The sequence below is a fragment of the Streptomyces sp. NPDC057694 genome, assembly GCF_042799415.1.
Lineage (GTDB): Bacteria > Actinomycetota > Actinomycetes > Streptomycetales > Streptomycetaceae > Streptomyces.
On sequence record NZ_JBHVIX010000002.1, the window covers coordinates 132,151 to 181,040 of the forward strand.

The 48,890-nt window shown below is 69.1% G+C and carries 45 protein-coding genes and 6 pseudogenes (1 of these 51 running past the window's edge); 31 read left to right on the top strand and 20 right to left on the bottom strand.

What is annotated here, in order from left to right; translation table 11 throughout:
* The 11 genes from ACFVDP_RS07375 to ACFVDP_RS07425 all read left to right on the top strand — a co-directional run.
* Positions 1–517: the 3' portion of a thiamine pyrophosphate-binding protein gene (locus ACFVDP_RS07375; protein WP_383484793.1), read on the top strand. The gene continues 1,136 nt to the left of window position 1, outside the view; the window shows 517 of its 1,653 coding nt (coding positions 1,137–1,653); its start codon lies off the left edge, out of view; its stop codon occupies positions 515–517.
* Positions 518–522: 5 nt separating this feature from the next.
* Positions 523–1,452 (top strand): hypothetical protein, encoded by a 930-nt coding sequence (locus ACFVDP_RS07380; protein ID WP_383484795.1) that lies wholly within the window; start codon positions 523–525, stop codon positions 1,450–1,452.
* A 69-nt stretch (positions 1,453–1,521) separates the two neighbouring features.
* Entirely contained in the window at positions 1,522–2,694 is a 1,173-nt protein-coding gene (locus tag ACFVDP_RS07385; protein ID WP_383484798.1) for a DUF3500 domain-containing protein, read from the top strand.
* Between the two features lie 44 nt (positions 2,695–2,738).
* The gene (locus tag ACFVDP_RS07390; protein WP_383484800.1) at positions 2,739–3,617 is read left to right on the top strand and encodes a hypothetical protein; all 879 of its coding nucleotides are present in this window, start codon (positions 2,739–2,741) and stop codon (positions 3,615–3,617) included.
* A 51-nt stretch (positions 3,618–3,668) separates the two neighbouring features.
* Positions 3,669–4,652, top strand: a complete 984-nt coding sequence (locus ACFVDP_RS07395) for an ABC transporter substrate-binding protein (protein WP_383484803.1) — start codon at positions 3,669–3,671, stop codon at positions 4,650–4,652.
* Positions 4,653–4,701: 49 nt separating this feature from the next.
* Positions 4,702–5,562 (top strand): amidohydrolase family protein, encoded by an 861-nt coding sequence (locus ACFVDP_RS07400; protein WP_383484806.1) that lies wholly within the window; start codon positions 4,702–4,704, stop codon positions 5,560–5,562.
* Between the two features lie 6 nt (positions 5,563–5,568).
* A complete protein-coding gene (locus ACFVDP_RS07405; protein ID WP_383484809.1) occupies positions 5,569–6,246 on the top strand; it encodes a GntR family transcriptional regulator in 678 nt (225 codons plus the stop codon).
* A gap of 25 nt (positions 6,247–6,271) precedes the next feature.
* On the top strand, positions 6,272–7,852 hold the full coding sequence (locus ACFVDP_RS07410; protein WP_383484812.1) for a carboxylesterase/lipase family protein: 1,581 nt from the start codon (positions 6,272–6,274) through the stop codon (positions 7,850–7,852).
* A 43-nt stretch (positions 7,853–7,895) separates the two neighbouring features.
* On the top strand, positions 7,896–8,933 hold the full coding sequence (locus ACFVDP_RS07415; RefSeq protein ID WP_383484815.1) for an ABC transporter substrate-binding protein: 1,038 nt from the start codon (positions 7,896–7,898) through the stop codon (positions 8,931–8,933).
* A 32-nt stretch (positions 8,934–8,965) separates the two neighbouring features.
* Positions 8,966–9,829, top strand: coding sequence for an ABC transporter permease (locus tag ACFVDP_RS07420; RefSeq protein WP_383484818.1), 864 nt, complete (start codon positions 8,966–8,968; stop codon positions 9,827–9,829).
* Between the two features lie 55 nt (positions 9,830–9,884).
* Positions 9,885–11,159 (top strand): lactonase family protein, encoded by a 1,275-nt coding sequence (locus ACFVDP_RS07425; RefSeq protein ID WP_383484820.1) that lies wholly within the window; start codon positions 9,885–9,887, stop codon positions 11,157–11,159.
* A 356-nt stretch (positions 11,160–11,515) separates the two neighbouring features.
* Here the strand turns inward: ACFVDP_RS07425 and ACFVDP_RS07430 are convergent.
* Positions 11,516–11,788: pseudogene (locus ACFVDP_RS07430) on the bottom strand (transposase); the annotation flags it as partial.
* Between ACFVDP_RS07430 and ACFVDP_RS07435 the strand changes: the two are divergent.
* A pseudogene (locus tag ACFVDP_RS07435) lies at positions 11,775–12,029 on the top strand (transposase); the annotation flags it as partial. The pseudogenes ACFVDP_RS07430 and ACFVDP_RS07435 overlap by 14 nt on opposite strands.
* Before the next feature lie 72 nt (positions 12,030–12,101).
* Positions 12,102–12,197 (top strand): annotated as a pseudogene (locus tag ACFVDP_RS07440) (ATP-binding protein); the annotation flags it as partial.
* Between the two features lie 419 nt (positions 12,198–12,616).
* Here the strand turns inward: ACFVDP_RS07440 and ACFVDP_RS07445 are convergent.
* The gene (locus tag ACFVDP_RS07445; RefSeq protein ID WP_383484823.1) at positions 12,617–13,297 is read right to left on the bottom strand and encodes a DUF2238 domain-containing protein; all 681 of its coding nucleotides are present in this window, start codon (positions 13,295–13,297) and stop codon (positions 12,617–12,619) included.
* A gap of 773 nt (positions 13,298–14,070) precedes the next feature.
* Between ACFVDP_RS07445 and ACFVDP_RS07450 the strand changes: the two genes are divergently transcribed.
* Positions 14,071–14,244, top strand: coding sequence for a hypothetical protein (locus ACFVDP_RS07450; protein WP_383484826.1), 174 nt, complete (start codon positions 14,071–14,073; stop codon positions 14,242–14,244).
* Positions 14,245–14,658: 414 nt separating this feature from the next.
* On the opposite strand, the gene ACFVDP_RS07455 is transcribed toward ACFVDP_RS07450, so the two are convergent.
* From ACFVDP_RS07455 to ACFVDP_RS07465, 3 genes are read right to left on the bottom strand one after another with little or no spacing between them, the layout of a single operon-like run.
* Positions 14,659–14,952, bottom strand: coding sequence for a hypothetical protein (locus tag ACFVDP_RS07455; RefSeq protein WP_383484829.1), 294 nt, complete (start codon positions 14,950–14,952; stop codon positions 14,659–14,661).
* A gap of 57 nt (positions 14,953–15,009) precedes the next feature.
* On the bottom strand, positions 15,010–15,627 hold the full coding sequence (locus ACFVDP_RS07460) for a TetR/AcrR family transcriptional regulator (RefSeq protein WP_383484831.1): 618 nt from the start codon (positions 15,625–15,627) through the stop codon (positions 15,010–15,012).
* Complete coding sequence (locus ACFVDP_RS07465) at positions 15,624–16,472, bottom strand: oxidoreductase (RefSeq protein ID WP_383484834.1); 849 nt, start codon at positions 16,470–16,472, stop codon at positions 15,624–15,626. The genes ACFVDP_RS07460 and ACFVDP_RS07465 overlap by 4 nt, the downstream gene beginning before the upstream one ends.
* 331 nt (positions 16,473–16,803) lie before the next feature.
* Between ACFVDP_RS07465 and ACFVDP_RS07470 the strand changes: the two are divergent.
* Positions 16,804–17,457: pseudogene (locus ACFVDP_RS07470) on the top strand (IS5 family transposase).
* A 10-nt stretch (positions 17,458–17,467) separates the two neighbouring features.
* On the opposite strand, the gene ACFVDP_RS07475 reads toward ACFVDP_RS07470, so the two are convergent.
* Positions 17,468–17,944, bottom strand: a complete 477-nt coding sequence (locus ACFVDP_RS07475; RefSeq protein WP_383484837.1) for a hypothetical protein — start codon at positions 17,942–17,944, stop codon at positions 17,468–17,470.
* A gap of 187 nt (positions 17,945–18,131) precedes the next feature.
* On the opposite strand from ACFVDP_RS07475, the gene ACFVDP_RS07480 reads away from it, so the two are divergent.
* Positions 18,132–18,569: a hypothetical protein gene (locus ACFVDP_RS07480; RefSeq protein WP_383484840.1), complete on the top strand. Its 438-nt coding sequence runs from the start codon at positions 18,132–18,134 to the stop codon at positions 18,567–18,569.
* A 463-nt stretch (positions 18,570–19,032) separates the two neighbouring features.
* On the opposite strand, the gene ACFVDP_RS07485 is transcribed toward ACFVDP_RS07480, so the two are convergent.
* Positions 19,033–19,500, bottom strand: coding sequence for an SgcJ/EcaC family oxidoreductase (locus tag ACFVDP_RS07485; RefSeq protein ID WP_383484842.1), 468 nt, complete (start codon positions 19,498–19,500; stop codon positions 19,033–19,035).
* A gap of 91 nt (positions 19,501–19,591) precedes the next feature.
* Between ACFVDP_RS07485 and ACFVDP_RS07490 the strand changes: the two genes are divergently transcribed.
* Both ACFVDP_RS07490 and ACFVDP_RS07495 read left to right on the top strand, forming a co-directional pair.
* Positions 19,592–20,041 carry a MarR family winged helix-turn-helix transcriptional regulator gene (locus ACFVDP_RS07490; protein WP_383484845.1) on the top strand — a complete coding sequence of 150 codons (450 nt, stop codon included), beginning with the start codon at positions 19,592–19,594 and terminating at the stop codon, positions 20,039–20,041.
* A gap of 616 nt (positions 20,042–20,657) precedes the next feature.
* The gene (locus tag ACFVDP_RS07495) at positions 20,658–21,098 is read left to right on the top strand and encodes a hypothetical protein (protein WP_383484848.1); all 441 of its coding nucleotides are present in this window, start codon (positions 20,658–20,660) and stop codon (positions 21,096–21,098) included.
* Between the two features lie 356 nt (positions 21,099–21,454).
* Here ACFVDP_RS07495 and ACFVDP_RS07500 read toward each other — a convergent pair whose 3' ends face one another.
* Positions 21,455–21,595 (bottom strand): hypothetical protein, encoded by a 141-nt coding sequence (locus ACFVDP_RS07500; RefSeq protein WP_383484851.1) that lies wholly within the window; start codon positions 21,593–21,595, stop codon positions 21,455–21,457.
* A gap of 351 nt (positions 21,596–21,946) precedes the next feature.
* Here ACFVDP_RS07500 and ACFVDP_RS07505 point away from each other — a divergent pair, with 351 nt between their 5' ends.
* Both ACFVDP_RS07505 and ACFVDP_RS07510 read left to right on the top strand, forming a co-directional pair.
* Positions 21,947–23,227 (top strand): cytochrome P450, encoded by a 1,281-nt coding sequence (locus ACFVDP_RS07505; RefSeq protein WP_383486025.1) that lies wholly within the window; start codon positions 21,947–21,949, stop codon positions 23,225–23,227.
* 544 nt (positions 23,228–23,771) lie between these two features.
* The gene (locus tag ACFVDP_RS07510; RefSeq protein WP_383484854.1) at positions 23,772–24,149 is read left to right on the top strand and encodes a PRC-barrel domain containing protein; all 378 of its coding nucleotides are present in this window, start codon (positions 23,772–23,774) and stop codon (positions 24,147–24,149) included.
* Between the two features lie 132 nt (positions 24,150–24,281).
* On the opposite strand, the pseudogene ACFVDP_RS07515 reads toward ACFVDP_RS07510, so the two are convergent.
* Positions 24,282–24,799: pseudogene (locus ACFVDP_RS07515) on the bottom strand (GyrI-like domain-containing protein); the annotation flags it as partial.
* Between the two features lie 425 nt (positions 24,800–25,224).
* A complete protein-coding gene (locus ACFVDP_RS07520; protein ID WP_383484856.1) occupies positions 25,225–26,451 on the bottom strand; it encodes a hypothetical protein in 1,227 nt (408 codons plus the stop codon).
* 425 nt (positions 26,452–26,876) lie between these two features.
* Here ACFVDP_RS07520 and ACFVDP_RS07525 point away from each other — a divergent pair, with 425 nt between their 5' ends.
* Together ACFVDP_RS07525 and ACFVDP_RS07530 are read left to right on the top strand one after the other, a co-directional pair.
* A complete protein-coding gene (locus ACFVDP_RS07525; RefSeq protein ID WP_383484859.1) occupies positions 26,877–27,410 on the top strand; it encodes a GNAT family N-acetyltransferase in 534 nt (177 codons plus the stop codon).
* 697 nt (positions 27,411–28,107) lie between these two features.
* A complete protein-coding gene (locus ACFVDP_RS07530) occupies positions 28,108–28,473 on the top strand; it encodes a signal peptidase I (protein WP_383484862.1) in 366 nt (121 codons plus the stop codon).
* A gap of 85 nt (positions 28,474–28,558) precedes the next feature.
* On the opposite strand, the gene ACFVDP_RS07535 is transcribed toward ACFVDP_RS07530, so the two are convergent.
* A complete protein-coding gene (locus tag ACFVDP_RS07535; RefSeq protein ID WP_383484865.1) occupies positions 28,559–28,939 on the bottom strand; it encodes a DUF6221 family protein in 381 nt (126 codons plus the stop codon).
* A 94-nt stretch (positions 28,940–29,033) separates the two neighbouring features.
* Here ACFVDP_RS07535 and ACFVDP_RS07540 point away from each other — a divergent pair.
* A pseudogene (locus ACFVDP_RS07540) lies at positions 29,034–29,555 on the top strand (transposase family protein); the annotation flags it as partial.
* Between the two features lie 88 nt (positions 29,556–29,643).
* On the opposite strand, the gene ACFVDP_RS07545 reads toward ACFVDP_RS07540, so the two are convergent.
* Entirely contained in the window at positions 29,644–30,057 is a 414-nt protein-coding gene (locus ACFVDP_RS07545) for a winged helix-turn-helix transcriptional regulator (RefSeq protein ID WP_383484868.1), read from the bottom strand.
* Between the two features lie 103 nt (positions 30,058–30,160).
* Between ACFVDP_RS07545 and ACFVDP_RS07550 the strand changes: the two genes are divergently transcribed.
* Both ACFVDP_RS07550 and ACFVDP_RS07555 read left to right on the top strand, forming a co-directional pair.
* Complete coding sequence (locus tag ACFVDP_RS07550) at positions 30,161–31,012, top strand: alpha/beta fold hydrolase (protein ID WP_383484871.1); 852 nt, start codon at positions 30,161–30,163, stop codon at positions 31,010–31,012.
* Positions 31,013–31,679: 667 nt separating this feature from the next.
* The gene (locus tag ACFVDP_RS07555; RefSeq protein ID WP_383484873.1) at positions 31,680–33,326 is read left to right on the top strand and encodes an MFS transporter; all 1,647 of its coding nucleotides are present in this window, start codon (positions 31,680–31,682) and stop codon (positions 33,324–33,326) included.
* A 394-nt stretch (positions 33,327–33,720) separates the two neighbouring features.
* On the opposite strand, the gene ACFVDP_RS07560 is transcribed toward ACFVDP_RS07555, so the two are convergent.
* Positions 33,721–34,323 carry an SRPBCC family protein gene (locus tag ACFVDP_RS07560; RefSeq protein WP_383484876.1) on the bottom strand — a complete coding sequence of 201 codons (603 nt, stop codon included), beginning with the start codon at positions 34,321–34,323 and terminating at the stop codon, positions 33,721–33,723.
* Complete coding sequence (locus tag ACFVDP_RS07565) at positions 34,320–34,979, bottom strand: TetR/AcrR family transcriptional regulator (RefSeq protein WP_383484879.1); 660 nt, start codon at positions 34,977–34,979, stop codon at positions 34,320–34,322. Before ACFVDP_RS07565 ends, ACFVDP_RS07560 begins: the two co-directional genes overlap by 4 nt.
* A 443-nt stretch (positions 34,980–35,422) precedes the next feature.
* Between ACFVDP_RS07565 and ACFVDP_RS07570 the strand changes: the two genes are divergently transcribed.
* A complete protein-coding gene (locus ACFVDP_RS07570) occupies positions 35,423–37,045 on the top strand; it encodes an alpha/beta fold hydrolase (RefSeq protein WP_383484882.1) in 1,623 nt (540 codons plus the stop codon).
* Between the two features lie 234 nt (positions 37,046–37,279).
* Here ACFVDP_RS07570 and ACFVDP_RS07575 read toward each other — a convergent pair whose 3' ends face one another.
* Positions 37,280–37,651 (bottom strand): hypothetical protein, encoded by a 372-nt coding sequence (locus tag ACFVDP_RS07575; protein WP_383484884.1) that lies wholly within the window; start codon positions 37,649–37,651, stop codon positions 37,280–37,282.
* A gap of 210 nt (positions 37,652–37,861) precedes the next feature.
* Positions 37,862–38,053, bottom strand: coding sequence for a hypothetical protein (locus ACFVDP_RS07580; protein WP_383484887.1), 192 nt, complete (start codon positions 38,051–38,053; stop codon positions 37,862–37,864).
* A 477-nt stretch (positions 38,054–38,530) separates the two neighbouring features.
* Here ACFVDP_RS07580 and ACFVDP_RS07585 point away from each other — a divergent pair, with 477 nt between their 5' ends.
* Positions 38,531–39,505, top strand: a complete 975-nt coding sequence (locus tag ACFVDP_RS07585) for a threonine/serine dehydratase (protein ID WP_383484890.1) — start codon at positions 38,531–38,533, stop codon at positions 39,503–39,505.
* Positions 39,506–39,679: 174 nt separating this feature from the next.
* On the opposite strand, the gene ACFVDP_RS07590 is transcribed toward ACFVDP_RS07585, so the two are convergent.
* The 3 genes from ACFVDP_RS07590 to ACFVDP_RS07600 form a co-directional block, all read right to left on the bottom strand.
* Positions 39,680–40,411, bottom strand: coding sequence for a phosphotransferase family protein (locus tag ACFVDP_RS07590; RefSeq protein ID WP_383484893.1), 732 nt, complete (start codon positions 40,409–40,411; stop codon positions 39,680–39,682).
* Between the two features lie 48 nt (positions 40,412–40,459).
* Positions 40,460–41,335 (bottom strand): class I SAM-dependent methyltransferase, encoded by an 876-nt coding sequence (locus ACFVDP_RS07595; protein WP_383484896.1) that lies wholly within the window; start codon positions 41,333–41,335, stop codon positions 40,460–40,462.
* Positions 41,336–41,464: 129 nt separating this feature from the next.
* The gene (locus tag ACFVDP_RS07600; protein WP_383484899.1) at positions 41,465–42,073 is read right to left on the bottom strand and encodes a helix-turn-helix domain-containing protein; all 609 of its coding nucleotides are present in this window, start codon (positions 42,071–42,073) and stop codon (positions 41,465–41,467) included.
* A 192-nt stretch (positions 42,074–42,265) separates the two neighbouring features.
* Here ACFVDP_RS07600 and ACFVDP_RS07605 point away from each other — a divergent pair, with 192 nt between their 5' ends.
* Positions 42,266–43,909, top strand: a complete 1,644-nt coding sequence (locus ACFVDP_RS07605; protein WP_383484902.1) for an MFS transporter — start codon at positions 42,266–42,268, stop codon at positions 43,907–43,909.
* A 90-nt stretch (positions 43,910–43,999) separates the two neighbouring features.
* Here ACFVDP_RS07605 and ACFVDP_RS07610 read toward each other — a convergent pair whose 3' ends face one another.
* Entirely contained in the window at positions 44,000–44,611 is a 612-nt protein-coding gene (locus tag ACFVDP_RS07610; protein ID WP_383484904.1) for a TetR/AcrR family transcriptional regulator, read from the bottom strand.
* 219 nt (positions 44,612–44,830) lie between these two features.
* Between ACFVDP_RS07610 and ACFVDP_RS07615 the strand changes: the two genes are divergently transcribed.
* From ACFVDP_RS07615 to ACFVDP_RS07625, 3 genes are all read left to right on the top strand, one after another.
* The gene (locus ACFVDP_RS07615; RefSeq protein WP_383484907.1) at positions 44,831–46,315 is read left to right on the top strand and encodes an APC family permease; all 1,485 of its coding nucleotides are present in this window, start codon (positions 44,831–44,833) and stop codon (positions 46,313–46,315) included.
* On the top strand, positions 46,315–47,415 hold the full coding sequence (locus tag ACFVDP_RS07620) for an alcohol dehydrogenase catalytic domain-containing protein (protein WP_383484910.1): 1,101 nt from the start codon (positions 46,315–46,317) through the stop codon (positions 47,413–47,415). Before ACFVDP_RS07615 ends, ACFVDP_RS07620 begins: the two co-directional genes overlap by 1 nt.
* An 84-nt stretch (positions 47,416–47,499) precedes the next feature.
* Positions 47,500–48,834 (top strand): NAD-dependent succinate-semialdehyde dehydrogenase, encoded by a 1,335-nt coding sequence (locus tag ACFVDP_RS07625; protein ID WP_383484912.1) that lies wholly within the window; start codon positions 47,500–47,502, stop codon positions 48,832–48,834.
* The last annotated feature ends 56 nt before the right edge of the window (positions 48,835–48,890 follow it).

Below are 48,890 nucleotides of genomic sequence, written 5' to 3' on the forward strand. Positions count from 1 at the left end.
GATGGGCCTGGTGCTCGGCAGCGGTCACCAGACCGACTTCGGGACCATGCTCTTCCAGCGCTCCCGTGACGTGCTCTCCAACTACGGCATGTTCGGCGCCATCGGCCAGGCTCCGCTGATCGCCCTGGGCCAGATGATCGCGCACGGCAACAGGCCCGGATTCGTGGTCGAGGGCGACGCCAGCTTCATCATGCACCTCTGCGAGTTCGAGACCGCCGTCCGCTACGACGTCCCCCTTCTCGTCGTCGTGATGAACGACCAGGGCCTCGGCGCCGAGTACCACAAGGCCAAGGCGAAGGGGCTCGACCCCGAACTGGCGACGATCGCCACGCCCGAACTCGGCGCGGTGGCCAAGTCGCTGGGCGGCAGGGGCGCCACCGTCCGTACCGCGCAGGAGCTGCGCGACGCGCTCGCGGAGTACGTCCGTGAGCCCCGGCCCACCGTGATCGACGTGCGCATCACCCGCCAGGTGCTCAGCACGCCGTATCGCCGCATCCAGTACGGAGAGGACGTGTGAGCACCATGAGCGACACACCTTCGCGCGAGACACCTTCTGCCGACGCACCGCTGAGCGTCGTTCTCGGCAACCACCCGCACACACGCCCGCTCAAGGACGGCACCGTCCCCGTCGACGGGGTGGACTGCCACTACCCGGAATTCAGCCCGCTGCCGCCGGCCTTCGCCCGGATGGTCCGGCATCTCGCGTACGACATCTGCGAGATGCCCATGGCCACCTATCTGCAGGCCCGCGACGTGGGTGTCCCCGTGACCCTGCTGCCCGTGGTCCTGGTGGGCAGCACCCACCACCGCTCCCTCACCCGGCTCCCCGACGGGCCCGACCTCGACCCCCGCGAGCTCGCCGGGCGACGTGTGGGTGTGCGCAGTTACGGCCAGACCACCGGACTGTGGGTGCGCGGCTGGCTGCAGGAGGAGTACGGGGTGAAGTCCTCCGACGTCACCTGGGTGACCACCGAGGACGTCCATGTCTCGCAGTACACCGACCCGCCGTACGTGGAGAGGTCGGACAGCGAGCGGGTCGCCGATCTGCTGCGCGGCGCGGACGTCTCGGCGGCCGTGCTCGGCCCGAAGGCGATCGGCGGACAGGGCGCGGGACTCGTCCCCCTGGTGAAGGACGCCGAACAGGCCGGACAGGCGTGGATCGAGCGGCACGGGACGGTCCCCGCGAACCATCTGCTGGTGGTGCGCGACGACGTCCTGCGCACGCGGCAGGACGACGTACGCGCCGTGTACCGGGCGCTGGAGGAGGCGATCATGTCGACCGCGGACGAGCGCGACGACTCACCGGCCGGCCGCGCGGTGACGGCCGGCTGGAGCGAGCGGCTCACGGCCTGCCTGGAGATCGCCGGACAGTACGCCCTGGAACAGGGCCTCATCGGCGAACCGATAGACGTCGCCGCGATCGAGGAGAAGGCGGCCTTCCTCGAACGGTGAGGAGGCGACCGACCAGGGTGCGCCGCACGCCGGCGCACCCGTCGACAAGCATCGAAAGGAGGAGCGGCGATGGTGGCACTGCGGCAGCGGGGCAACGCGCCCACGCGCAAGCCCGACGTCTGGACACCTGATCTGCTCGAAAAGGTCGCCTGGCGGGTGAAGGCCGCGAACGAGCCGTTCCGTGGAGTGGGAACCTCGGCCGGCATCCGGCCGGGACTGTTCCCGTTGCGGAACACGGGCGCCGACGTCCGCAAGGTGTACCGGGCGGCCGAGGACTACCTGGCGGGCCTGACCGACGAGCAGCACGCCGAGGGCAGGTTCCCCGTCGACGACGTGAGCTGGCGGCACTGGAACAACGGCGCCCGCTACTTCCTGCGCCACGGCCTGTGCCTGGAGGCACTCGACGACGCTCAGCGCGCGTCGGCCATGTCGGTCGTCCGGGAGAGCCTCAGTGCGGACGGCTACGGCCAGATGGTCGACCTGATGCACCTCAACCTGACCGTCGGCGAGCTGAGCGGCAACGAGGACGGGCTCAACGAGTGGCTCTACTGGTTCTCCGTCTACGGGGAGCCCGAGAAGGGCGGCCCGTGGGGCTGGCAGCTCGACGGGCACCACGTCAATGTCAACTGCGTCTTCGTCGGGGACCAGATGGTCCTCACCCCCTCGTTCCTCGGCGCCGAGCCCGTGACGGCCGGTTCCGGGAAGTACGCCGGGACCGTCGCCTTCCGGCGCGAGGAGGCCCTCGGCCACGAACTGTTCACCGACCTCGACGCCGGGCAGCGAGAGCGGGCCGTCATCGCGGACGTCCTGCCGAAGGACCTGTTCGCCGGGGCCTTCCGGGACAACTTCGAGCTCGACTACCACGGCCTGTCGCTGAGCCGGATGTCTCCCGGCCAGCGCGGCACCGCGCTCCAGTTGCTCGGGCTGTACGTGAACCGGGCCGGCGACCACCACGCGCGGGTGCGCATGGAGGAGGTCCTGGCGCACGAGGGCGACACCCACTTCGCCTGGGCCGGAGACCCCGACGGCACCTTCTACTACCGCTTCCACAGCCCCGTGATCCTCGTCGAGTTCGAGCACATGCCAGGCGTGATCTTCGGCAACGACCACCCCTCCCGCCGGCACATCCACACGATCGTCCGCACCCCCAACGGCGGTGACTACGGCGCCGATCTGCTGCGACAGCACCACGAGCGGCACCACGCCAAGCGGACCACGAACAACCCGGACGGGCGGGCCTGAGGCCCTGCCCACCCGCTCGTCCCGTACGTACGAAGGAGTCAGACATGAAGTTGGTCCTCGGCCGTGACGACCTCGCGGCGGCCGCGACCTCGGCGGTCCGCGAGTCGGGCACCGTGCCGGAGCGGCTCGCCATCAGCCCCGTGCACAAGGCATCCCGCGGCTTCGTCAACGAATCGGCCGCCGACCTGTGCGAAGTGGCGATCGTGACAGTGCTGCAGGCCGTCGCCCACGGCAAGCCGGTGCTGCTGCTCCCGGTCACCACCCTCGGCCGTCATCAGCACCAGACCCTGGTGACGCTCGGCAAGCTGTCGGCCGCCGAGGTGGAGGGGCACAGCGTCGGAGTCCGCTCCTGGAGCCAGACGACCGGCGTATGGATGCGCGGTTTCCTCACCGAGAGTTACGGCGTCGACCTGCGCAAGGCCGAATGGACGACGTACGAGGGCAGTCACGTCGACGGCGCCGACGACCCGTCCTGGGTCACGCGAGCCCCGCAGGGGGCCAGTCTGCAGGCGGACTTCCTGGAGGGTCGGCTCGACTTCGGGATCATGGGCAACGGCCTTCCCTCTGACGACCGCATCCGCACCGCGATCGACGACGCCCGCCAGATCGCCGAACAGTGGTCGCGCGAGCAGGGGTTCATTCCGGTCAACCACGTCGTCGGAGTGTCGGAGACGGCCGCCGCGGAGCACTCCGCCGCGATCCTCGCCGCGTACGACGCGATGCGCTCGGTGCTCACCGACCAGGCCGATCCGGGCCCGGTCCCGCTGCACCCCGTCGGGTTCGCCGCGCTGCGCGGCGCGTTCACCAAGGCTGCCGCGTACGCGCTGGAGCAGGGTGTGATCGAGCGGGCGGTCGACTACGACGAGATCGTCGAGCGCTCCTGCACGGCCCTCGGTGTCTCGCCGGACCGCCTCGGCGGCTGAGACCGGGACCGCAACCACCCTCCCGCATCACGTACTTGGAGAAAGACAGACATGGAAAAGATCACGACGGTTCTCGGTGAGTACCCGCACGGGCAGGCGCTGCTGGACGGCGACGTCGAGCTGGACGGCTACCGGATCGAGCCGGTGGAGGTCAAGCCGGTCATCGGCGCGTACCGACGGATGATCCGGGACCTGGAGTTCGACGTGTGCGAACTCGCCCCGGTCTCCTATCTGATGGCGCGCCAGGAGGGCATCCCGCTGACCGCGGTGCCGGTCTTCCTCAACCGGCGCTTCCACCACGGCGACGTCCAGTGCGCGGCCGACTCCGGGATCCGTGTGCCGCGCGACCTGGAAGGCCGGCGTGTCGGCGTACGCGCCTACTCGGTGAGTACCGGTGTGTGGGTGCGCGGCGTGCTGCGCGAGGAGTACGGCGTCGACATCGACAAGATCACGTGGGTGGTGGACGACGACGACCACATCGAGGGCCGCGTCCCGGCCAACGTCGAGCGGGTCACCGACGGCCGCTCGCTGGGCGAGCTGCTGCGCGCCGGGGAGATCGACGCCGCCCTGACCGGCAACGCCGGGACCGGCCGGGCCGGTTCGCCGCGGGCCGGCTGGACGGCGGCGGCCGACCCCGAGCCCACCGGCGACAACAACCCGTACCCGCTGTTCCCCGAGGCGGGCACGCTCGCGGTGGACCACTACCTGCGGACCGGGATCTACCCGCTGCACTCGCTGGTCTCGGTGCGCACCGAACTCGTGGAGCGCGACCCCGGCCTGCCCACCAAGCTGTACGCGGCGTTCGCGGAGAGCAAGCGCCGCCACCTCGCCGCGCAGCCCGAGTGGGCGGCGGTGCCGCGTCTGGCCCGCCAGGGCCGCGCGATCGGCGCCGACCCGGTCCCGTACGGCGTCGCGGCCAACGAGCCCAGCCTGAACGCGATGGCCCGGTTCGCGAAGGACCAGGGGCTGCTCGACGCGGGCTTCCCCACCGACGCCGCCTCGCTGTTCGCGGCCGGCGACTACCCGGACGCCTGAGCCCTTCCCCCACGAACCCCTGTACAGACGGACAGAGAGAGCACCCCGCATGGACGTCGTCGACGCACACTGCCACATCATCTCCGAGGACCTGACCGCCTATCCCCGCGCGCCGCTCGGGGGCAAGCAGTCGACGTGGGCCGCCACCCGCCCGGTGACGGCCGAGGGCATGGTCAGCCGCATGGACGCGACGGGCATCGCCCAGGCCGTCCTCGTGCAGGCCACCACGAACTACGGCTACGACAACTCCTACGTACTCGACAGCACACGCCGCCAGCCGGACCGCTTCGTCGCGGTCGGCACCGTCGACCCGCTGCGCCCCGACGCCGCCGACTCGCTGAAGGCCGCGGTCGGCGAGGGCGGGCTGTCCGGCGTGCGGCTGTTCACCAGCGGCAGCACGGTGCCCACGCAGGGCGAGTGGTTCGCCGCGCCGGAGACGCACCCCTTCTGGGAACAGGCCGCCGAGCTGAACCTGCCGGTCTGCCTCCAGATGCGGCTCGGCGCCGCCACCGCGCAGCTGACGGAACTCCTGAACCGGTTCCCCGGGGTGACGGTCCTCCTCGACCACATCGGCTACCCCGACATCGCCGCCTCGCCCGCCCGTGCGGGCGCCGAGGTCGCGGAGCTGGCCGTGCACCCCGGCCTGCACCTCAAGCTGACCCACCGCAATCTCGAACGGCTCCAGGACGCCGGGGAGCGCGCGGCGGACTTCCTCGACCCGGTCCTCGGGGCGTTCGGGGCGGGGCGGATCGCGTGGGGGTCGAACTGCCCGGCCGCCGAGCAGTCGCTGCCCGAACTCCTCGCGCTCGCCGAGCAGGTGCTCGCGGGTCTGCCGGAGAGCGACCGCCGGCAGATCTTCGCAGGCACCGCACGGCGCCTCTACGGTTCTCTGGGCACCTCCGGGAGTTGACCCGTCATGCCTGCCACGCCTGCCACACCTTCAGCCGCCACCCGCTACAGCCATGCCTACGAGGGGCTGCGCTCGCTCCTGCTGTCGGGGAGTATCCCGCCCGACACCCGGCTCACCGAGGCGGACCTCACGCGGATGTTCGACGTCTCCCGGAGCACCATGCGTACCGCGCTGGCCCGACTGACTCATGAGGGCTATGTGACCGGCGAGGTCAATCGCGGAGTGCGCACCAGGAGCTTCTCCGTGGAAGAGGCGGCGGACATCCTGGAGGCCCGCGAGATCCTGGAGTCCGCGCTGGCCGGCAAGGCGGCAGAGCAGGCCACCACCGAAGAGGTCGCCGAACTGCACCGCACGGTCCAGGACATGGAAGAGGCGCAGTCCCGCAGCGACCAGGACGCCTATTCACGCTGCAACCGCCACTTCCACCAGCAGCTGAAACTCGCCTCCCACCAAGGCACCCTGACCCGCGCCTACGACACGCTGCTCTACCCGCTGGTGATGCGCCAGTACCGCAATCTCTCGGCGCATCACCCGCGGTCCGGCTCGCTGGAGGAGCACAAGGCCGTCTACCTGGCCGTCGTCACCCGTAACCCCGCATCGGCGGCCGCCGCCATGCGCCACCACGTCGGCTCCGCCCGCAGGGCGCTGCTGCTCGACACCTCCTCGACGCCGCACGTCGGTTGACAGGCGTCTGGACGGAAAGGACCCAATGGACCGTCCCACCGCGGACACCGAGGCGGGCCCCGTCGAGGGCATACCGTGCCGGGACCGCTCCGTCTCCGTTTTCCGCGGCATCCCCTACGCCGCGCCGCCCGTCGGCGAGCTGCGCTGGCGGCCGCCGCGGCCACCGGAGCGCTGGGAGGGGGTGCGGCGGGCCGATCGGTTCGGACCCATGTGCCCGCAGGCGCCGAACGAGGCGGCCGCGACCGGCGTCGACGTGCCCATGAGCGAGGACTGCCTGAGCCTGAACATCTGGACGGGCGCGCCCTCCCGCGAGGAGCGCCGCCCGGTGCTCGTATGGATCTATGGCGGTGGCTTCCGCGAGGGCACAGGCGCACAGCCGCGCTACGACGGCGAGAACCTCGCCCGTCAGGGTCCCGTCGTCGTCACCTTCAACTACCGTCTGGGCGCTTTCGGTTTTCTCGCCGCACCGGAGCTGAGCGCCGAGTCGGAGCACGGATCGTCCGGCAACTACGGGCTGCTCGACTGCGTGGCGGCGCTGCGCTGGGTGCGCGACAACATCGCGCGGTTCGGCGGTGATCCGGACCGGGTCACCATCGCCGGCCAGTCCGCGGGCGCCGGGCTCGTCAACTTCCTCGCGATGTCGCCGCTCGCCAAGGGCCTGTTCCACCGGGCCATCGCGCAGAGCCACGCCCGGTACTGCCGCGACCCCGAGCTGCGCTATCTGTCGACGTCCTACCGGCGGTCGGCGGACGCGGAGGAATCGGGCGGCCAGTTCATGCGCGTGCACGGCGCGCGTGGCATCCGTGAACTGCGGGCGCTGGACTGGCACAAGCTGATCGACGGGCACGACCCGATCGACACGAGCGTGGAGACCGGCGGCACGGCCGGGCCACCGCTGCTGCGTCCCGTCGTGGACGGCTGGGCGATCCCCTCCGGCTACCACGACACGTACGCCGAGGGGCTGCAGAACGACGTCGACTACCTCGCCGGGAACAACCTCGACGAGGGCGGCGCCGTTCCACAGTCGCTCGTGAGCGCCCTGCGCACCGGCCGGCGCACCACACGGCCCGGTTCGCCTCCGGTCCACGTGACGCTGGAGCAGCACCAGGTCGCCGCCCGGCGGAAGTTCGGCCCGCTCGCCGACGAGTTCCTGCGCCTCTACCCGGCGACGACGGACGACGAGGCCGCGGAGGCCGCCGGCCGGGCGGCCCGCGACAACTCCCGTCTCTCGACGTACCTGTGGGGGAAGGACTGGAGCCGCCACGGCACCGGGTCACTGCACACCTACTTCTGGACCCACCGCTCCACGGAGCCGCGCGGAGCCTGCCACGGCTCCGAGATCGACTACGTCTTCGGCAATCCCGCTGACGGGGCTGGCCCGTGGACGGAGGAGGACCACGAGATCGCCCGGACCGTCTCCGCGTACTGGACGAACTTCTGCGCCACCGGAGACCCCAACGGCGCGGGCCTGCCCCACTGGCCGGCCTTCGTGCCGGGCGCCGGCTCCGTCATGGAGATCGGCACGCAATTCCACCTCATCGACGTCGCGGACCCGGAGCGCACCGCCTTCTGGCTCCGCTTCTTCGACACCCGACAAGCCTGGTGAACACGTTCCACACTCAACCAGCCTGGCGAACAAGGGAGTTCCCATGCGCAAGCGAACCAGTCCACGCACACTCGCCCTGACCTCGGCCGCGATACTCGGCGCAGCCCTCCTGAGCGGCTGCGGCGATCAAGGGGCGGCGACCGTCGGCTCGGACGGCATGAAGACCGTCTCGGTGGGGGTGAGCGGCAACATCTTCGACCTCTCCATCCGTATGGCGGAAGAGAACGGCTACTTCGCCAAGCACCACATCAAGATCAAGTACGTCACGCTGAACGCCTCGACAGGCGTCTCGGGACTCCAGTCGGGCTCGGTGCAGTTCCTGAACGCCAGCCCGACGAGCTTCATCGCCGCGCTCTCCAAGGGCCTGCCGGAGATATCGGTGGCCACCAACGGCGGCGGCAATCCCCTGGGGATCGTCGTCAGTTCAGAATTCGCGAAGAAGCAACACCTGACCGCCGACACCCCCGCCGAGCAGGTCGCCAAGGCACTGGTCGGCTCCACCGCCGGTGCCAGCTCCGCCAACACCAAGGCGGAGGCAGGTCTGTTCCTCAAGGCCAACGGAGTGTCGTCGACCAAGATGAAGTGGGTGTCGCTGCCGAACCCGGCCGCCGACAAGGCCGCGCTCACCAAGGGCGAGGTCGACTGGTTCATCACGTCCGAGCCGATCCCGCTGCAGGTCCAGGACGACGGGGACGGCATCGTCGTGGCCGACCCGGCCAAGGTTCCCCAGTGGGCGTTCGAGGACGCCGGGTACGGCCAGGCCGTCGTGGTCCAGAAGAGCTTCGCGAAGAACGACCCCGATACCGTGAAGGGCTTCGCCACCGCGGTCCAGCAGGCGACCGCCTACCTGAGTTCGCACGAGTCGAGTGACACGAAGGTCCTCGCGGCGGCGCGCAAGACCCTGCCCGGTGTGCCGGACAAGGTGCTGTCCGCCTCCGTCGGCCAGGTGGACTGGCCGAAGAGCGCCGAGATGGACGCCGCGGGCTGGAAGAAGACCGTCGCCTTCGTGAAGGACGGCATCGGCGCGGTGCCGGACGCCTCGGTGTCCTCCGAGGACTGGACCAACACCTACCTGCCGTGAAACGGCCTCACCATCCAGGAAGGGAGCAGATCATGGCAACCGTCACCGACAAGGCCCGGCCGGAGACCGAAACCCCGGTACCGCGCGCCCGCAGGACCGCGGTCCGCTGGCAAGGCACCCCCACCGTCATCGTGCTGCGCATCCTGGTGATCGTGGCCGCGCTCGTCCTGTGGCAGCTGATGAGCGGCCCGGTATTGCCCGAATACGCGGTCAGCAAGCCCACCGACGTGTTCGACGCGCTCATCGACATGCTCGGCTCGGCGCCTGGCTGGACGGACATCCGGGTCACCGTCGTCGAGGTCCTCGCTGGCTTCGGCCTCGGCGTCGCCGCGGGCACCGTGATGGGGCTCGTTCTCGGCTCTTTCCCGCTCCTGGGCAGGGTCCTGGAACCACTCGTCGCGGCAATCAACGGCATCCCGAAGATCGCGCTTGCGCCCCTGTTTTTGCTGTTCTTCGGCATCGGCTCCTGGTCGAAGATCACCATTGCCATGACCGGTGTCGCGTTCGTCGTCTTCTACAACATCTACCTGGGGCTGCGGCAGCGCGAGCGTGAACTCGTCGAGGTCGTCCAGGTGATGGGCGGCCGCCGCCACCATGTGCTGGGCTACGTCACCATCCCGACGCTCGCCGCACCGTTCTTCGCGGCGCTCAAGACGGGCGGTCCGCTGGCCATCCTGGGTGTCATCGGTGGCGAATTCATCGCCTCCTCCGAGGGGGTCGGCCATGAGCTGTTCACCTCCGCGCAGAACCTCGACGCCCCCAACGAGTTCGCGGGCCTGATCGTCCTCGTGGCGCTCACCCTCGCCCTCAACGGCATCCTCACCGCGCTCGACACCTGCGCCCTCAAACAGCTCGGCCTCGCGGGCCGCCGCGGCAGGCCGCAGGCGAAGAAGTGAACCCTCGACACCACTTCCCCCGGCCTTCGACCGGACCTCCTGAGTGAGTGGACACATGAGCAGACACCCGTACGTGCCAGGGGGCGCCGGCACCCCGAACCGGCGTCCTTCCCGCAGATCAGTCCTGACGGCGCTCACGGCTTCGGCGGCGAGCACCACCCTCCTGCCCACCACGACCGCACACGCGACGACCGCCGCCGAGCGCCCGCCCGACGCCCTGCTCTACGTCGGTACCTGGGGGCAGTCAGAGGTGCACGCGATCCGCTTCGACCCCGAGCGCGGCGCGATGACACCGATCGGCAAGGTGGCCGATGTCAGTTCCAACTGGGTGGCCACACACCCGTACCACCCCGTCCTGTACGTGGCGGGCAGCGAACAGGGAGGTGTCATCAGAACCTTCCGCATCGACGGCACCACAGGAGCGCTGGAGCAGCTCGCCGAGACCTGGACCGAGGAGGTGCCGACCGGCAGCGGCGGCCTGTCTTACCTCGCCCCGACGCCGGACGCGACAACCCTGCTGGTGGCCGACTTCGCTGCAGGTTCCGCCGTGACACTGCCGATCGGCACGGACGGCAGGCTCGGCGCCGTGGCCTCCAGGGTCCAAGATGCCGGCTCGGGCCCCAATCCCCGCCAGACGGGCCCGCACCCGCACCACGTAGTCCTCGATCCGAGCCAGCGATACGCCCTGATCGCGGACTTCGGCGCGGACCGCGTCTTCATCCACGACTATCACCGCTCCGCACGTGGGATGACCGGAATGGTCAACAGCTATGCCACGCCGCCGGGTTCGGGCCCACGGCGGCTGGCCTTCCACCCGCACGGGCGTCGCACTCTCTACCTCCTCAACGAACTGACGGCGGACCTCCACGTACTGCACTGGAACACCGACGGCGTGGGCGGACCGACCCTGGTCCACCAGCAGACGATCGCCACCGACGCTCCCGCCCACACAGGCACCACCAGCGCCGCCGAACTGGCCATCAGCCACGACGGACGCCACCTCTACACCTCCAACCGAGGGGACAACACCCTGGTCGTGCACGCGATCGATCCGACGACACACCTCCTCACCGAGGTGCAGCGCATCCCCTGTGGGGGCACCACACCATGGGGCTTCTGCCTGGATCCAACAGGCCGTTGGATATTCGTCGCGAACATGGCGAGCAACACGGTGAACCTGATCCAGGTGGACGCGAGGTCGGGCCGTCTGACGGACACGGGCGTCGCGGCCCCGGTCCCCCAGCCCGACTGTGTCAGCACGGCAACTCGACCCGTGTCGAGCGGTGGAGACCCGCCCTCGGGCGGTGAACGCGCCTCTAGCCGATCTTGATGGATTCGGAGGAAGCGGGAGTGCCGCCGGTAGCGGCCGTCGTCTCTTGCGCCTGCCTCGAGCGAGACGCAACACGCGGGCACCGTCCCGAGGCCTGTGGTTCGCGTCCGCGTGCCTTGCCTGTTCGTGTCGGTGCCCCGACTCTCCGGGGCACCGACCGTCCCCGGCCGGGCGCGATCGACCGGGCTGGGCCAACTTTTGGGCCTCCCCAAGCGGCCCGGACGTACGAGGAGCCGATCACCGCCCGCTGACCAGTGCAGCTGGTCAGCCGACCGCAGCTTCTTCAGCAGCGTTACGTGAAGTTGGTCCCAGACGTCGGCCTCGTTCCAGGTGGTCCGCCGTCGCCAGCACGTCATGCCCGGACCGAAGCCCAACTCCTGGGGCAGATACTCCCATTGAATGCCGGTATAGAGCACGACCAAGATCCCGCACAACGCCTGCCGGTCCGGCACCCGCGGCCTGCCCCCGCCCTTCTTCGGGCCTGGCTTCGGCAGCAACGGCTCGATCAGCGAGCACAGTTCATCCGAGATGGTCCATGGCCGCGGCTCATGATCAGCAGCCTTCTTGTTAGAGCCACTTAGAAGACATCGCAACTGGCTCAAAAATATGCTGGATATCGCAATGGCCATGGTGGAAAGGCTTGTACCGGACAGGTTGTGGGAGCTCTTCAAGCAGGTGGTTCCGGCGGCGCCGGTACAACCGCAAGGCGGAGGGCGACGCCGGTACGGAGATCGGCAGGTGTGGGCCGCCATCGTGTTCGTGGCCACGACAGGTAGCACGTGACGGCAACTGCCACCAGACTTCGGGGCATGCAGGACAACTGCGTATCGCCGTTTCACCGAGTGGAGTCGGGCTCACGTGTGGGGCAGAAAATGAGGCGCAGGCGGCGCTCCCCGACGGTGTCGAGCGCGACTTCCGCATAGCCGAAGGCATCAACTGACCGCGAGCGCCGCTCTGCTCGGGCCGCCCGGGATCGGCAAGACCCACACCGCCGCCGCCTTGGCGGTCGCGGCCTGCCGGGCCGGCTACTCGATCTGGGACCGGGCTGCTGCGCCCTCAGGCTGACGCGGCGTGGTCCTGATCCGCGCTGACCGGCCTGTCACGGTGTCGACCGCTCCACACCCGTGACAATCCGCAGCTACCGCAGGCGAGACTTCGTGGCCTGGACAGCATCCGCCCTATGGGATCGCAGTCGTCGGGCGCTGGAACGAACCGAGCGGCCTTCGCGCAACTGGGGCATCGCACCATGATCGAGCTGATGAAGTCGTACTCGGTACTGCGCGGATCGCGGAACCGACCAGTGGACAAGGCCATCTGGGGAGTATGCAACTGCACCGCAGATCAGTGCATCCCCATTCGGCTGATCACTCCCAGGGCCGCCGGCCACCCTGCCAGCCCTCAGGTCGTACGAGGTCGGTTCGCCTGCGTCGTTACCGAACCAGGCGGCCGGAAATCGGTCACGAGGAGGCAGCCGGAATTCCCCTCCCCAGTCGGGCCATGGCGCGGTCGTGGACGCGGCTCAGGAGCAGCAAGGCGCAGGTGGCGCCGATCAGGGCGCAGAACATGTCCCACTGGGTGTCCCAGACGTCTCCCTGGGTGCCCAGGAAGGCGTCGGCGGCGTCGCCTCCGGTGACCGCTGCGAGCCATTCCAGCATCTCGAAGACAGCGCTGAAGGCCAGGGTGGCGCAGATGGTGAGCGGGGCCAGCCAGCGGCTGCCGCGCAACGGGGATGTGCGGACGAGGAGTTCGCGTACCAGGACGGCCGGGACGAAGCCCTGCATGAGGTGGCCGAGGCGGTCGTAAGGGTTGCGGTTCCATCCGAGCCAGTCGCGTACCCAGTCCCCTGCGGGCACCTCCGCATAGGTGTAGTGGCCGCCCACGATAAGGACCAGGGCATGCGCCGCCAGCAGCCCACACAGCAGTCCACTCAACGGGAATCCGTGGCGCGACAGGATCGCCAGCGGCAGTCCCGCCATCACCCATACCGTCTCCAGAAGCCAGGTCGTCGGATCGGCCGCGCCGAACCGCGACACAACGAGCGCGACGGTCACCGTGACGGCGAGAACAGCCGGCAGACGGCGCCGGGGCGACGGACTCACGTCCTGTATCGGGACGGGGACGTGGTGGGTGACGGTCATCACCTGCTCCTCATGTCTCGATGCGGATCACCACTGTCGGGCTCAGCCGCGCCCGCCCTCATGAGTACCGCTACTCAGACCACCCCGTCACACCTCCCCGGTCAGGGTGAGTGATGACGGCACCAGCTACGGAACGCGGCAGGAACGTCTGGCGGCGCCTCTGGAGCAGGAAGCGGAGCGTGATCAGCTCTCTTGGCCGAGATCAGGACCGTCAGGAACCGGCTGCACCTCGACGTCAGTCTCGGCAGCGCCAGCAGGGCCGACGAAGTAATCGGACTCCTCGGCTTCGACGCCGTCAGATTGGACGTGAGGCGTGCCAGCAGCGACCTGAGCCGCTCAAACATCGACGGCAATCGATCAAGCTGCGGATTCACGCAGGTCAGGGCTGCAATGGAGGGCTGCGTTGCCGCCCTCTGTTGCAACTACGTGTTGCACCTATAGCGGCGGGAGACCCCGAGACGCCATGACGACGTTGAGAACGGGAGCCGCTGCCAGGCCGAGCGAGTCCGGCTCGCAGAGTGATCGGGACCTACACCGGGGCAAGCAGCGCGATGGGGCGACACCGGTCATCACCGTGACCAACATCCGGTACCAACAGATCGGGGTCCGGATGTGCCAAGCCATCGTCGAGCGGCCCGATTTCGTGGACTGCCGAGGAAGGAGACGAAAGCGGTGACGGGGGAGGCATGGGCGGGCACACTGGGGCTAACGTTCCGGTCGCGTCACCTCGCTGCGGGCGCGCCCTGACGCGGGATTGGAAAGCCGCACCGCCGATGGGCGGCGAGAACCCCTTCTGTCGGCACGTCTTCCATTACCGGCACGAGGACCTGGTGCCGCTCGCCCGCAAGGCCGGATTCGAGGTGGAGCGCAGTTGCGCCACGGAGGAGCGGGACTCCTCTTCCCAACTCCAGCAGTGGAGGCAACTCCGACTCTGCCGCACGACGTGAACAGCCCCGGGAGCACGGACACCCCCGCCGAGAGCGGCTGCGGCACACCCGTGGCCCCGGTCCGCCCCCACCTTCACCTCCACATGGAGCCGGAAGAACGTAAGCGCCGCGAACTTGGCCTGGCCCTAAGCGATTTCAGCTCCAGAGATCGGTTCTTCGCGGCGCACAGCACCGACCGCCCGGACCGGTCTTGGGGCTGCCCGGAGGATCTCGATCTGTTCCTCGTCCAGGTGCACGCCGAACAGCGTGCCCAAGGCGCGGACCTCGTGGAACTGCGGCTCTCGCCGCGTCGGCTGCTGCTGGACGGGATGGCCTGGGAGGAGTTCACCAGCACTGCGCAGCGAGTGCCGGGACCACTACGCGACCCGGTGGTTTCGGCGGTGTTACCGGTGAACCGGAACAGCCCGGCCGACTTCATCGGGGAGCTGACCGACCGAATCGAATCTTCTGCAGGATGTCCCGCTCCCCCTGTTCCACCGTCAGGTCGCAGGTGGCATCGATCTCGGAGAGGAACTGTGGCATGTCTGCCGACGTAAGGATTCGGGTGCGATACGGGTCCACGCGATTAAGCATTGGCAGCCCGCTGTTCACGCACAGAGTGGAGAACAGGTCCGCCCGGTCCCGGGTGAAGTCCACCGTGGTCAGCCGACGCTTCTTAGGGCTCGTTCCCCCCTGTGTCACCTGCATCAGCATCACGTCGACACCCACTCCCTAGGCCCTTCCCTCGTCCTGAACACTCACGACGGGGAGGAAGTCTAAGACGCCTCAGGTGGTCAGGCCCGCGCTGGTCAACCAGATGTGTTCGCATGTCGCCGACGCCTCCTGGAGCTTCTCACGGGATTCCTGTGAGGCGTGGTAGAAGGTCCGCTCGATCATCCAGCACAGGGCGCGTGCCATCGCCGGGGCCTGTTTTGGTTCGGTGCCGGCCTGGATGCCGGCGCGCTCCAGGACAGCGGTGATGGCCGCGATGAACAGGTCGGCTGTGTGGTTCCACAGCTCGCCGATCTCCGGCACGGTCAACGACAGGTCGATCGCCGTACGCATGACCAGGCCGTGCTCGTTCCACAGCTCGACCGTGCGCTGCATGGCTGCTGCAATGGCCTGGCGTGGCTCGTCGGTCTGCGCGGTGGCTTCGGACCGTTTCCACAGGTGCTCGACGGTCCGGGCCACGAGTGCCGCGACCACTTCCTGCTTGGAGCCGAAGTAGAAGTAGAAGGCACCGCGGGTGATGCCCGCGCCCTGGGCGATGTCTCCGACAGTCATCGCGTCGTAGCCCTTTCGCACCAGCAGGGCTTCGCAGGTGTCGAGGATGGCCCGCTCCCGGACGTCGCCCTTGCGTTCGGTGGCGCGGCGGCTCCGCGCGGGCTGGTCGCCGGGTGTCACAGCTGAGCGCCCTCGGCGAAGTCGGTCGTACGCGAGAGCGTTTCCCACGTACGGATGTCCTCGTCCACCGCCGTGCGCGCAGTGGTGACCAGCCGCAGCGCGTCCGAGCCCAGGACGAGGTGGGCCGGCGGCCGCTCGACCGACGTGATGTGCACGACCGCTTCCCCAGCCTTGGCCGGGTTGCCCAGTTGGTTCCCGCTGGCCTTCTGCCGCCCTTCACGGATGGGGGTGAACAACTCGTCGTAGTCGTCGATGGTCTGCGCGGTGCGTGTCATGGACCGTCCGGCCCAGTCGGTGCGGAAGGAGCCGGGTTCGATCGCCGTCACGTGGATCCCGAACTGCGCGACCTCCTTGCTCAGCGCCTCGAGGATGCCTTCCAGGGCGAACTTGCTGCCGCAGTAGGCGGACATGCCGGGCACGGCCATCAGCCCGCCCATGGAGGTGACGGCCATCAGGTGTCCGCGCCGGCGCCGGCGCATGTGGGGCAGCACTGCCTGCAGGGTGGCCGCCGCTCCGAACACGTTGACCTCGAACTGCCGTCGCACCTCGGCCAACGGGGTTTCCTCGAAGGTCCCCTCCAGGCCGTAGCCGGCGTTGGCGATGACCACGTCCAGCGGGCCGACGCTGCTCTCGACCTCGGCGACCACGCCGATTACGGCTGCGTCGTCCGTCACGTCCAGGATCCGGCCGTGCGCGTGCCCGGGCCCGAGCTCTTCGAAGGACCGCAGGTCCTTCTCGGAACGGACCGTGCCGACGACAGTGTGCCCGGCGGCCAGGGCAGCCTGGGCGAAAGCGCGCCCCAGACCCGTGCTGACGCCGGTGATGAGCCAGTTCTGCTGCGTCACGGTTCTTCTTCCAGAGAGGTCTCGCCAGAGAGCGGGTCGCCCTCTTCAGCAAAAGTCTACACTGTGTCGATTTTTGTCGTCACAATGTTGATTCTGATGGCGCTCGCGGAATGAATCCCCTGGCCATCCGCGTGCCGCGTACCGCGCCGATCGGCGCGGTCAAGGCCGCCGACTGTCAGTGCCGTGCGGCATCGCCCTTGTGTGGGGCGTCGGTCGCCGCGGTGCGGCTCGTGGGCTGCTCGCCGCTTACCAAGACAGGCATGACTTGGGTTGCATGGGGTGCTAGGCCGTGTATCGAAAGCGGATTTTGGACTGTTAATGATCATGGTTCATGGGTCGGGGAGATCTCACGGACGAGCAGTGGGCAGCGCTGGAGGCGTTGTTGCCGAAGGGCACGAAGGCGGGTCGGCCGCCTGTCCGGCCTCGGCGGCAGTTGATCGACGGCATACGGTTCCGGGTCCGGACTGGGTTCCGTGGCGGGACGTGCCCGTTGAGTACGGGCCGTGGGGCCGGGTCTACGACCTGTTCCGCCGATGGCAGCGGAACGGCACCTGGCACCGTATTCTCAGCCGACTCCAGCCCCTTGCGGAGGCGAAGGGGGCGGTCACGTGGGACCTGAACATCGACTCCACGGTCTGCCGCGCCCACCAACATGCGGCCGGGGTCGGCAAGCTGGGTGATCGACAGAAGGAACCGCCGGGCGGCATCTTCACCGAGCCCCCTGATCACGGGCTGGGACGCTCACGCGGCGGGATCCGATGCACCATCCCGGACAAGGCCTACCAGGCCCGCAATCGCAGGAAGACCAGCTCTCGCGGTGGCCGGCCGACCGCGCTTCGACCCGGTCGACTACCGCGAACGTGACGCGGTCGAGTGCGGGATCAACCGGCTCAAGAGGCACCGTGCTGTCGCCACGCGGTACGACAAGCTCGCGGTCCGTTGTGAATTGACTGTGCTGGTCGCTGCCATCAACGAGTGGCTGTGACCCCCGGCCGTCATACGGTGGGATCCACGTTCCAGCTCTCCGGCAGATCACTGCCGCAGAAGACGCAGATGAAGTCGTCCTCGCGCACGATGTTGTGCTCCTGGCAATCGGGGCACCGCCGGAACACCACCTCTTGGGTGAAGCCGCGGGGCCGCGCAAGTTCTATGCCGTCCAGAGCATGAGCGACTGCCGACCAGGAGCTTACGTCCGGACAGTATCCGGTGGACTGGTTGCTGACCTCGCCCACGGTCCACTGGTCTGCCTCGTACATGAAGCTGATCTCGCCAGCACTCAGAACCATGTCCCCGCTAGCGCAGGCCACGTGCTCGCTTCGCCGCGGCGCCAGCCGAAGCACACCATCCATGCCGACCACGAAGGTGAACGGTTCGGTCAACTCTGCTGCCGATCGCTCACCGATCCAGCTGTCGAAGTCAGCAGCCGAGCTGATCGGGCACCCGCCGCCGCCAGGCCGGACCGCAGCTTCCAACTCAACCGGTCCGACATACCTGTAACTCCGCCCCCGCGCACTCACGTCAGCCAACCTAAAGCACTTCTGACACACGCCCTAGCCGGCTTGTGAGCGCGGGGGTTCGTTGACCCATCCTGGGGCGCAGTGGCTGGCTCACTGTCATCCGCGCCCGGCGCTGGTGCACGGGCAGTGGGCGCAGGAGGGGTTGATCGCGCTGATCCCTTTGGGTGTCCGTTTCGACGTGCTGCGGGTGCCCCAGCCCCTGGGCCTGACGCTGCTGTGGGAACTGGGCGACGAGGCCGACAAGACAGCCGTCCTGGAAGAGCACACCCTGCCACGTCCCTGCCTGCACCTGCCGGTTAAGCCCGGCCGCATGGATGACCATTGGGGCGACAGCCCGGAGCAGACCATGCTGTCCCGCGGTGTCGACTGGCCTGCCCCCTCCCCCGCGGCCAACGCCATCACCGGGGTCCAGCAACACGGCCTGCTCTGGCGCATCCCGCCGGACGGCAGCGGACGCTTCGCCGACCCCGACACCCTCCACCACGCCCTGACCCGCGCACGCGGCCCCGCACGACAAGCAGCCCGCATCCGCGCCGCACACTCCGTCTTCTGGACAACCCGCCGCAACCGCCACACCTGAAAGACCCCACAAGCCGTCCACGAGCCGCGGGCCTCCCTCCTCATCGGTCCGGCAGAAGCACACCGGCATACGCCAATGCTGGTCCACTGATTCGGTACTCACTGAGCGGTTGGTCCGCGCCGCCGCCGCAGAAACGGGTCCTGGGCATCGGCCTGTGCGCGCCGTATCCGTGCCGCCGTATCCGTGCGTCGCTGGTCCGACTTTCTCGGGCCGGGCCAGCACCGGATTGAAGTTCGCCTCGGCGAGCCACCACGGTCGCATCCCACCCCATCGTCGCTACCGGTCACTACACGGCAGAATCTCAAGAGTGTCGCGGAGCGGCCTACGCGGAGCACTCGTCCGCTGCGGCCCGTATCCGAGCCGCGGCACCATTTGCAGGTGCCCCATCACCGGCAGAAGGTCGCGGGCCGCCACGAGCTCCCCGTCTTGATGCGAACCCCCTGGCACCTGGCATTCCCTGCTACTACAGATCGGCGTGAGCGGCTGGCCGGGTAGCCGGCTGGAAGCGGAACGAGAGCGCCTCCATGAAGCGCTTGCGCTGGGTCTTCTGGACGGCGGCGATACGCCAGTGGCCATCGGCCTCGCGCACCACTGTGTAGGTGGCCAGCTTGCCCAGGCGCCTCGGCCGGCGCTTGTGGACCTCACCACGGGCGACGACCACGGCCGTGTCCGGCCCGTGGAAGCGCAGGTCGATGATCTCGACGGTCAGCTTGACGTCCTTAAGAAAGCTGTCGAACAGAGCCTGGTGGGCGCGGCCGATCTCTGGGCCGCCACGGTAGACGGTTCCGACGTAGGTGACATCGGTGGCGTCCGCGGTGAACTGCTCGCCGTAGGCGGTGCCGTCACCGCGGTTCCAAGCCGCCGCGCTGCGCTGCAGGAGCGCGCGAATCTCGGCGATGTCGTTGCCCCGGACGGCTTCGGTGGCAGGCATGCTGTTCCCCCTACATGGTAGCTTCACTGGAGCAGTTACTTTATCCAGGCAGTCTCTTCTTTTAGGAAGAGAGTAGAGAGAGGGGAAGTCAGTGTCAACGCCTGCGATGCGAGCCGAGGCCGGCGAGGCCTATCGGCGCTACCTGAGCGCGGTGATGTTCCACGGCCACGCGAGTGCCCGGGCGTGCGAACTCGGTGCCACCGACCTGTACGCGCTCAACATCCTTCAACTGACCGGGGCCATGACCCCCGGCGAACTGGCAACCCGCACCGGGCTCACCACCGGTCCGACGACACGCCTGATCGACCGCCTGGAGCAGGCGGGCTACGTGCGCCGGGTGCCCGATCCCGGTGACCGGCGCAAGGTCATCGTCGAACCGACCGGCAGCCCCGCCGACCTCGACCGGATCATGGCCCCCGCACGGCAGCGGATCGGCGAGATCCTCACCGGCTATTCGCCCGAACAACTCGACGTCCTCTTCGACTACTTCACCCGCGCCACCGAGGCGTACCAGGAGACAGCCGAGCAACTGCGCAGCTGACCCAGGCGAATCGCCGCACTCGACCCAAGCCCTTGACCGCGTTGGCGATCGGCATGGTGAGGATGTCGCCGGGCTTGCGGAGCGGGCCGGGTTCCGCCACGGTGACGGTGGGCGCGAGGAGCATGCCCAGGGCTGCTGTGGCAGTGGCTGCTGTGGCGAGAAGACGCACGAAGGTCCGTTCTGAAGATGACGACAGTTCGTGATCTTCGTAGCGGGACCGGTGGTCTCCAGTCAGGGACACGCGCCATCGCCTCACTCGCAGGTGCGCAAGAATCGGCACGTCGTACCGCGCGACCCGACGGTCAGTTGCCCTGTTGCGCAGTGCGTGACCAACATCGACGACGCCCCCTGGCGCAGGACCCACCGTCCCCGCTTCTGCAACTGCTCACGCTGGAAGACGCACACGATCTGATGCTGCTTCTCGCCGCGGTCCTCGCCGGCGCGTAAACGGACAAGGACTTCGCCCGGTACCTGCTGATGAACCTCGCCGGGCGCACTCAGCGCAGTGGCGCCTCAGCCCTTCTCGTCCCCACCGATAGGACCTGCCCTGGCGATCATCCGTTAAGGCGCCTCGCTGATATTTTGACCGGAATCGTGGGAAGGGGCGGGCGAATTCGTGGACAGTGACCTGCGGCGTGCGGTGGTCGTGACGCTTGGCGAGCTCCGGCGAAGCGATGACTGGCGTGACCGGGCGGATGCCGGTCATGGCCTGGCAGGGTTCGCCGAGATGCCGGAGGCCGTAGAGCTCCTGCTGGACCTTGTGCTCGACCATGGTGACACCTTCGTCACCCGGCAGACCACGGAGGGCCTGCTTCGGCGAAAGGACAGGGTCGGACTGGCGATAGTCGCGTCCGCACTGGCAGTCGCCAACGACAACCACGCCGATTACATCCACACCGCGATCGTCGATGTCTTCAGCATCTTCTCGGACGATCTGGACGAGGCGCTACGGATCTGCGACGAGATGTTGGGCGACAACGACGATCGTGTTGCCCAGGGGGCCCGTCGGCTGCACGAGAGCCTGGTAGAGATCGATCCTGTTCCCCGCCCCGCATAGCGGCGGTTCGATTGCTGTTGTGAGGTGCAGATCCTCGACTACGACAGCGCGGAACGTTGCCGGATCCGTGACGCGGAGCATTCCCGTTGATCATGTGCGGAGCCAGATCGTGAGAGCTGCCTCAGTGGCGGTGCCGAGGTGGACGTCATGGCGCTTGTCGTAGCGGGTGGGCTCGACAAGCACAGCAACCATCACCCCAGACTGCCGCAAGATCCCGCCTACTGAAATGGCGTCCCATGCCGGCGAACTGGCGTCACGTACGGTCTGCGACATGACGGCAGAGGATTCGAAGGCTCCAGTACCCCGGGGTTCTCTGACCCGTGTCACGGGACTTTGACCGCGTACCGTCGCACGCCTCAGACGCAGGCGAAGGTGCGCATGGCGTCCTTCCGGCGCACCACCTCACAGCGGGCCGCCCGCTTGAGTTTCGCCACCGACATCGTGAGATGGCCGTCGCCGAGCCGGGCGGTCGCCGCGGCGAGTTCGACGAGCGTCAACCGGCTGCCTGGCGCAGAAATTGGGACCATTCCCGCAGACGCGGGGAGCACGAGTCGATGACCGACGGGCGCACCGCTCCCCGCGCCCGCGGGGATGATCCCAAAAGGCGGGGCACGTTGTTGCCGCGGCTCTTCGTGCTGGGCATCGGGCTCACCACGGCCAGGCCATGCGCGGCGGCCACGGTGGCGTAGGTCCACTTGTTCGTGCCGCCGGGTCCGGCAACTGCCCACGCCCGCCGCACCGCACCTGGGACGCCTCAACAACCTGGGCCTGGAGTCCAAGTCACCGTAGAATCAGCAGTCCTTTGCGCGCGTCGACCGACCCGTCAGGAGCTCTCGTTGACCCATGCCATGGAGGACTCGGCCGCCGAGTCCCTCGGCGCTACACGGCACCGGCTGGATCCCGCGGGCGGTTGCCCACATGCGCTCAACGCGCGGCTGATGACGCGCGGCGCCGTCACCCCGGTGCTGATGCCGGATGACGTGCCGGGCGCGGTCGTGCTCGGTCACGACGCCCTCAAAGAGTTCCTCGCGCACCCCGACGTCGCCAAGGATGCCCGCCATTTCACCGCCCTGGCGGAAGAGCGGATACCGCAGGGATGGCCACTGCGCACGTTCGCGACGGTCCCGGGAATGACGACGGCGGACGGTGACGATCACCGCCGTTTGCGCTCGCTGGTGAGCCGCGCGTTCACCGCACGGCGGGTGGAGCAACTACGGCCCCGCGTCGAAGAACTGGTCGACGGTCTGCTCGACTCGATGGAGCAGACCGCGGCCGCCGACGGCGTCGTCGAACTGCGCCGGCACTTCGCGCTGCCGCTGCCGATGAGTGTGATCTGTGAACTGTTCGGCGTGGATGTGGAGTTCAGGGACCGGCTGCACCACCTGTCGAGCCAGATCGTCGCCACGGACACGACTGCCGAGGAGGCGGTCGCCGCCAACCAGGAGATGGTGGCAGTTCTCGCGCGCGTTGCCGCGGCCCGCACCCGGGAGCCGGGCGACGACCTCACCTCGGCACTGCTCGCGGCCCGCGCAGAGGACGGTGACCGGCTGAGCCCCGAGGAACTGATCGGGACGCTGATGCTGTTCGTGGTGGCCGGGCACGAGACGACACTGAACCTGGTCACCAACGCGGTGCGTGCGTTGTGCGGGCACCGGGAACAGCTCGACCTGGTGCGCGCCGGGGCAGCCACATGGTCGGATGTCGTGGAGGAGACACTGCGCTGGGACAGTCCGGTCAGCTACTTTCCCTTCCGCTATCCGACCCGCGACCTCGTCGTCGACGGCACAGTGATTCCCCGCGGTACGCCAGTGCTCGCCGGCTATTCGGGCGCAGGCCGGGACCCGGGCGTACACGGCGCGGACGCCGCGCAGTTCAAGGTCACGCGCTCGGCAAAAGGGCGTCACCTATCGCTGGGGCACGGACCTCACTATTGTTTGGGCGCACCACTCGCCAGGCTCGAAGCGACTGTGGCCTTGGAGCGGCTGTTCACCCGCTTCCCCAGTCTCGACCTCGCCGTGCCGGACGACGAGCTGCATGCAAGTTCCGGGTTCGTCGGCAACAGCGTCCTCCGCCTGCCGGTCAGACCAGGGCCTAGTGCTCTGACCGGGAAGGTTTGCCGGGTTGAGTAGCTGGGACCGGGCAGCTGCGTCCTCAGGCTGACGCGGCGTGGTCCTGATCCGCACTGACCGGCCTGTCACGGTGTCGGCCGCGTCGGCCGTGCGTGTCACGCTTCTCGCCGTGAATCAGACGCAGCCGGTGTGACTGGCCGCGTCGCGACGAGGCAGCCTCCTGACGCTCGCTCCCGTGCCGGTTGATGTGCTGCTTCGAGTGGGCCATACGGTCTTCCAAGCGGTCCATGCCGAAGAGGAGTAGCCCCATCGCCGGCAAGAGCGTGAATGCTATGTAGAGCATCAGGAGCTGCCTCCCCGTGGTCGCACTCTTCGCGTGCCCGGCCCAGAAGGGTTCACCGGCGCAATCGTGTGGAGGTTGTGTGACGCGAGGAGTGCGCCGTCCAACTGGCATGCTCAAGAACTCCGTTGTCACTCCCCGGGGAGGTTTTGCCGGGCGTCGCGCGGACATGTGAGCTGCCAGGCACGCCAGAGTCGGCGGCCGCCCGGCGCCCGGGTGCGCCGGGGATGTCCCACGCCGTTCGCGGCGGAGAGGAGCACGAGGATGACGGAGCTGAACGCTCGGCTGACGCCCTTCCCGATGGAGGCGCATGACATGACGGCCGACCGCCTGACAGGCCCGGAACTCGTCGGCTACATGGTGGAGGCGACGGACGGCTCGGTGGGGCGGGTGGATGCCGTCTCGAAGGAGGCCGGCCCGGAGCATGTCGTCGTCGACACCAGGGACGTGCTGCTGAGCAAGAAGGTGCTGCTCCCCATGGCGGCCGTCACCACGATCGACGAGAAGGCCCAGCGGCTCCTTGTCGGGCACGACGCGGAAAGGATCAAGAGTGCACCGCGCTTCGACCGCGAGATGCGGGTCACCGATCCGGGCTTCCTCGCACTGATCAACGAGCACTACGGACTTCCCGGCACCCCCTGAGCGCACGCGCCCGCCGAGCGATCCCCGCGGACCATGTCGCCGAGGCGCGGCAACAGGGGATGAGTAGTTGGGGTGCAAGAAGTGCCCGGGGACTTGACGCCGCGCTCAGCCGTGCTCCGGCTCCACCGGGAGCTACGGTTCTGCGTCGGCCGTGGTCTTCTCCGGCGACAGGCAGACGCGCAGGATCTCGGGCCCGGGGCGGGTGCGGTACGGGTTCGACGGGAACCACTCGGTGAACACGTCCCGCCACAGTTCCTGGATGGCCCGCGACGCCGGCCCGGAGGTGGTGAAGACCGCCCAGGCGCCGGCCGGGACGGCCGCCGAGGTGATCACGCCGTTGAGGTAGTCGAGTTCGGTGCCCTCGGCGGGGCTGAGGTCCAGGCCGTCGCAGACGGCGACGATGCCGTGCGGCTCCTGGTCCGAGACCTGCTCCAGGCACTCCAGTATCCGTGGGCGATCCCCCGGACGATGTCCATGATCGCCTGGTTCGGTCCGGCGTGCACCAGCGGTATCCGGATCTTGAGTCCGACGACGGTGAAGTCCGTCTTGTCCACGACGCGGTAGCGCATACTGCTCCTCCTCCCCTCGACGGTGAGCTCGGCGGTGAGACGGAAGGCCACCCGGGACCGGTAGTTGAGCACGGCGCCAGTCGGAGCCGACGTGACCGCGTTCGGTGTGCAGTACCTGCCAGATCCCAGGATCGCGGCCGGCCAGTTCACCTCCCGTGTCCTGGAGGCTCATCAGGAACCCGACGCAGCGGCGATGCCCCACGTAAGCGAGATCGGCCGGGATGGCATCTCCCGGGTGGCACTGGCGGAGCAGCAGGCCGCCTTCAGCAGCATCCTGGGAACGCGGCAGGACACCCCGCGCATTGCACTGGTGGCTCGGCTCGGAGTAGGAGATCGCTCGCTGTCGCGCTGGGTTGGACTCGGGGTCATTCGCGTCCTTTGGCTTTGTCGGCGGTGGCCGGCCACTCTCCTTGGGCCATGACGCGGGGGACGGTCCCGCGCGGTGGGCGGCTCGTACTCGTACCGGGAGAGACGGGCGACGAGCGGCTGACGGCGTAACGCCGCGCTCACCACACATGCAGCGGCTGCGGTTCCGGTACGGCCAGCTCCGTCAGCAGATGCGCGTACTTCTCGGGCTGTGTCTCGAAGTCGACGCGAGCAGCGATCCCGGCCGGGTCCGCGTCGGGGCCGCGCAGCAGGTCGATCGACGTCTGCGTGAACTGGTCGACGGAGCCGCGCTGTTCGACCGTGACGAGCAGTCGACGCAGCCTGCCCACCGCGTATTTGGCCGCTGCGCGTTCCTTTGCGCCGGCTCGGAGCATCTGCCGCCGGCCGGCTGCGGGCCCGGCCTTCTCCAGCAGGGGTCCCAGGAGGTCTGCCAGCTCGGCCGCGCTCTCTGCGGCGGCTCGTCCCTCGGGGCCGACCCGGACCAGCACGTTCAGGGCGTTGAGCAGGTCGGCGACGCGCGGGTCGGACCGCTCCAGGAGTTCCCGGCCCGCGCCGACCCGTACCGCACCGTCGGCCAGCACCTGCGCCGCGGCAGTCAGCCGCTCGGCCGCGCCCGGCTCCACGCCGGGCAGTCGGGACAGCACCGGCGTCCCGGCATCGAGCACGTCCCGCGCGGTCCAGATGCGACATCGCCGCAGTTCAGCGGCGTCGAATCCACCGTCCGCCGCATGCCACAGCTCCTCGACGGACACCTGCCCGAGGGCCTCGTCCACCAGCGATTGCCGCAGCGGCTCCCACGCCGCGCGCACCGCGTCCACGGCCTGTGCGTGATCCTGTGCGAGCCGACTCGCGAGCTGCTCAAGGCGGCGTGCCGTGCGGACGGACGAGGGACTCGCGCCGCTGAGCCGGTACAGCGAGCGGATGTTGCCGCCGACGACCCCGACGATCAGCACCACGAGCGACAGACCGACCAGGTTGTCCGAGAGGTCGATCGCCTTGTCGTGCTCCGCGTCGCCCTGGCCGAGGACGAAGAGGTCGCCTTTGTCGGACCCTTCGCTCACCATCCATCCGCTGTCCCAACCGTGGCCGGTGTCGGGATCATAGGACCGGCCCTTGAGCAGAGGGTCCCGGTCGGGGTCGCACTGGTAGTGCCCCTTGCGCCGCTCCTTGGCGTAGGGGTCGGCCCAGGAGACGGTGCAGCTCCCGTCGGACTTCTCGCTCAGCACGGTCAGGTCGATCTGCTTCGTCTCGGGATCTTCCGGAGCCGTCGCATAAACCGCGAAGGAGACCCCGAAGATGACCAGGCCGAGCGCGACCACCCACCGGAAGAACGGCACATGTCTCACTCGACCCCACCCCTGACCTGCACGTTATTGCGTACGCAACTATTTCAGGGGCGGAGGAGGTACGACAAGTCCGAGAAGTCGGCAAAGCGATGTGGCCTGTGCGTTCCGACTTCCGGCAGCTATCGCGCCGTCATATCCCGAATGTTCCCAACCGGGCGCCTCGCCGCCGGTGTCGCGAGCGGCTCGACACCCCGGCCTGACGAGAGTCGCACCTATGTGTGCGATCGGCGACGGTCGCGGCGACCACGGGCGATGAACACCGCGCCCGTGCCGAGCACCAGCGCGTCACCGGCGAGTGCCAGCGTCGCTCCCCTACCGGAGGAACTCGTAGAGGTGAGGTCGCTGTCCTGGTCCTACAGGGCAGAGGTGTCCTTCAGCGGCGACCTGCGGCACGGACGACACTCCGCCGTGAGACGGTTACTGGCATGGGAGATACAGCACCGGGCAGCGAGGTAGTACTGGAGACGAGCCGTCTGGTACTCAGGCCGTGGCGGGCCACCGAGGCTGCTGTCCAGCGCGAGCTGTGGACCGAGCGTGACCCACGGGTGCCGGCGCACCGCCAGATCGACGCGGACGGGCACCCCACGGTCGCCGAGCTCGAGGATTCGATCCGCACCCACCAGGTGTGGTCGAGCGGGTTGCTGGCAGTCGAGCGGAAGGCTTCTGGTGACGTCATCGGCTACTGCGGGGTGGTCGACAACGAGCGAGGGCCGGCGGGGGAACCGGAACTGGCATTCGAGCTACTGCGTCGTGTCTGGCGCCAGGGGTATGCGACCGAGGCCTCGCTGGCGGTTCTGGACTGGGCGAGGTCTTCTGGGTACGAACGCGTGTGGGCCACTGTCTGGGACTGGAACATCGCCTCTCGACGTGTGCTGGCCAAGGTCGGGTTCACCGAGACCGAGCGGAAGGAAGTGGACCCGGTGCACGGGACCACGCTGTTCGCCGTGCGACAGCTCTGACGCACCTCGTCGATCCACGCGACGCTGTCCACGCTCTCCTCTGGAAGCCCATTACCTCGGCAGTCAGCACACCTCCAGGCGAGAATGAGGTTGCTTGGACCTGCACGCTTCGGACGCATGACCGACACCCACGACTTCCCCGACGACCTGCTCACCGAACAGAAGCACGCCGCCACCCTCCACGACTAGGGCGTGTCCGGGGCCCTGCAGCCGGTTCAGCAGCGCGTGCTCACGACGGAGCCTGAGCTCAGCGTCGGGGCCCTCGTAGGTCTTCTCCACGACAGCACCATCGCCGACGGCGTGGTTGGTGTAGCCGTGCCTGAGCGGACGCATCCGCTGATCAGCTGGCACGGGAGACCCTGCCGACTACCGGCTTACACCATCCCCGCCCGCCGTCGCGGTCTCCTCTCGACGCCCTCCCATTACCGTCTTCGTTGCTGATAAGGGGAGGGAACTGACAGGCCGTGGAACGGTCTTGAGCTTTGCCTTGCTTGCACGACATCCGCCGCTGCGGGCAGCTGGCCTGTCACACCGGCCCGGCGAAGCTGTGCGGCCGCGCCCCTGGCCGGCCGGACTCAGTCCCACCGCCCTTTTGATCTGGCAGAGAGTGGACCCGGGGCGAGCTGGGGTCTGTTGCGAGAGTGTCGGTAGTCGGTGCTGTGAGTTCCGGTGCGGCTGGCTGCTACGTTCCGGAGCCATGACCGACAACGTGTATGTGGGCAATGCCGGCAAGGACGCGGCGCTGGACCGGGGCTGGCTGCTGGGGCATTTCAAAGACGCATCCGATCCTCGTCACAGCGAGGACGTGGAGATCAAATGGGGTGTCCACCCGCAGGGCGATGAGCGCGCTCAGTGGGTGACCGGCGAGGCACGCACCGCCCTGTTGGTCCTCATCAGCGGGCGCTTTCGGGTGGAACTGCCCGGGCGCAGTGTTCTCTTGGCCGAGCAGGGGGACTACGTCGTGTGGGGCCACGGCGTCGATCACTCCTGGTTCGCGGAGGAGGAGTCTGTGGTTTTGACGGTCCGCTGGCCCTCGGTCCCCGGCTACCGGGTGACCCCGTGAGTGGTGGGGCACGGCCATCGACGAGTGGCTCTGAACCGTGCATTCGATCCACGCCCTAAGGCCTGTCCCGTAAACGACCAACGCCTCAGGGGCGTCGGGGGTAGTCACGGTGATCGGCATACGGTGACGCGAGGTCGAGCAGGTCGTCGCAAGGCCAGGTCTCGCCGTCGTACTGGCAGTCATCGCGGTTGTCCCACGGCAGTTCGGGGTCGTCTGTGGCAGGACTGAGCACATGGCGGCCGAGCACGCGGCGCTTGGCCTCGACCTCCCGCAGGACCCGAGCCGGGTCGTGCAGCGCGACGTGTAGGGCGATCGTGGAATGGAAGCCGGAGAGTTCTCCTTGGCAGAAGTCGACCGTGTGCCCGTGAGCGGTCCACTCCCCGCAGCCGTCACCGTCGCAGCGTCGAGCCAGGTCAGCCTCCTCATCCAGGCGTGCGTGGAGGAACGTCACCAGGTCTTGACTCATGAGGTCATCCTGGATGATGTGCCAGGCCCGGTCGCCTGATTTCCATGCTGCGGGCAGGACCCGGCCGGTAGGGCGACAGTGGAATGATCTTGCCGTGGCTGGTGTGATCACGGCGTCGGAGCCGTCTTGGATAGCCCCGTTCGCCGGGCTGAGTCCCCGCATCTTCGGCAAGTTGGTGACTCAACTGCGGCACGCAGGTGCCGATGCGGGCGGCCGGGGTCGGCCGTGGAAGCTGCCGCTGGAGAGCCGGGTGCTGCTGGTCACCACGTACTGGCGGACCAACCTCACCATGCGACAACTGGCCCCGCTGTTCGGGGTGTCGAAGTCGGCCGCAGATCGGGTGATCGACCACCTCGGGCCGAAGCTCGCTCTGCAGCCCCGCCAACGGTTCGCCAGGGACTCCGTGCTGATCGTGGACGGCACCTTGGTGCCCACCCGCGATCACAAAGTCGCCGAGCAGTCGAAGAACTACCGCTACTCCACGAAACACCAGGTAGTCATCGACGCCGACACCCGCCTGGTCGTGCTGATCGGCCAGCCTCTGCCGGGTAACCGCAACGACTGCCTGGCCTGGGCGGAATCCGGTGCCAAAGCCGCCGTCGGCAACACCACGACCACAACCTCACCCTCGCCGGGTAGGTGAGTCAGCCCGCCCTGAGCCAACCAACTTCCGACCAGCCGGAAGATCCATTACGGGACAGCCCTTAGGCGGGGGGCGACTCGTCGGCGAGCTGGTTGTTGCGGTCGATCTCCGGCATGTGTGTCTCGGCCCAGAGCCGCAGGGCTGAGAGCGGACTTTCGAGGGACAGGCCGAGTTCGGTGAGCCGGTAGTGGACGGCGGGCGGCACGGTGGGTTCCACCCGGCGCGCGACCAGGCCGTCGCGGACCAGGCTCTGCAGGGTGACGGACAGCATCTTCTGTGAGATGCCGGGGATACGACGCCGCAGTTCCGCGAAACGGACCTCGTCCGGAGCCTCTTCGGCCAGCACCTTGACCGCCATCGACGTCCATTTGGTGCCGATCCGGTCGAGCAACTGACGGGTCGGGCAGAGCGGATCTTGCAGATCTCCCCGCTCACCGGGCCGCCGGCCGGGGTCGCCGGGCCTTGATGTGGTCACTCAGGGCTCACCACCTGAAGGGAAAGTGCCGTCTTGGACGGACCAGGTTAGTTCCTTACCGTGACCTGGTCACCATTCCTCACCACATACCTGGAGCCTTGCCATGCCCGAGCTGCGGCGCATACCCGTCAACGGTGTCGAACTGAACGTCGCTCTCGCCGGATCGGGCCCGGCCGTACTGCTGCTGCACGGATTCCCGCACACCTGGGAGCTGTGGACGGACGTCACGGCCGGCCTGTCCGACCGCTACCGCGTCATCGCGCCGGACCTGCGTGGGTTCGGCGCGAGCAGCCGGGCCGCCTCCGGGTACGACGCGGGCACCCTGGCCGAGGACGCCGCGGCGCTTCTCACCACGCTCGGCGTGTCCTCGGCCGCGGTGGTGGGCATCGACGCGGGTACCCCGCCGGCCTTCCTCCTCGCCCTGCGTCGGCCCGGTCTCGTCCGGCGCCTGGTCGTCATGGAGTCCCTTCTGGGCAGGCTGCCCGGCGCCGAGGACTTCCTCGCCGGCGGGCCGCCGTGGTGGTTCGGCTTCCATGCCGCCGCGCCCGGCCTTGCCGAGACCGTGCTGGAGGGCCACGAGGCCGCCTACGTCGACTGGTTCCTGCGCTCAGGGACACTCAGCGACGGGGTGCGCCCAGCCATCCGGGACGCCTTCGTCCGCGCGTACACCGGACGCCAGGCGTTGAGCCGCGCGTTCTCGTACTACCGGGCGCTGCCCGAAAGCGCGGTACAGATCGAGCAGGCAGTCGCCACCGGCCGCCTGACGGTGCCGACGATGGCGTTGGGCGCCCGGCCCGTCGGCCCTGCGCTGGAACGCCAGCTCCGCCCGGTCGCCGACGATCTCATCGGACACGTCATCGAAGACTGCGGCCACATCATTCCGTTGCACCGCCCGCGTGCCCTGCTCGCGCTGCTGCGTCCCTTCCTGGCCGGTGCGGGCGCGAAGGCAGCTTGAGCGGGCCCGGGGCCGACTTTCGACACACGCCCTACAGGGCGACTCCGTCCCGGCTCACGGACGTCGGCCTCCATCTGCAGCTCCGCAAGCATCCCCTGCCAGGTGCTGTCAGCCGGTCCGCGGCCATGCCGCTCGTAGGCTGGTTTCACAGCTTCAGCAGTCAGGGCGAGTTGCCGACCTGCGCCCGCAACGCTGTCCCCGACTTCCCGACTCCCCGATTCGGACCTCCGACACACGCCAGTCATCCGGGAGGTCCCGGTCCTGACCGAGCAGCGGAGGGGCGGGGTTGGACCATGCGGGGCGGTGCTCCTCCGCTCAGCTGGTGGGGACGATCCGCGGCAGATGCCATGCGTGGGCGGTTGTGTGCGTTGGGGGGGGCGGGTTGTGCGGTGGGGGGCGGGAGGGATGGGTCGTTGGTTGGAGTGGGGTGGCTGTCCGGTTCGGTGGTGGGGGTGCGGCTGGGGCGGTACGGACACGCCAACCTTACGTAGTAGCTGCTCACTTTAGATTTCGAAAATATCATTGACGCGGCGTAAAGCGAGTGTCATTGTCCACGGCATCACGCCCGACCCGCGTCGTGCCCTCTCCCCCACCGTGCACGCGGAGCCGGCGCCTCGTGCGGGCCCGGCGTGTGCGGGCTGCCACTTTTCCAGCCAGGAGAACAGCAATGACGCTCAACAGCGGGACGACGACGTCCCCAGGCCCCACCGCGGGGGCAGCCCGGACACGGGGATATGCGGGAACACTGGCTGCCGCCTGCGGCGCGGTCTTCGTGGCCCAGGTCGCCAATGCCTTGCCGGCCTCGCTGAACGGGCTGCTGCAGGAGGACCTGAACACCCACGGTTCCCAACTGACGTGGATCACGGCCGCGTTCATGGTCGCCGTCGTCTGTTTCGAGTTCACCTTCGGTGTCCTCGGTGACCTCTTCGGCCGGCGCAGGCTGGTCGTGACCGGCACGCTGCTGCTCGCCACGGGCAGCAGCGTGGCCGCGCTCGCACCCACCGTGCAGGTCCTGTGGATCGGCGCGGCACTCAACGGGCTGGGCGCCGGCGCCATGTTCCCCGGCTCGCTGACCGCGATCACCGCAGTCACGCGCAGCGCGCGGCAGCGGGCACACGCGGTGGCTCTGTGGAGCGGCTTCCTGTCGGCCGGTGCTGCGGTGTCGCCGTTGCTGGGCGGCATGTTCGCCAAGATCGGGTCGTGGCGCGGTTCCTTCTGGGTGCTGGTCGCGCTCGCTCTGGTCAGCGCGGTGCTCACCGTGTGCCTGGCCACGGAGTCGACGGCGCCTCAGGGCCGCCGGTTCGATGTGCCCGGTCAGATCACCTTCGCTGCCGGTCTGGTCCTGGTTCTGTACGGCGCTGTCGAGGGTCCCGAGTCGGGGTGGACCGCGCCTGCCGTCATCATCGCCTTCGCGCTGGGCGCCTGCTTCCTTGCCGCCTTCGTGGTGGTCGAACTGGGGGCCGCCTCCCCCATCTTCGACCTGACACTGTTCCGCAACCGCGGCTTCGCCGTCTCCTCCGTCGTCGCGGTCATCGGAATGCTCGCCTTCCTCGGCGCCTGCTTCGCAACCAGCATGTGGCTGGGTCCCGTCCAGCAACAGGACCCGATCCGCGTCGCCATCCCGTTCCTGCTGCTCCAGGGCCCCGCCTTCCTCCTCATCCCGCTGGTGTCGCGGCTGTTGCACCGGGTGGCCCCCTCGGCGCTGCTCACCTGCGGATTCGTACTGATGGCGGTCGGCTGCCTGCTGTGCTCACGGCTCGATGTCACCGACCGCGGACTCGGCGCATTCGTCGCACCGGCCCTGCTGATCGGCATCGGCTTCACCCTCACCGTCAGCCCGATAACGGCCGTCGCCCTCGACAGCGTGCCGACGCCCCTGGCCGGCATGGCCAGCGCCACCACCAACATGCTGCGCGACCTCGGCTTCGCCCTCGGCCCCGTCGTCGTCGGCGCCGTCGCACTGAGCAAGGCCGGATCGTCATTCACCGCCACCCTGCCCGGCGCCGAACTCCCCGCCGCCCAGAAGGCCGCGGCACACCAGATCGCCGAGGCCGGCGGGCCCATCGCCGTCAACAGCCTCCCGGCAGGCGCACCGGGGTCCGCCGCGCACGGGCTGGCTCTGGACGCCCTGGGCAGCGGATTCAGCAGCGCGTTCCTGGTATGCGGCATAGCAGCAGGTATCGCCGCGCTCGTAGCCGCCGTCGGCATGGTCGGCCTCCACACCCGCCACCGTGCCGAGGATCAGGCGGTCAAGGCGCCGCAACCCGGAAACGGCAGCGGGGCAACATCCTCCCCCACCATCCCGCATCCCTGACGGACAACCCCGCCCGCCGGCTACTGCGCGGCACACCCACACAGCCCAGCGCGTAGTCGGCGTCCTTATCTGCAAGTGCTCGGCAGGTGCCGCACGTCCCGCGCCAGATCGAAGCGCAGTACCTGCAGAACCTCCAGCAGCCGGTCCTCGCTCAGAGCGGAGTCCTGGACCCAACGCCCCTGCGCCCGGCCCACCTTGGAGCTATTTCCTGAGAGCCGGAACGGCAACAAGGAATTCTGCGGATCCCCAACTCAACGTAGGCGATCGGATCTCCGGGCCAAGCCTCATGAGTAGGCCGGCCCGTCAGGGCGAAACCGGCCGGCTCACGCAGCAGGGAGGGAAGAGATGTTCGTCGCCCGTCGCATCTCGTAGACCGCTGCCGGCTCAGGAGGCGTCAGGCTCCCAGAGCTTCGGCGCGACGCGCGACGGCTTTGTTCATGGCATGGAATTGGGGAAGCGTGTCAGCCTTCAACTTTCCCTCGAAGAACGGCACCGCAACCCCGGTGAAGCGTTCGGTCTGCGTCAGCCTGACTCGGTTCGGACCGGTCTCCTCGATGAGGAAGCGGTGCTCACCGTCGGCGATCCAACCCGGCCCCATCTTCCCGATCCAGCGCAACTCGTGGCCGGGGGTCGCGGTGAGCACCTCGGGCTCGAACGTGGTGTCGCCGGACGAGTCGTGCATGACATTGCGCAGCTTCGCCCCCTTCTCCAGACGGCCTCCTTCGGAGGTGACCTCCGACGAGGTGATGAACGGGTTCCACTTTCCGTAGGACGGGAAGTCGGCCAGTACCTGCCAGACCTCTGCGGGTGTCGCCTCGATCTCTATGGAGGCCGAGAGGTTCACCGGCCTGGTGTTACTCCACGCCGTGTACCCGGCGAGCGCGACACCGAGGGTGCAGAGCGAAGCGAGCACGCGGTGGCGGCGCAGCAGGCCTCGGCGAGGCGCGGGGGTGGGAGCGGACGGGTCGGCAGGAGTGGTGGGGATGGTGGCGGTCATCGCGGTTCCTCTTTCGCTTCCGGTACAGGTACGGGCTGGGCGGAGGCGCCGTTGAGCGTGCTGGTGACCAGGCCGTCGACGTAGGCGGCGTCGAGGGGCCGGCCGGTGATGAGCAGCCGGTAGTACAGGGCGCCCGCGAGCTGGTCGAAGATGACGACCGGATCGACGTCCCGCCGCAACTCGCCGCTCTCCTGGGCCTGTTCGATCAAGGTGTGTACCAGCGTGTTGCGTCGGGCGAACATGGCCCCGACGGCTTCGCCGACATCGGCGTGCCGTGCCGCGGCCGCGACGACCTCGGCGACCAGTCCGGCGGACTGCTTTCGCGCCGATGCCGGGCGGCCGGCCTGGCGCATCCGGTTGAGCCCGTCCGCGATCTCGTTGAGGTATCGGGTGAGATCCGCACGGACATCGCCCGTGTACTCCACAAGCACCTCGTCCTGGACGCGGGCCACGACAGCGACGATCAGATGGTCCCTGGTGGGCCACCGCCGGTACAGCGTGGTCTTCGCGACCCCGGCCTGCGCGGCCACCTCGTCGACCGAGAAACGGTCGTAGCCCCGGGCGAGCAGCACTTCGAGGGCCGCGTCCGTGATGCGGGTGTCGGCACTTTCACTGCGCGGCCGACCGCGCCTCGGTGCTGGTTCTGCGGGGGACATGCGCCCAACTCCCTTTTCGCTACGGCCGTTTCGTAATGGAAGGTAGCGACCCCTTCGGCATTACGCAACGGGCGTAGCGAAAAGGGAGATACGGAAGCCGGCCATTGCGGGTCCTCGCGCTTCTCCCTGCCGTACGCAGACAGTGGCGGCGCCTCACGTGATCCACGCCCGAGTCCCCGCCCCAGGCGCTTCCACCGGTCTCGCACCGCGGCCGTCTGCCGTTGGGCGGGCGGACGAGGCGAACGGGTGCTGCCCTTTGGCAGGGACCGGTTCTCAAGGCGCCCGTGACGTGTCCCTCTCGCTCAGTTCTCGGGTTCCGCCGGGTCGCTGAGCCAGTTCACGACGTCGATGTCGACGGCCCTCCCCTCGGCTGGACCGTCGCCGGACACGAGTCGGCAGCCTCTCCCCTGCATCCGAGGTCACGGCATGAGTGAATAGGGGGCATGCTTGTCGACTTCACGTACGACCACGACGGTGAACGGCTCAGCGGTGTGCACGGCGGTGAGCCTTCCAAAGGAACCGCCGTAGTGCTGCACGGGGCAGGCAAGAGCAGCACACAGCAACTGCTCCCGTTGGTAGCGGAGTTCGTGGCCCGCGGCTGCCGCGGTATCGCCTTCGACTTCTCCGGCCACGGCCAAAGCAGCGGAACGCTTGCGGAGTTGAGCCTCAAGCGTCGGTTCGAGCAGGCCGTCGCGGTGATCGACGCGTACGCGGGAACACATGCGCCGCTGATCCTGGTGGGGTTCAGCATGAGCGGTCAGACGGTGGCCGATCTCGCCCGGCACTACAGGGACCGGGTAGCGGCGCTGGGGCTCTGCGCGCCCGCCGTGTACGCCGCCGACGCGTGGGACATCCCCTTCGAGAACGGCAACGGCCGATTCAGCGAAATCATCAGACGGCCGGAAAGCTGGCGGGAAGCGCCCGCACTCGATGCACTGCGAGCCTACGAGGGCCGGGCCGTGCTCGCCGTGCCGGGCACGGACGCGGTGATCCCGCCAGCGGTGACCGAGGCTGTACAGGACGCGCTGACCGCCCGCGCACAGTACACGCGGTTCGACCTCCCGGAGGCGCAGCACCAGCTGGGAACGTGGCTCTGCGATCACGGCGACGACCGGGAGGAGTTCGTGGGAGCGGTCATGACCGGGCTCGGCGACGGGGGCTGGTCAGCCACGCGCGCGTGGGTGGACAAGCAACTCGGCCACGGCCGCGAGGTCACCGGCTCGCGTCTGCTCTCCGGTGGCTGGAGCTCACAGATGCGTGAGCTCAGACTCGACGACGGCACGGACCTCGTGCAACGGACCTTTGTGAAGCCGTTCTTCCGCCACCACGGGCCCGGGCTGCTGGCCCGCGAGGCATCCGTCCTCACACTGCTCGCCCGGCACGCAGCCATCCCGGCCCCCGAGCTCCTCGCTGTGGACACCACGGCCCAACACTGCGACCACCCGACTCTGTTGATGTCCGCACTACCGGGCCGCGTCCGCGTGGACGACGAGGACCTCGACCAGCGCCTGGACCTGCTCGCGGCACAGCTCGTCCGCATCCACAGCGTCGTACCGGACGAAAGACCGCGCACCTACCAGGCGTGGACATCCCCCGAGCGCGCCCGCACCCCCGACGGGCCCCTGTGGGAGCGCGCCGTGGACGCCATCCGCCGCGATCCGCCGCCGCACCAGGGCCGCTTCCTCCACCGCGACTTCCACCCCGGGAACGTGCTCTTCACCGAAGCCGGACCCACACTGCGGATCACTGGCGTCGTGGACTGGGTCGAGACCTCATGGGGACCTGCCGACCTGGACGTGGCGCACTGCTCGACCGCACTCGCGCTGCTGCACGGACCGGCGTACGGGCTGGACTTCCGCGAGCGTTACGAGGCGCACGGCGGCCGCGACCTCGCCGACGGCCCCGCCCACTTGTACTGGCGCCTGCTGGACACCCTGGCCTACTGCCCCGACGCGGCGAAACTGGCCGGGCCGTGGCGCGAACTGGGGCGCGACGATCTCACGCCCGCGGTCCTGGGAGAACGGCTGGAGGCGTACGTGGACGGACTGCTGAAGAGGTACGGCTGACCGGCCGATGACCCCGCCTGCCACACCGCCCCGAACAGGCACACACTACGGACGCCGGGTCGGCAACCGGACTCGAAGCGGGAGCCCGCGACCCCACTCCGGGCAGGCGGCCTGGAAACGATCCACACGAGCGCGCATCCCAGCAAGCACGGGCAACAGCAATCGCTTCTGACTTCGCGGATGCGGCGCTCCGTATCGGCACAGCAAGGAACGCACACCCCCTCACCGCCTCTCTCACACGGGGACGTAGAGGTCCTGCGGTGACGCATCCAGGATGAACCCGTTGTCGAAGCGGACCCGCACCGTCACCAGGGGCCCCTGCTCCTGGAACACCGCCCACGCCGGATACAGTGCGCCGACCTTCTGCTCCAACTGCCCCTTGCTTTCCGGAGGCATGCCGTCACCGTAGGAGTCCAGCAGCGACTTCAGACGCTCGTACTCACGGGCGTCGGCGTCCTCACCGACGTGTACGACGACTTCCTCCACTGTTCCCTCGGTGTCGGAGGCAAGGGAGAGGATGCCGATGACCGCCCCGGACACCTCGATCGGACCGCTCAAGCGGAGATCTGCGGCCAGCTTGACCCGCTGGCCCTCCTGCAAAGTCATGGCATTCCCTGTTCTACGGTCCGGTCCTAACCGCCCCATGATCGCGCTCGCTCCGCTGAACCGTGACACCGGCCCGGCCGCTGGCAACAAACGCACAATGTTTGCCACCAGACAGCCCTCGAGACACGTACCGAAGACCCCCAAGTACAGGGAACAACCTCCACGGCGCCGTGGACAGCGGCAGAGCTGTGCGAACCCACTCTGAGCCTCTCAGTCGAAAGCGTCGGTCATGCAGTCCGACCGGCCGCCGACGGCTTCGAAGGCGTGGCGAAGGGCGGCAGCCGCCTGTTCGCGCTCCACGACGTATCCGTAGTGCTGAAACACCGTCGTGGACACGTCGTCGACCGTGACGATCACCGGTTCGCCGCTCGCGGCGCGGCGGCGCGCGGCGGCGATCGCCATGTCCGCAGAACACAGCAGGTTTCTGGCGCGCTCCCGATCTCCGGCCGCCTGAGCACGCTTCGACGAGAAAGGGCGCAGGACGAGACCCCGACCCAGGACGCCAGCGGCGACAAGTGCGAAACCCATCACTACAAACACAGATCCACCAGCGTCGTGAGGCATCCAGCCAGTCTTCACCATGCTCATGCTCATGAGCAGGCAGAACAGCGGCTAGTCCTGGTCCATGGCGGTGTTGATCAGCATCCGGATGGCTTCGAGCTGCTCGTGGGCCGGCAGGTGGGCTTCGCCTGGGCGAGGGCCGCTCCCATCGATCCGCAACCCACCGTCCCATGTAGTCGAACAGTCGAACCCTTGATCGTTGTCATCGAAGGTTGGTGATCGATAGGTTCGTACCTTCGGACCTCATACGGGACGGGCGGACGCCGCCCCACTGCCGCAGACGGTACAGATCCCGGCCGCTGCGGCTCAGATGATGTGATGGAGGCGAATGTGCTGATCACTGTCGCGGACGTGGAAGCCGAGGCTGCGCGGATCGCCGGGCATGTCGTACGGACTCCGACGGTGCCGAGCCCCGGCCTGTCCGCGCTTCTGGGCGCGCAGGTCACCGCGAAACTGGAACTGCTGCAGCGCACCGGCTCCTTCAAGGCTCGCGGTGCGACGGCGAAGCTGCTCACGCTCAGCGAGGCCGAACGGGCCGCCGGGGTCGTCGCCGTGAGCGGCGGCAACCACGGCATCGCGGTCGCGGTCATGGCCGGCGCGCTGGACATCAAAGCGACCGTCGTCATGCCACGATCCGCCCCCGGCCGGGCCGTGGACATCGCCGAAGCCTCCGGGGCGAGCGTCATCCTCGCGGACACCATGGACGGCGCCTTCGCCCTCGTGGACGAACTCCAGAGCAACGGGCTCACCCTGGTCCATCCCTTCGACGACCCTGTCGTCATCGCCGCCCAGGGCACGGTCGGCCTGGAGTTCGCGGAAGATGCCGGGGAGCTCACCGACGTACTCGTCAGCATCGGCGGCGGGGGACTGATCTCCGGGGTCGCCACCGCGCTGCACGCGCGCCGTCCCGGTGTACGGATCTGGGGTGTGGAAACCGAAGGCGCGCGAGCCATGTCGGCGGCCCTGGCCTCCCGCGGGCCGGTACCGGTCGAACTGTCCTCGGTCGTCTCGACATTGAGCGCCCCCAGCGCCTCCCTGCTCACCTACGAGCATGTCTCAGCGCTGGTCACCGATGTCCTCACGGTGACCGACGCAGAAGCCGTGCAGGGCACCCTCGACCTGGCCGACCACGCGAAGGTCTGGGCGGAGCCCGCCGCCGGATGCCTGCTGCCCGCGGCACGCCGGGTGCTGGAACGCGTAGGTGGGGATGCCAGGCTCGGCCTGGTGGTCTGCGGCGGCAATGCGACGACCGCCGATGTGACCGCCTGGGCCGAGCGGTTCGGACTGCGCTGACCGCACAAGCTTCAGCAGCCACTCAACTCTCAAAGACAGTGAGCAGCCTTCGCTGCGGCAGATCACCTGCACGTGTTCCGCGCCACGGGGCCCTGACCCGCCCGCCGTCGAACCTCGACGAACCCGGGTTGACGTCATCGAAAGTTATTCGCGCAGTTCAGAGGATCGGAGGTGTCAGTCAAGGGCTGCATCAAAGGTCGCGCGGTTACTAGAGGTATAGGCGTGCTCTCGCTCGGACCACTCGATACGCCCGATGATCGCGCGGTCGTCGGCGACGCGCGGGGCCGGACGGGCGAGGTGGCCTCGCCACCACTGGGCATTGCGCCTCTGGCGGTCGAGCGCGGCATCGATGAGGCCGGCGCGGCCGGTGGCGTCGAGCCCGTACCCGTCGGCGAGCATGCGCAGCTGGGCGGCCTGGACCGAGGCGCGTGGAGCGTCGGACTTGGAGGAGATGCACCAAGTCCACGCCATGTACCCGACGTCTTCGAGGGGGTCCCCGGGGGCGGCGGTGTCGAAGTCGATGAAGGCGACCGGGACGTCGTTCACGAAGACTGTGTTGTTCGGCCCCGGGTCGTGGTGGCAGACCACCGGATACCGGCCGGTCAGGCGGCTGTTGCGGGTGGCGTCGTGGAAGGCGCGGAGCAGGAGGCCGGCGGCGGCCACCTGGGGATCGGTCCAGCGCTGGAATCGGGCGGGCACGTGGCCAGGAAGGTAGCTGAGGATCTCGCGGCCGGCCATGTCGAACCCGAGGTGCCGCGGAGCACCGTCGAAGCCCTGCCGACGAAGGCGATGGAGGAGTTCGGCGACGAACGGGGACGACGCGGTGGCCGGCCGACGGACCGTGTTCCCGACCCTGACCACGCCCGTGGTGATCCGCCCGCCCAATAGCGGCACCTCGTTATCCATGGCTCCACCCTCCACTTCGTCGCCTCTTGCCCGCCCGCCCCTCTGGCGTCAGGCGCGGCGGGCGGCCCAGACGGTGCGTTCGGTGCGCACCGCGAGGTCGTCGCGGCGCGTGATGCTGTGCGGGCTGTCGGCGTCGAGGAGTTCGTCGAGCGCGGTGAGGTCCTCGGGGCTGAGCGCGGGGGCGGCGGTGTCGCGGATGCGCCGCAGACTGCCGTATGCGTAACGGCCGATGGCCTCGCTGCGGTCGCCCTCGATGTCGACGGTGACGGTGCGCTCGTCCTCCACGGTGAATCCGGCGGCGGCCAGCATCGGCCCCCAGTCGGCACCGCGATGGGGCACGTGTTCGGCGTGGAAGCTGTCGGTCGCGGCGTGCGCCCGCTCTTCGAGGCCGGGCCGGCTCTCGGGGGCGTCGGCGGGCAGGAAGCGGGGGAAGCCGTCCAGCTCGACGACGGCGAACAGGCCGCCCGGGGCGAGGAGTTCGTGGACGGCGGCCAGGGCGCGGTCGGGGTGGGCCATGTGGTGCATGGAGGCGGAGGCCCACACGAGGTCGGGTGTGCCGAGGTCGGGCCACCGGTCGACGTCGAGGTCGGCCTGCACGGTGCTCACACGGTCCTGAACGCCGCGGGCGCACGCCTTCTCGCGCAGCAGTTGGAGGTGTCCGGCCGAGGCGTCGACGGCGGTGACGTGCGCTTCGGGGAAGCGGTCGAGGAGGGCAAAGGTGCCCGCGCCGGTACCGCTTCCCAGGTCGACGATGTGGCGCGGCGCGCCCTTCAGAGGCAGCCAGGCGGTGATGGACGCGATGTGCTCGGCCAGCACTTCGGCGTCCAGGTCGAGGATTTCCGCCTGGCCGGCGTCGTCGTGTTCCGCGTGGTGGTGGCCGTGCGAGTCGCCGTGGTGGGGGGTGTGCTGGTGCGCTGAGGTCATGTCGACACCGTAGAACTCTCATGCCCCAAACGCACAATGTGTTGCGTAAGAAGCAAGGAGATGATGCGATGCGCTGCTCGGGACGCAAGATCACCGCCGCGGAGCGGCCATCCGCCACGACCGGCGAGGCTAGTCGCAGGGTGTCCCCGAGTCCCCGCAATCGCCGTCGGTGCCGTCGGAGGCCTCCTGGTGTCCGCGGCGCGCGTCACGGTCGAAGATGCCCAGAATCTCGCACGGTCCCCCTTCGGAGCCGATGGCGTGCGGCATCATCGTCGGGAACTCCGCGGCCTGGTTGGTCTCGATGCGGAAGCGCCGGTGCCCGAGCATCAGGATCGCGGTACCGGAGAGCACGACGAGCCATTCGCGGCCGGGGTGGGCGCGCATGCGGGCGGGATTGTCGGGCGGCGGCTGGGTCATCCGCTGGCGCATGACGCTCATCCCGGGCTCGTTCTTGATCGGCCAGCGCATCAGGCCGCGCCTGGCGTCGATCGTCGGGCTGATGACGACGTCGTCGGCCGCGTTCTCCACCAGCTGGTCCAAGGTGGTGTCCAGGGCGCGCGCGAGGGTGACGAGCTGGTCCAGGGCAAGGCGCCGCTGACCGTTCTCGATGCGGCTCAGCGAGGACTGGCTGAGGTTGGCACGGGTGGCCAGTTCCTCCAGGGACCAGCCTTGTGCGACCCGCAGGGCGCGGATGCGTTTGCGTACGAGGCTGTCCAGCTGCCCATCTTCTTGCGTCATGGGCAAGATGGTATGCCCTTGCCGCAAGTCGGGTCTAACGTCGGCCACAGGTGCTCCCGTACGAAGAGCCTCATACAGCGAGCCTCGTTCGCTGAGGTCACGTACGACAAGAGAACTCCCCCACCCTTCGGCGGCCGGCCCTGCTCCGGCGCCGACTCCGCACACCCTTTTTGAGAACTTCGAGAGGCCATCATGAGTGCCCATCAACCTCCCAGGCCGACGGCCGTCCCCACCGATAAGGAAAGCGTCCCCACCGGTGAGGAAAGCGTCCCGCCCGGCGCGGGACGCGTCCCGGACGCGCGTCAGCTGCGCCTGGTCCTGATCAGCGTGTCGGTCGCGCTGATGGCCGTCGTCGCTTCCGTGTCCGGGCTCAACGTCGCCCAGACGCACATGGCCGTGGAGTTCGGCGCCTCGCAGAGCACGGTTCTGTGGATCATCAACATCTACACACTCGCCCTCGCCGCGCTGCTCCTGCCGCTCGGCGCGATCGGTGACCGCCTGGGCCGCAAGCCGATGCTGGTGGCCGGGCTGACTCTCTTCGGGGTTGCCAGCGTGGCCGCGGGCCTCGCCCCCTCGGCCGGGGTGATGATCGCCGCGCGGGTGGCCGCCGGTGTCGGTGCCGCCATGATCATGCCGGTCACGCTGGCGGTCATCACCTCGACGTTCCCCGAACAGGAGCGGGGCAGGGCGATCGGTGTGTGGACCGGTGTCGCGGGAGGCGGAGGCATCCTGGGCATGTTCCTCTCCGCGCTCCTTGTGGACGTCGCCGACTGGCGCTGGCTCTTCGTCCTGCCGGTGGTTCTGGTCGTCATCGCCCTGGTCATGACGCTGACGTCCGTACCCGATTCGCGGGAGCACTCCGCGCACTCGTTCGACACCATTGGCGCGCTGGTGTCCACTATCGCGGTGGTCGGTCTCATCTTCGTGCTGCAGGAGGGCCCCGAGCGAGGCTGGACCGCGCCGGTCACGGTGATCAGCCTGGTCGTCGGCGTCGTCGCCGCCGTCGCCTTCGTGGCGTGGGAGTTGCGACGCCGTGACGCCTCACTGCTGGACGTTCGACTGTTCCGTGAGCGCGGCCTGGCGGGTGGCTCGGTCACCCTGCTGGTCGTCTTCGGTGTCCAGGCGGGCATCGCCGTCGTGCTCTTCCCGTTCTTCCAGGCCGTTCTGGGCTGGTCTGGCCTGCTGTCCACCGTGGCGATGATGCCGATGGCCGTCACGATGATGGCGACGTCGGCTCTGGCCGCGGGTACGGCCGCGAGGATCGGCGCCCGCGCGACCATGGCCGTGGGCGTCGCTCTGTCCGCCCTCGGCCTCGCGCTGATGGCCCTGTTCGTCTCCGTCGACGGCGGCTATCCGTCCGTCCTCGCCGGCATGCTCGCCATGGGCAGCGGCATGGGCCTGGCGATGGCCCCGTCCACCGAGGCCATCACCGCCTCCCTGCCTCGAGCGCAGCAGGGCGTGGCCTCCGCGCTCAACGACGTCACCCGCGAGTTCGGCACCGCCCTGGGCGTCGCGATGCTCGGCGCGCTCCTGGCCACCGGGTACCGAAGCGCCATCGACGGCCGGCTGGACGGCGTCCCCCGCGGGGCGGCCGACACCGCCCGCGAGGGCATCGCCAACGCCGTCGAGGTCGCGCCCACCACCGGCGACCACGCCCAGGCCCTGGTCCGCGACGCTCAGCAGTCGTTCATCGACGGCTGGCAGCAGGCCATGTGGGTCGGCGCCTCCGTGCTGGCCGCCCTGTTCGTCTACGTCGCCCTGCGCGGCCCGAAGAGCACCACGGCCGTCGACCCCGCCCCGGAGGGCGGGACACCTGAGCACGTCGCCGCCCGCTGAACGGGTGCGGTGGCCCGGCGAGCGGCGCCGGGCGTGAGAAGGCGCGTGTCAGGAGGCGCGTGTCAGGAGGCGTGCGTCAGGAGGCGTGCGTCAGGAGGCGTGCGAGCGCAGCCCGCCCGCGGCGAGCTTCAGCTCGGCCTCCGCGAGCGTGCGGGCCAGGTCCGCGAGGGGCTCCGCGCGCCGGTCGGCGGTGGTGTTGATGTAGGCGCCGGCCCCGTCGACCACGGCGAGGATGCGTACGGCGGCCGCCCACGGATCGTCGCAGGTGACGGCCCCTTCGCCGACGCCTTCACCGATGATCTCCGCAAGCCGACGGCACCAGCGCAGCTCCTGGCTGACGACCTGCTCGTGAAGTACGGGTCGGTAGCGCGCGAGGTGTCGCGCGTTCAGCCAGAGCTTGCTGATGTCGTCGAACTCGGCGCCGGAGATCAGCGTGAAGAAGCGCCGCAGGGCGGGCAGGGCGCCGGGCCCGTCGGGAGCCGGCTGCGGCAGCAGGCCGTCCAGTTCGGCCAGCGTAGCCGTGGTGAACGCCTCCGCCACGAGCTCCTCGACCACCGGGAAGTAGTGGTGGATGAGCCCGGGCTGCACCCCGAGATCGTCGGCGATCCGCTGCCGGGTGACGCACTCCAGCCCCTCCTGGAGCGCGACCTGCGTCGCGGCCGTGACGATCTCGTGCCGACGCTCCGCCGCCGACCTGCGCACTTGTCTCCCTGAACCCCTTGACGTCATGGCGGTGATGCTATTGGCTAAGCAGCCAATGATCAATTGGCTCTACAGCCAATAAGCGGCCGGCCGTCCGGACGGCCGCCGTCGCCCGGCCCCGCAGCGGAATGCGACGGCGCTCCGGAGACCGACTCCCCTCTCTGAGCGAGCGGCGCCACCCGGCGCGCGCCACGCCCGTAGCGATGCCAGGAGAAGAACGTGGACCACACCCGCGCCGACGCCGGTGAGCTGGCGGAATACGGCTATGAGCAGGAGCTGAAACGCGCCCTGTCCCCGTGGGCCGTCTTCGCGCTCGGCTTCGCGACGATCTCGCCCGTCGTCGGCATCTACGCCGTCGTGCAGCTCGGGTTCCTCTCCGCGGGACCCGCGTGGATCTGGGCGGTCGTCGTCGCCTTCCTGGGGCAGTTGCTGGTGGCCACCGTGTATGCCGAGCTGTCCTCGCAGTTCCCGGTCACCGGAGGCGTCTACCAGTGGGTCCGCCGGCTCGCCGGGCCGCGCCTCGGCTGGCTGGTGGGGTGGATCTACCTCGCCTCGGCCATCGCGTCGCTGACCACCGTGGCCTATCTCGGCGCGACCTGGCTTCACATGCTCGTCAGCGACGCGGAGCTGTCACCGGGGGCCCATGTCCTGCTCGGCGCGGTCTTCATCGCTGTCGCCCTCGGCATCAACCTGCTGGGCGTCAACCCGGTCAAGCACTTCCTCAACGCGGGCATCGTGGCCGAGGGCGTCGCGTCGATCGCCGTCAGCGTCGTCCTGCTGCTCTTCGCCCGCCACAACGGCTTCGGCATCCTCTTCGACACCCTGGGCGCGGGGTCGGGCGGCTCCGCCGCGGCCGGGTTCGTGACCTGTCTGGCGGTGGCGGGCTGGGCGTTTCTGGGCTTCGACGCGACCACGCAGGTCGCCGAGGAGACCCAGCAGCCGCGGCGCAGTGTGCCCCGGGCCCTGCTGCGCTCCTACCTGTTCGTGGCCTTCACCGTCCTGCTCACCTCGATCGCCGTGACCCTCTCGCTGCGCAGCCCCGAGGACGCCGTCTCCGGCAAGACCGTGGACCCCGTCTTCGAGGCGGTGACGCAGGGGCTCGGCGGCTGGAGCGAGAAGCCCTTCATCCTCGTCGTCCTGATCGCGTTCTTCGCCTGCGCCATCTCGATCCAGACCTACATCGGCCGGGCCGTGTACGCCTTCGCCCGCGACCGGCAACTTCCGTTCTCCGCCCGGCTCGCCGTCGTCGGGCAGCGCCAGATCCCCTGGGTCTCGCTCACCGTGACGGCCGTTCTCGCGGGCCTCGGCCTGATCCTCGGCCTCAACGGCAACGCGGCGGCCACCCTGATCTCCTTCGGCTCCGGCGGCTTCTACTTCATCTTCCTCACGGTGGCCCTCGTCGCGCTCGTCGCACGCCTGCGCGGCCGCTGGAACCCGTCGGCGGGCGAGCTGCGGCTGGGCCGCACCGGGCTGGTGATCAATGTGCTCGCAGTCGCGTGGCTGCTGTTCGAGGCGGTCAACATCGCCTGGCCCCGCACCGAGCTCGCGCCACCGGGCGGCAGCTGGGTGCAGGTGTGGGCCGTGGTCCTGGTCTTCTCCGTCCTGCTCGTCCTCGGCCTGGCGTACGTCCTGATCGCCAAGCCGCACACCCGGCTGCCCGCCGGCCCCACCCACCCCCGCACCGATGAAGTCGAGGCGTCCTGATGTCCGCGCACACCTCTCCCGCCATCGCCTACGACCCCGTGGCGGGCCTGCACACCCGGCAGGTCTCCCTGCGGCCCGCCGGGCCCGGCGAGGTCGAGATCGACGTCCGCGCCGCCGGGGTCTGCCACTCGGACCTGCACATCCTCACCGGGGACTGGCCCAGCGACCGCCCCCTGGTCCTCGGCCACGAGGCCGCCGGTGTGGTCACCTCCGTCGGGGCGGGCGTCACCGGGCTCGCCGAGGGCGATCACGTCGTCCTGTCCTGGTTCGCGCCCTGCCGCCGCTGCCGCAAGTGTCTGGCCGGAATGGCGTGGCTGTGCACCGGCACGCAGGCGGTGGCCAACACCCTGCCCGACGGCACGACGCCCTTCACGGACGACCAGGGCGAGGAGATCTGGCCCTACCTGGGTCTCGGCGCGTTCACGAACCGGCTGGTCGTCCCCGAGTCGGCGGCGGTCAAGGTCCCTGACGAGCTGCCGTTCGGCATCGGGGCGCTGCTCGGCTGCTCCATCTCCACGGGCATCGGCGCGGCCATGAACACCGCGAACGTCCGGCCCGGCGAGTCCGCGGTCGTCATCGGTGCGGGCGGGGTCGGCCTGTCCGTCGTGATGGGCCTGCGCCTGGTGGGCGCCGACCCCATCATCGCCGTGGACCTCTCCCCCGAGCGCCTCGCCGTAGCCGAGCGGTTCGGGGCCACCCACACCCTCGACGGCGCCGCGACCGACGTCGCCGCCTGGTGCCAGGAGAACCTCGGCGGGGTCGACTACGCCTTCGAGGCCATCGGCAGCCCGAAGGTCATCGAGACGCTTCCGGCGATGCTCACCTCCGGCGGGGCAGCCGTCCTGGTCGGCATGGCCGCCACCGGCGCGACCGGCGCGTTCGACCTCTTCGACCTCGCCGACCAGGGCAAGCGCATCCTCGGCTGCAACTACGGCTCCAGCGTCGGTGCGATCGACATCCCCAAGCTGGCCCGTCTCTACCTGGCCGGACGGCTGCCGCTCGACGAGCTGATCGGCACCGTACGCCCCATGGCGGAAGCGGCCGCCGCCTTCGAGGACCTGAAGTCGGCCGTCGGGACCCGCACCATCCTCGAACCGTAGGCTTCCCAGAAAACCGGTCCGCGGCACAACCGCGCCACGGGCCGGGCCGCCACTCCCCCACCCCCTGCACTTCCTGGAGACCTGATGTACGCCGTCACCGACCCCTCCACCGGCACGACCACGCAGACCTACCCCACCGCCACCGACGCCGAGGTCACGGCGGCCGTCGACGCCGCCCACGCGGCCACCGCCTGGGGCCGCGACAGCTCGGTGGCCGAGCGCGCCGCGCTGCTGCGCCGCCTCGGAGACCTGCACGCCGAGCACCGCGACGAGCTGGCGGCCGGCATCGTGCGGGAGATGGGCAAGCCGCTGGCCGAGGCGGAGGGCGAGGTCGACTTCTGCGTCGACATCTACCACTACTACGCCGACCACGCCGAGGAGTTCCTCGCCGACGAGGAGCTCGACGTCACCTCCGGCCCCGGTGGCGCCGTGATCCGGCGCCGACCGGTCGGTGTACTGCTCGGCATCATGCCGTGGAACTTCCCCGCCTATCAGGTCGCGCGGTTCGCCGCCCCGAACCTCGCCCTGGGCAACACCATCGTCCTCAAGCACGCCCCGCAGTGCCCGGCCACCGCGGCCCTGCTGGAGAAGCTGTGCGCCGAGGCGGGCTTCCCGACCGGCGCCTACGTCAACGTCTACGCGACCAACGAGCAGATCGCCGAGGTGATCGCCGACCCGCGCGTCCAGGGCGTCTCCCTGACCGGCTCGGAGCGGGCCGGCGCGGCCGTCGCGGAGATCGCCGGTCGCCACCTGAAGAAGGCCGTCCTGGAGCTCGGCGGCTCCGACCCGTTCATCGTGCTGTCCACCGACGACCTCGACTCCGTCGTGGAGTCCGCCGTCGCGGCGCGCCTGGACAACACCGGCCAGGCGTGCAACGCCGCCAAGCGCTTCGTCGTCGTCGCCGAGCTGTACGACGCGTTCGTGGAGAAGTTCACCGCCCAGCTCCTCGCCGGGCAGTCCGGTGCCCCGCTGTCGTCGGTCACCGCCGCCGAGACCCTCGCCCGCCAGGTGGACGCCGCCGTCGCGGAGGGCGCGACGCTGCACACCGAGGGCGAGCGCGAGGGCGCCCACTTCCCCGCGGGCGTCCTCACCGGCCTGACCACCGAGCACGCCACCGCGCGCCAGGAACTGTTCGGCCCGGTCGCCATGGTCTTCTCCGCCGCCGACGAGGACGACGCCCTGCGGATCGCCAACGACACGCCGTACGGCCTCGGTTCGTACGTGTTCACCACGGACCCCGCGCAGGCCGAGCGCGTCGCCGACCGCATCGAGGCCGGGATGGTCTTCGTCAACGGAGTCGGTGCCGAGGGCGCGGAGCTGCCCTTCGGCGGCATCAAGCGCTCCGGTTTCGGCCGGGAGCTGGGCCGCCCGGGCATCGAGGAGTTCGTCAACAAGAAGCTCGTACGCACCGTCAAGTAGGTACCTGTCCACGGGCTGGGGGGGGGAGCGGGGAGGGTGGGGGAGGGGGGAGGGCA

Coding starts and splice junctions, on each gene's coding strand:
- ACFVDP_RS07380 (WP_383484795.1), top strand. CDS start 523: ATGAGCGACACACCTTCGCGCGAGACACCTTCTGCCGACGCACCGCTG.
- ACFVDP_RS07385 (WP_383484798.1), top strand. CDS start 1,522: ATGGTGGCACTGCGGCAGCGGGGCAACGCGCCCACGCGCAAGCCCGAC.
- ACFVDP_RS07390 (WP_383484800.1), top strand. CDS start 2,739: ATGAAGTTGGTCCTCGGCCGTGACGACCTCGCGGCGGCCGCGACCTCG.
- ACFVDP_RS07395 (WP_383484803.1), top strand. CDS start 3,669: ATGGAAAAGATCACGACGGTTCTCGGTGAGTACCCGCACGGGCAGGCG.
- ACFVDP_RS07400 (WP_383484806.1), top strand. CDS start 4,702: ATGGACGTCGTCGACGCACACTGCCACATCATCTCCGAGGACCTGACC.
- ACFVDP_RS07405 (WP_383484809.1), top strand. CDS start 5,569: ATGCCTGCCACGCCTGCCACACCTTCAGCCGCCACCCGCTACAGCCAT.
- ACFVDP_RS07410 (WP_383484812.1), top strand. CDS start 6,272: ATGGACCGTCCCACCGCGGACACCGAGGCGGGCCCCGTCGAGGGCATA.
- ACFVDP_RS07415 (WP_383484815.1), top strand. CDS start 7,896: ATGCGCAAGCGAACCAGTCCACGCACACTCGCCCTGACCTCGGCCGCG.
- ACFVDP_RS07420 (WP_383484818.1), top strand. CDS start 8,966: ATGGCAACCGTCACCGACAAGGCCCGGCCGGAGACCGAAACCCCGGTA.
- ACFVDP_RS07425 (WP_383484820.1), top strand. CDS start 9,885: ATGAGCAGACACCCGTACGTGCCAGGGGGCGCCGGCACCCCGAACCGG.
- ACFVDP_RS07445 (WP_383484823.1), bottom strand. CDS start 13,297: ATGACCGTCACCCACCACGTCCCCGTCCCGATACAGGACGTGAGTCCG.
- ACFVDP_RS07450 (WP_383484826.1), top strand. CDS start 14,071: ATGGGCGGCGAGAACCCCTTCTGTCGGCACGTCTTCCATTACCGGCAC.
- ACFVDP_RS07485 (WP_383484842.1), bottom strand. CDS start 19,500: ATGCCTGCCACCGAAGCCGTCCGGGGCAACGACATCGCCGAGATTCGC.
- ACFVDP_RS07505 (WP_383486025.1), top strand. CDS start 21,947: ATGGAGGACTCGGCCGCCGAGTCCCTCGGCGCTACACGGCACCGGCTG.
- ACFVDP_RS07510 (WP_383484854.1), top strand. CDS start 23,772: ATGACGGAGCTGAACGCTCGGCTGACGCCCTTCCCGATGGAGGCGCAT.
- ACFVDP_RS07525 (WP_383484859.1), top strand. CDS start 26,877: ATGGGAGATACAGCACCGGGCAGCGAGGTAGTACTGGAGACGAGCCGT.
- ACFVDP_RS07530 (WP_383484862.1), top strand. CDS start 28,108: ATGACCGACAACGTGTATGTGGGCAATGCCGGCAAGGACGCGGCGCTG.
- ACFVDP_RS07535 (WP_383484865.1), bottom strand. CDS start 28,939: ATGAGTCAAGACCTGGTGACGTTCCTCCACGCACGCCTGGATGAGGAG.
- ACFVDP_RS07550 (WP_383484871.1), top strand. CDS start 30,161: ATGCCCGAGCTGCGGCGCATACCCGTCAACGGTGTCGAACTGAACGTC.
- ACFVDP_RS07555 (WP_383484873.1), top strand. CDS start 31,680: ATGACGCTCAACAGCGGGACGACGACGTCCCCAGGCCCCACCGCGGGG.
- ACFVDP_RS07560 (WP_383484876.1), bottom strand. CDS start 34,323: ATGACCGCCACCATCCCCACCACTCCTGCCGACCCGTCCGCTCCCACC.
- ACFVDP_RS07565 (WP_383484879.1), bottom strand. CDS start 34,979: ATGTCCCCCGCAGAACCAGCACCGAGGCGCGGTCGGCCGCGCAGTGAA.
- ACFVDP_RS07570 (WP_383484882.1), top strand. CDS start 35,423: ATGCTTGTCGACTTCACGTACGACCACGACGGTGAACGGCTCAGCGGT.
- ACFVDP_RS07575 (WP_383484884.1), bottom strand. CDS start 37,651: ATGACTTTGCAGGAGGGCCAGCGGGTCAAGCTGGCCGCAGATCTCCGC.
- ACFVDP_RS07580 (WP_383484887.1), bottom strand. CDS start 38,053: ATGGCGATCGCCGCCGCGCGCCGCCGCGCCGCGAGCGGCGAACCGGTG.
- ACFVDP_RS07585 (WP_383484890.1), top strand. CDS start 38,531: ATGGAGGCGAATGTGCTGATCACTGTCGCGGACGTGGAAGCCGAGGCT.
- ACFVDP_RS07590 (WP_383484893.1), bottom strand. CDS start 40,411: ATGGATAACGAGGTGCCGCTATTGGGCGGGCGGATCACCACGGGCGTG.
- ACFVDP_RS07595 (WP_383484896.1), bottom strand. CDS start 41,335: ATGACCTCAGCGCACCAGCACACCCCCCACCACGGCGACTCGCACGGC.
- ACFVDP_RS07600 (WP_383484899.1), bottom strand. CDS start 42,073: ATGACGCAAGAAGATGGGCAGCTGGACAGCCTCGTACGCAAACGCATC.
- ACFVDP_RS07605 (WP_383484902.1), top strand. CDS start 42,266: ATGAGTGCCCATCAACCTCCCAGGCCGACGGCCGTCCCCACCGATAAG.
- ACFVDP_RS07620 (WP_383484910.1), top strand. CDS start 46,315: ATGTCCGCGCACACCTCTCCCGCCATCGCCTACGACCCCGTGGCGGGC.
- ACFVDP_RS07625 (WP_383484912.1), top strand. CDS start 47,500: ATGTACGCCGTCACCGACCCCTCCACCGGCACGACCACGCAGACCTAC.